We start from the raw sequence: 53,004 nt of genomic DNA on the forward strand, positions 1-53,004 counted from the left end.
GAGCACCCGACGGTCATCCACGCGCGGGACGCCGTGCGAGAGCGGGAAGTGCGGCCGGATACGCCGCATCTGGGCAGGGGTGAGCAGGAACGGGACGGACATGGCGACACCTCCGCCCCGTCCAGAATCACGCCAGGCCGCGTCGGCGCAAGCTGATTAATGGGTCCTGAGCCTAGGCAGCGGGCGCTTCCGGGCCGGGCTCCAGCCCCTCATCCAGCGGCGCGGCCACGGCCTCATCCGCATCCTTCTTCCAGCCGCGGCGCTCCTCGCACAGGCGGCGCGCCAGCAGCGCGGCGCCGACCGCGCCGCCGCCGACGGCCAGCGTCGCCGCCGCGGCGGTCGCGACCGCCAGGCCCATCATCGTGCCCGTCGCCATTCGCAGCATCATGGCAAAGTCTCCTTCTTGCCCGGCCTATCTGGGGCCGGGGCGCCTCGGGGCAAGCGGAATGGGGGGCGGCGCCAGGGACCGTTCCGCGGCGCAGGAGCACACGATGGCGCCATCGGCCAGGCGGTTCGGCATGGTGACCTCCTCGCAATGCGGGCATTGCACGGGCTCGGGGCGCGTCAGTTCCATGCGGCGGGGTCCTGCGGCAGGCCGGCGGCCAGCATGCGGAGCTGCGTCAGCGCGCCGGCGGCCGCGGCTTCCTCGATGCCCTCCATCATGTGCGCGGCCTTGGCCCAGCCCGCATTGGCGGCGACGCCGCGCAGCGCATGGGCCACGGCCCGGGCTTCCGCCGCATCGCCATCAGCCGCGGCGGCCGTCAGGCGGGGGATGCGCCTGGCCCATTCCTGCCGGAAGGCCGCCTGCAGCGCATCCCCGCCGGCGGCGGAGGGCGTGGCGAGGATGGGCGTGTAGAGCGTGACGTAGCCGCCACCCGGCAACGGCGTGCGCCGCAGTTCGAGCCGGCTGCCATCCGGCCTTTCGCGCTGCAGACGCTGCGGCACGGTGCCGTCATGGAACATCTTCATGCGGCGCTCGGTCTCCGCTTCCGGATCGACCATGCCGAATTCGCCGGCCTCCGCCTGCAGGCGGATCACCTCCCGCAGCGGCATCCCGATCCGCAGCGCGCGGCGCGGCACGCCGGCATAGTCGGGAAAGCGCGGATTCCAGCCGGCCAGGCGGAGTTCCGCATCCACCACCAGGATGCCGTCCGCCATCGCGGCCAGCACGCCGTCCAGCATTCGGGCCTTCGCCTCCGCCCGTTCCGTGACCTGCCGGAGTTCCGCATTGGCCGCGGCCAGGTGGGCGTTGCGGGCATGGAGCTGCAGGTCCCGCCGCCGCAGGCGCCTTGCCTGCACCACCAGCGCCACCGCCGCCGCCACCGCCGCCACGGCCATCAGCCCGCCCAGGACCAGGCCGGCGCGCGGCTCATCCATGCCCTGCGCGAGGGCGGGGGGTGCCAGCAGCGTGGCCAGGGCGACCAGCGGGATCAGCATCGTCACCTCCCGCCTGATGGTTGTCGGGTCAACCCTTGCCTTCTACCCGCGCGTGCCGAAGGGCGGCAAGATCGCGCGGCCGGGCCGCTTCGTGCCGCAGTGCATCAGGCGGGCTTGCCCCCGGGGGGCCCCATTGGCATGTTCCGCCCACTCCCAACCCCAGGGCGCGATCGAGGTGTCCCGGCACGGGCGTTCGGCAAGGAATGAGGCATGGCCAAGATCAAGGTGAAGACCCCCGTCGTCGAGATGGACGGGGATGAGATGACGCGCATCATCTGGGGGTTCATCAAGGACCGCCTGATCCTGCCCTACCTCGACATCGACCTGAAGTACTACGACCTGGGCGTCGAGTACCGCGACCAGACCGATGACCAGGTGACGGTGGATGCCGCCAACGCGACCAAGCAGTACGGCGTCGGCGTGAAGTGCGCGACCATCACCCCGGACGAGGCGCGGGTGAAGGAATTCGGCCTGAAGAAGATGTGGCGGTCGCCCAACGGCACCATCCGCAACATCCTGGACGGCACGATCTTCCGCGAGCCGATCATCATCAAGAACGTCCCGCGCCTGGTGCCGCACTGGTCGAAGCCGATCGTCGTCGGCCGCCACGCCTTCGGCGACATCTACCGCGCGGTGGAGATGAAGGTCCCGGGCGCCGGCAAGGTGACCATGACCTACACGCCGGAAGGCGGCGCGCCGCAGGAGATCGGCGACTTCGTCTTCAAGGGCCCCGGCGCCTTCATGGGCCAGCACAACCTCAACGCCTCCATCGAGGGTTTCGCCCGCGCGAGCTTCAACTACGGCCTGCAGCGTGGCTATTCCGTGTACTTCAGCCACAAGAACACGATCCTCAAGGCCTATGACGGCAACTTCAAGGACATCTTCAAGTCCATCTTCGATGCCGAATTCGCCGACCGCTTCAAGGCGAAGGGCCTGGTCTATGAGGACCGCCTGATCGACGACATGGTGGCGTCCGCCCTGAAGTGGGAAGGCGGCTACATCTGGGCCTGCAAGAACTACGATGGCGACGTGCAGTCCGACATCGTGGCCCAGGGCTTCGGCAGCCTCGGCCTGATGACCTCCGTGCTGCTCTCCCCGGACGGCAACACGGTGGAGTCCGAGGCCGCGCACGGCACGGTGACGCGCCACTACCGCGAGCACCAGAAGGGCCGCGAGACCTCCACCAACCCGATCGCGTCCATCTTCGCCTGGACGCGCGGCCTGTCCTACCGCGGCAAGTTCGACGGCACGCAGGATGTGGTGGACTTCGCCGAGGCGCTGGAGCAGGTCTGCGTGGAGACGGTCGAGGCCGGCCACATGACCAAGGACCTGGCCCTGCTGATCAGCAAGGACCAGCCCTACCTCAACACGCAGGACTTCCTCGCCAAGCTGGACGAGAACCTGAAGAAGAAGATGGGCTGAGGGCCCTCGGGCACCGGGCCATCCGCGGCCGCCAGGGGAAACCCTGGCGGCCGCTTCCGTTCCGGGGGTAGGAAGCGCGCATGCATGAGCTCTCCGCCTTCGATATCGCCGGCCTCGCCGTCTTCGCGCTGTGCTGGATCGGCTACGCCACCGCGGTCGGCCGCGTGCCGCGCTTCCGCGATGCCAGCGTGATCGCCGCGATGGATGAGCATCGGCGCCGCTGGATGCGCGCCATGCTGGACCGGGAGAACCGGATCGCCGACATGGCGGCGATCGGCAACCTGATGAACAGCACCAGCTTCCTGGCCACCACCAGCATCTTCATCCTGGGCGGCCTGGTCGCGCTGCTGGGCGCGCCGGACCTCGGCCGCCGCGTCGTCGCCGCCCTGCCCTATGCGATGGTGCCGGACGAGGTGGTGTGGGAGCTGAAGATCGCCCTGCTGCTCGTCATCTTCGTCAACGCCTTCTTCGAGCTGACCTGGGCGCTGCGGCAGTTCAACTACAGCTCCATCCTGGTCGGCGGCATCCCCGGCGCGCCCGCGACGCCGGAGACGATCGCCCAGGCGGAGGTCGCAGCCCGCGTGCTCAACCGCGCCGCGCGTCACTTCAACACGGGGCTGCGCAGCTACTATTTCGGCCTAGCCGCCCTGGCCTGGATCGCGCATCCCGCGCTGCTGATGGTGGCGAGCCTCTTCGTGCTGCGGGAACTCCATCGCCGGGAGTTCCGGTCCGAGGTGCGGGAAGCCGTCTCCGCGCCGGAGGTCACGCGCGCCTATCGGCGCTGACATCGGCGCCCTTCTCGATCCGGCGCAGCACCTCCCAGAAATCGCGGAAGATGGCGGCGCGGATGGCACGGTCCGCGGCATCCTCCGCCAGCCGGTCCGGGTGGAAGGCGCGGGCGAAGGCGATCTTGGCCTGCTGGAAGCGGTCATCCCCCGGGCGGCGCCAGGGCAGGCGGAAGCCGCTGCGCCGCCGCGCGGCCTCGGCCAGGGCGAGTTCCGCCCGCGCCAGGCGCAGCTCCGACCTCAGCCGCGCCACCTCCGCCGCCAGCTCCTCCTCCCCCGCCCGCAGCGCCTGGCGAGGCGGCGGGCGCAGGCGGCCGGCCCGTGCCAGCAGCACGCCCAGCCGCAGCCGGGGCGCGCGCAGCAGCCGCCAGGCCGCGCGCAGCAGCCGCCAGATGGCATAGGCGACCAGCACGGGCAGGATCGCGATCAGGGTGCCGGCAAGGGTGACGAGCATCGAGCCTTCCCTCCCCGGAAGGCCGCGCCAGGGTGGGCGGGTTTCCTCGCCCCGCTGTTAACAGCGCCGCAACGCGAGCACGCGGTCGAGCGGCAGGGCGCGGCCGATGGCCCGCCGGCCGCCGCTGCGGCTTTCCACCGTGGTCGCCATCGTCAGCGCGTTCAGCACCGCCTCCTCCGTCGCCTCCGCCGCCGCGACGAAGAGGGGGGAGGCCTTGTCGTTCGGCAGCTCGGCGTAGCGGGCCACGCCGGCGCGGCGTTCGGCCGTGCGGATCACGTCGGGATGCGTCGCGAAGGCCAGCGCATAGTCGCCCGAGCCGTCGGAGAAGGCGGCGCCCGTGCGCGCGATGCCCGCCATGGCGCGGCGCGCGAGGCGCTGGAGGTTGCGGTCGGACAGCGGCGCATCCGTCGCCAGGATCACCATCACCGACCCATCGGCATCCGCCTGCTGCGCCACATGCTCCGCGAGGTAGTATTTCTGCAGGCCGCGCCCGACCTCCAGCCCCGCCATGCAGAGCGCGCCGCCGTAATTCGCCTGCACCAGCGCGCCGACCGTCCAGCCGCCGAGCGCGGCCGGCAGCACGCGGCTCGACGTGCCGATGCCGCCCTTCCAGCCGAAGGCCATGGTGCCCGTGCCGGCGCCCACGCTGCCTTCCGCCACCGGGCCGGTGGCCGCCGCCGCCAGGGCCGCCGCGCCATGCGCCGCGGTCACGCCGCGGGCGCGGATGTCGTTGAGCCGCCCGTCATTGGTCTCCCCGACCACGGCGTTGACGCTGCGGACCTGCTCGTTGCCGGGCTGGGCGAGCGTCCAGTCCACCAGCGCCTCCATCGCCCGGCCGACGGCGAGCGTGTTGGTCAGCAGGATGGGCGTCTCCAGCTCCCCCAGTTCCTGCACCTGGGTCACCCCCGCCATCTTGCCGAAGCCGTTCATGGCGAAGAGGCCGGCGGGGACGCGATCGGCGTAGAGGTTGCCCGGATGCGGCCGGATGGCGGTGACGCCGGTGCGCGTGCCCTCGCCCTCGATCACCGTGACCTGGCCGACCAGGACGCCGGCGACATCGGTGATGGCGTTCAGCGGGCCGGGCGGGAGGATGCCTGGGGCGAAGCCGAGGGCGCGGGCGCGCTGCCTCGTGGTCGCTTCACCCATGCGCCGGCCCCGCCGCCTGCGTGCTTCAGCCGCCCAGCGCGGCCCTGATCGCCGGCAGGGCCTCCGCCGCCTTGGCAGCGTCCGGCCCGCCGGCCTGGGCCATGTCCGGCTTCCCGCCGCCGCCCTTGCCGCCGATGGCGGCGCTGGCCGCGCGCACCAGCGTCACGGCATCGGTCTTGCCCTTCGCGGCGTCGCCGATGCCGACGAAGACGCTGGCCTTGCCCTCCGCCGTCGAGACCACGCCGACGACATCGGCGGTGCCGGACTGCAGGATGGCCTCGACCACGCCCTTCAGGTCCTTGGGCGGCATCTCGCCCAGCTCGCGCAGCGCCACGCGCAGCCCCGCGATGGTCTCGACCTCCGCCGCCGCGCCGCCGGTCGCCAGCTTCTTGCGGAGATCGGTGATCTCGCGCTCCAGCTTCTTCCGCTCCTCCAGCAGGTTCGTGATGCGGTCCGCCAGTTCCGCCGGGCGCGCCTTCAGCACGGCGGCGGCCTCGTTCAGCTGGCGATCGCGCTCCTCGATCAGCTTGAGGGCGGCCTCGCCCGTCACGGCCTCCACGCGGCGGATGCCGGCGGCGACGGCGCCTTCCGCCACGATGCGGAACAGGCCGATATCGCCGGTGCGCTTCACATGCGTGCCGCCGCAGAGTTCCAGCGAATAGACGCCGAAGCGCTCCGTCGCGTTGGGGTCATGCCCCATGGAGACGACGCGCACCTCCTCCCCGTACTTCTCGCCGAACAGCGCCATGGCGCCGATCTGCACGGCGGCGTCGGGGGTCATCAGGCGGGTGACGACCTCGGCATTCTCGCGGATGCGGCTGTTCACCTCCGCCTCCACCCAGGCGAGGTCCGCATCCGTCATCGGCGTCGGCTGGCTGACGTCGAAGCGCAGCCGGTCCGGCGCGTTCAGCGAGCCCTTCTGCGCGACATGGGTGCCGAGGCGCCGGCGCAGCGCCTCATGCAGCAGATGCGTCGCCGAGTGGTGGGCGCGGATGGTGGAGCGGCGGGCGTGGTCGACCTCCGCCTGCACGGCGAGGCCCACCTTCGCCTCCCCATGCGCCACGACGCCGACATGGACGAAGAGGTCGCCGAGCTTCTTCTGCGTGTCGCGGACGACGATGCGGCAGCCCTCGCCGGCCGAGATCAGGCCGGTATCGCCGACCTGGCCGCCGCTCTCCGCATAGAAGGGCGTCTGGTTGAGGATGACGGAGACCTCGGTCCCTGCCACCGCGCTGTCCACCACCTGGCCATTGGCGACGATCGCCAGGATCTCACCCTCCGCCGTCTCCGTGGAGTAGCCGAGGAATTCGGAGGCGCCGAGCTTCTCCTTCAGGTCGAACCAGAGGGTCTCCGTCGCCGCCTCGCCCGATCCGGCCCAGGCGGCGCGGGCGCGCTTCTTCTGCTCGGCCATCGCGGCCTCGAAGCCCGCGGTATCGACCGTCTTGCCCTCGCCGCGCAGCGCGTCCTGCGTCAGGTCAAGGGGGAAGCCGTAGGTGTCGTAGAGCTTGAAGGCGATGTCGCCGGGCAGCGTGCCGCCCTCGCCCAGCCGGCCCGATTCATCGGCCAGCAGGCCGAGGCCGCGCTCCAGCAGGCTGCGGAACTTCGTCTCCTCCAGCCGCAGCGTCTCCGTCACCAGCGCCTCGGCGCGGAGGATCTCCGGATAGGCGGCGCCCATCTGGCGGGTCAGGGCGGGGACCAGGCGGTGCAGCAGGGGCTCCCGCGCGCCCATCATGTGGGCGTGGCGCATGGCGCGGCGGAGGATGCGGCGCAGCACATAGCCGCGGCCCTCATTGGAGGGCATGACGCCATCGGCGATCAGGAAGGTGCCGGCGCGGAGGTGGTCCGCCACCACGCGGTGGCTGGTCTTCCACTGGCCATCGGGATCCTGGCCGGTCGCCTCGCTGCTCGCCAGGATCAGCGCGCGCAGCGTGTCCGTGTCGTAGTTGTCGTGCTTGCCCTGCAGGATGGCGGCGAAGCGTTCCAGCCCCATGCCGGTGTCGATCGAGGGGCGCGGCAGCGGCACGCGGGTGCCGGGGGGGCCTTCCTCGAACTGCATGAAGACCAGGTTCCAGATCTCGATGAACCGGTCGCCATCCTGGTCGGCGGAGCCGGGCGGGCCACCGGCGATCTTGTCGCCATGGTCGAAGAAGATCTCGGAGCACGGGCCGCAGGGGCCGGTATCGCCCATGCGCCAGAAATTGTCGGAGGTCGGGATGCGGATGATGCGGCTGTCCGGCAGCCCGGCGATCTTCTTCCAGTAGACGGGGGCTTCCTCATCCTCGGAATAGACCGTCACCAGCAGGCGGTCCTTCGGCAGGCCGAAATCCTTGGTCAGCAGCTCCCAGGCATGGCTGATCGCCTGTTCCTTGAAGTAGTCGCCGAAGCTGAAATTGCCCAGCATCTCGAAGAAGGTGTGGTGGCGGGCGGTGTAGCCGACATTGTCCAGGTCGTTGTGCTTGCCGCCGGCGCGAACCGACTTCTGCGCGGTGGTGGCGCGCGAATAGGGGCGCTTCTCCTGCCCGGTGAAGACGTTCTTGAACTGCACCATGCCGCTGTTCGCGAACATCAGCGTCGGGTCGTTCCGCGGCACCAGGGGCGAGGATTCCACCACCTCATGCCCGTTGCGGCGGAAGTAGTCGAGGAAGGTGGCGCGGATGTCGTTGCTGCTGGTCATCGCCTGATCGCTGCCATCGTCGCTGTCCGCGGGCGATCTGCCCGCGGATCGGGTGCCGGCGCCCCGGCCGCAAGGCCCAGGCGAAAGCCGCGTCCCTTACCGCGCGATGACGGAGGCGTCGAGGGTGGTCCGCCGGAACCCCCGCCCGGCGGCACCGTTCGGAGGGGTGAGGGCGGGCCCAGGAATGCCCGGCCACCACACACCACCCGAGGGAGGCCCATCATGGCCGAGGACTTCAAGTCGCTGATGATCGAGGCGCTGCAGGATGCCTACAGCGCCGAGACCCAGCTGGTCGAGGCGCTGCCGGAGATGGCGGCGGCGGCGCAGAGCCCGACGCTGCGCCAGGCCTTCGAGGATCACCTGGCGCAGACGCGCGAGCACATCGCCCGCCTGGAACGCGCCGCGGAGATGCTGGACGCCGACCCCGAGGGGGAGGAATGCGAGGCGATGGAAGGCCTGACCGCCGAGGCCGAGGAGATCATGGACGACCATGACGAGGGCCCGGTGCGCGACGCCGCGCTGATCGGCGCCGCGCAGAAGGTGGAGCACTACGAGATCGCGACCTACGGCACGCTCTGCGCCATGGCCAAGGCGGCGGGGCTGCAGGAGGTGGCGGACCTTCTCGGCCAGACTCTGTCCGAGGAGAAGGCGGCGGATGAGAAGCTGACGGTGCTGGCGGAGCGGGAAGTGAACCCGGCGGCGCTGGCGGCCTGACGCAGGAAGGGCGGAGGGGAATACCCTCCGCCCCTTTTCGTTCCGGGACGCGCCGCCTTATTCCGCCGCCGCGGCCTCGTCATTCTCCCCGGCCAGCATGGTGCTGGCCAGGCCGTTCGCCTGGGCGCGGATGCGCTTCTCCACGCTCTCCGCCATGGCGGGGTTGTCGCGCATGAACTGCTTGGCGTTCTCCCGCCCCTGGCCGATGCGCTGGCTGTCGCAGCTGAACCAGGCGCCGGACTTCTCCACGATGCCGGCCTTGACGCCGAGGTCGATGAGCTCGCCGACCTTGGAGATGCCCTCGCCATACATGATGTCGAAATCCACCTGCCGGAACGGCGGCGCCATCTTGTTCTTCACCACCTTCACGCGGGTCTGGTTGCCCGTCACCGTCTCCCGGTCCTTGATGGAACCGATGCGCCGGATCTCCATGCGGATGGAGGCGTAGAACTTCAGCGCGTTGCCGCCCGTCGTCGTCTCCGGGTTGCCGAACATCACGCCGATCTTCAGGCGGATCTGGTTCAGGAAGATCAGCAGGGTGTTGGAGCGGGAGACGCTGCCCGTCAGCTTACGCAGCGCCTGGGACATCAGGCGGGCATGCAGGCCGACATGGCTGTCGCCCATCTCGCCCTCCAGCTCCGCCCGCGGCACCAGCGCGGCCACGCTGTCCACCACCAGCACGTCGATGGCGCCGGACCGCACCAGCGTGTCGCAGATCTCCAGCGCCTGCTCGCCGGCATCCGGCTGGCTGATCAGCAGGTTCTCCACATCCACGCCCAGCTTCTTGGCGTAGCCGGGGTCCAGCGCGTGCTCCGCGTCGATGAAGGCGCAGGTGCCGCCCTTCTTCTGCGCTTCCGCGATCATGTGCAGCGCGAGCGTCGTCTTGCCCGAGCTTTCCGGGCCATAGACCTCGATGATCCGGCCCTTCGGCACGCCGCCGATGCCGAGCGCGAGGTCGAGGCCGAGCGACCCGGTGGAGATGACCTCCACCTCCTCCGCCGCCGCCTTGTTGCCCATGCGCATGATGGAGCCCTTGCCGAAGGCCCTCTCGATCTGGCTCAGCGCGGCGTCCAGAGCCTTCGTCTTGTCCATGAGGCTCGCTCTCCCGAACTCCCGGGCCCGATTCCCGGTATCAACCTGGAGGCGCAATCCCCGGCCGGATCCTCACCCGCCGGTCACACCCCGCATCACCTTGGACCAGGAAGCGCCGCGACTCCAAGTGCCGCGCGGCCGCCTGTCCTTCGGCGCGGAATATGGCCTGGAACGGCCAGCCCGACAAGAACATTTAGGAAACTTTCACCGCCCCTTCCGGCAGGATGCCTTTCAGTTCCGTGACCAGCGCCCCCAGGCTGTAGGGCTTGGCCAGCAGCCGGATGCGTTCCGCCGCCAGGTCCCGCCCCAGCGCCGCCTCGGCATAGCCGGAGACCAGCAGCACCGGCAGCGTGGGCCAGCGGTCCCTCAACCGGGCGGCGAGCTCCAGCCCATCCACCCCCGGCATCACCACGTCCGAGACCAGCGCCAGCGGCATGGACTCGACCTTCTCCAGCATCTCCAGCGCCTCTTCCGCGCAGCCGGCGCTGATCACCTCGAACCCCGCCCGGCGCAGGGCGCGTTCCGCCAGGCGCAGCAGCGGCACCTCGTCCTCCACCAGCAGCACGGCGGGGCCGCCCGGCAGCGGCTCCGGCGCCGGCGGGGCGGGCGCGGCCACGGGCGGGGCGACCATGGCGGTGGGCACCACCGGGTCCGCCGGCCCTTCATGCCGCGGCATCCAGATGCGGAAGCGCGTCCCCTCCCCCCGCCGGCTGTCCACGGCGATGAAGCCGCCGGATTGCCGCACGATGCCATGCACGGTGGACAGGCCGAGCCCCGTGCCCCCCTGTTCGCGCTTGGTGGTGAAGAACGGGTCGAAGATCCGGGGCAGCACTTCCGGCGGGATGCCGGCACCGCTGTCGGCGACCTCCAGCATCGCGTAGCGCCCGGCGGGCAGGGTCTCGGTCCCGATCGTCTCCGGCGAGAGCACCACGGCGTGGCCCGTGGCGATGCGCAGCGACCCGCCCTCGGGCATCGCGTCCCGCGCGTTCAGCGCCAGGTTCATGATGACCTGGTCGAGCTGCGTCGGGTCCATCCGCACGCGGCGCGACGGCTCCTCCAGCGCGATGGAAAGCCGCACCCGGCTGCCGAGCAGGCGGCGCAGCAGCTCCCCCATGGCGGAGACGGCGATGTTGAGGTCCACCACGCGCGGCCGCAGCGCCTGCTGCCGGGCGAAGGCCAGCAGCTGCTTCACCAGCGCGGCGCCGCGCCCGGCGCTTTCCAGCACCTGGCGCAACTCCGCCGCCCCCTCCCCGGCCGGTGCGCGGGACAGGGCGGCTTCCGCGCTGCCGGCGATCGCGGTCAGCAGGTTGTTGAAGTCATGCGCGATGCCGCCGGCCAGCGCGCCCACGGCCTGCAGCCGCGCCGCCCCCGCCTGCTGCTCCGCCGGCCGCGCCGCGATGCGCGACAGGCGCAGCACCGCGCCGCGTTCGGGCGACGGCAGGCGCCGGTGCTCCATCTCCAGCCGCGGCGAACCCTCCGACGCCATGGCGATCGCCACGCGCTGGCCGGTGGCCAGCGCCGTCAGCGCCGCCTCCTTCCCCTCCGCCGCCATCAGCGCGGCGATCGGCAGGCCCGGCCGCGGCGGCAGCAGCGGGCCGCAGAGCCCGGCGAATTCCGCGTTCCAGGTCAGCAGCCGGTCCTCGGCATCCAGCAGCGCGATCCCGGGCGAGGCCGCGTCCAGCACCGCGCGCACCATCGCGTCCTCCGCCGGACGGCGGTTGCGGCCACGAAGCAGGTCCTGCAGGGTGCGGCGCGGATCAGGCATTCGGTTCTCCTCGGCGGCACCCCGCCAGGCCCCGGGGATCACCCTGGGACGGCAGCGAGGGCACGGGCGTGATCACGGCGTCAAGCATGCCGTGCGGCGGCGCCATTCTGGCGCCAGACATAGGCGATGATCTCGGCCACCGCCTGGTAGTGTTCCGCGGGAATCTCCGCATCGACCTCCAGCCGCCACAGCGCGCGCGCCAGCGGCGGATTGGCCACCAGCGGCACGCCGGCCTTCGTCGCGGCATCGCGGATGCGCGCCGCCATGGCATCGACGCCCTTGGCCACGACCTTCGGCGCGGCCTCCCCGCCGCCATAGGCCAGGGCCACGGCGTAGTGCGTGGGATTGGTGATGACGACGGCGGCGTTGGGCACAGCGGCCATCATGCGCCGCCGCCCCTGGGCCTGGCGCATCTGCTTGCGGCGCGCCTTCAGCATCGGGTCGCCGTCGGATTCCTTCGCCTCGTCCCGCAGGTCCTGCCGGCTCATCCGCATCTGGCGCGCGAAGCGGAAGCGGACCCAGAAGAGGTCGAGCAGCGCCACCCCGGCGAAGGCGGCCAGCGCCGCCAGCATCAGCCGCATCGCCACCGCGCCCGCCGCCTGCGGCAGCGCCGCCGCGGGCTGGTGCAGCGCCGCCTGGAGCGCGGAGAGATCCGACCCCACATGCCACAGCGCGGCGCCGACGATGCCGAGCTTCACCAGCGTGCGGAGGAACTCCATCAGCGCCTCCGGCCCCACCAGCCGCTTCAGCCCCGCCCAGGGGCTGACCTTGCTGAGCCGCGGCACCATGGACTTGGCGGAGACGAGGCCGCCGGTCTGCACCAGCGTCGCCGCCGCGGCGCCCAGCATGACCGCCACCGCGATGGGCGCCACCACCAGCCCGCCCTTCCAGAACAGGGCCAGCGCCGCATCCGCCATGCCGAGGCCATGCGCCGATTCAAGCGCGCCGCGCATGGCGCGCATCAGGTCGAAGCCCAGCGTCGGCAGGACCAGCATCGTCGCCAGCGTCCCCGCCGCCAGGCCCGCCCAGCCCACCACCTCCCGCGACAGCGCGACCTGCCCTTCCTCCCGCGCCCGCTGCAGGCGCTTCGGTGTGGCGGCCTCGGTCTTGTCGCCGGCCTCCGGGCCATCACCCTCCTCGGCCACCGCTCAGCGCGCCCCTGGCAGGGCGGCGAAGCCCACGCGCAGCGCCTCCAGCAGCGTCGCGATCATCGGCGGCGCCAGCAGGGCCAGCAGGCCGAGCCCGGCCAGGATCTGCCCCGGCACGGCGATGAAGAAGGTCTGCACCTGCGGCGCCAGGCGCGACAGCAGGCCGAGCGCCACGTTCAGCAGCACCGCGCCGACCACGAAGGGCGCCGAGATGCGCAGCGCGAGGTCGAGGGAATCGGCGCCGATCCGCGCCACCGCCAGCGCCCCCGGCCCCGCCGGGAAGGGCGCGCCCGCCGGCATCACCGCGTAGCTTTCCGCCAGCGCCGCCAGCGGCACCTGGTAGAGCCCGGTGGACAGCACCAGCACCGCCGCCATCAGCGCGAAGGCCCGCCCCAGCGCCGTGCCGCCCATGCCGAGCGAGGCGTCGTAGGCAAACAGGCTCGACAGCCCGACCAGCGTCGCGACCGCCTGCCCCGCCATGGCGAAGGCGATCACCAGGATGCGCGCCAGCGTGCCGATCCACAGGCCGACGACGATCTCCGTCACCACCAGCCGCGTCATCTCCGCCAGGTCGTCCGGCATGGGCGGCAGGCCCGGCGCCAGCACGGGCAGCAGCAGCGCGACGAGCGCGAGGCCGAGGCCGAGCCGCAGCGGCGCCGGCACCTCCGCCTCCCCCACGCCCGGCAGCAGCATCACCGCGGCACCCAGCCGGGCGAAGGCCAGCGCGGCCTGGAACACCAGGCCGGGCAGCATCTGCAGCAGCGCGTGGTCCGCTTCCGTCACGGCATGCCGCCGAGCGCCACCATGCGGTCGAACAGCGTGCTGCTCCATCCCTGCATGACGGAGGCGGTGAAGGGCCCCAGCAGCAGCATCAGCGCGCCGCCCATCACCAGCTTCGGCAGGAAGGCCAGCGTCGCCTCCTGCACCTGCGTCAGCGCCTGCACCAGGGAGACGGCGAGGCCCACCACCAGCACCGCGACCAGCGGCGGCCCCATCACCTGCATCGAGACCCAGATCGCTTCGCGAAGCGACTGGGCCATGGCTTCCTCGACCATCCTGCCCTCCTGGCACCCCGCATCCCCTCATGGGCGCGGCGACGCACGCGACCGGCGTGCGTCAGATCGGCATGCGCATCACATCCTGATAGGCGGCGACCACGCGGTCCCGCACCGCGACCGTGGTCTGCAGGGCGAGTTCGGCGCGGGAGATGGCGAGCACCGCTTCCGTCACGCTGCCCTGGCCCATCAGCGCCTGGGTGGAGGCGGCATCGGCGCTGCGGCCGAGCTCGACGGCGCTTTCCATGGCGCGGGCCAGGACGCCGCCGAAGCCGCCCTGCTCCCCGCCCGTCGCCGCCGTGCCGCCGCCGGCCTGCGCGGCATAGGCGGCCGCGGCGCGCAGCGCGCCGGTCGTGCCGGCTACCGGCATGGCCACTCAGTCCGCCCCGGCATGCTCAGCGCAGCGCCTCGATCGCGCGGGTCAGCATGCCGCGCGTCGTCTCCAGGACCGAGAGGTTGGCGCTGTAGCTGCGCTGCGCCTCCCGCATGTCCATCACCTCGACCAGGCTGTCCACGTTCGGCGTCTTGACGTAGCCGCGCGCATCGGCGGCGGGATGGCTCGGTTCGTAGCGCGTCGGGAAGTCGCCGGGCGCGGTGCCGATGCGCGACACGCTCACCAGCTCCGCCCCCATGGCGCGATCGAGGCGGTTGGCGAAGTTCACGGTGCGGCGGCGATAGGGGTCGGCGCCCGGCGCCTCCCCGGTGCTGTCGCGGTTGGCCAGGTTCTCCGCCACCACGCGAAGCCGGGTGGATTGCGCCGCCATGCCGGCGGCCGAGATGCGAAGCGCGCGATCAAGATCCATGCGGTGCTGCCTCCTCCTGCCGCCCCGCTCAGCCCTGTCGGCCGAGCGCGAGGCGGACCATGCCCATGACGCTGCGATGCACGGCCATGGCCAGCGCATGCGCGGTATCGGTTTCCGCCACCCGGACCGCTTCCCGGTCCAGCGAGACGGCGTTCCCATCCGGCGCCGTCTCCGCCAGCGCGCGGTCCTGCGCGGTGCCGGCCGTGGCCTGCCCGGTGCCGCGGAGATGCGCGGGCGAGGTGCGCGCCAGCGGCGGCGCGCCGGCCGCGGACAGGACCTGGGCGAAGGGCACCACGTCCCGCGGCCGGTAGGCCGGCGTGTCGGCATTGGCGATGTTCTGCGCCAGCACCACCGTCCGCCGGTCCAGCCAGGCAAGGCGGCGCTGCGCCAGCGCCAGCACGTCATGCCCCCCGCCGGCCGGCCTTCGCGTCGATGTGCCCGTCACGTCCATGCCCCATCCTGGCCCCGGGGTGATGAAGGAAGGGTTTCGATCGCGGGGTGGCCACGCCGCTCGCGGGGGCCCGCGCCCGCCGTGCCGCTGAGGTAACCGCGCCGGCGTAGAGGAAGCGTTCATCCCGCCATGCGCCAATGGGCGCCATGCCGAAAACCGCCACCCATGCCGAGGCCGTCCACGCCGCCATCGAGGCCATGGGCGGCACCGTGGCCGTCGCCCGCGCGCTGGTGGAAGGCGGGCGGCGCGTCGATCTCGAAGGGCTCGACCGCGATGCGGCCGCGCTCTGCGCCGCCGTCATGGCCCTGTCGCCGGAGGATGGGCGGCGCCTGCGCCCGGCGCTGGAGGCGCTGCTGCGCCAGGTGGATGGCCTGACCGCCGAGGTGGCCCGGCACTGACGCGGCAGGACGCCGCGTCCTCGACACCCCAATCGAAAACACCCCTGTCGAAACGGGACTCCAGGATGGAGCGGGATGAACGACATCAGCCTTCTGACCGCGGGCCTGACGGCCGGCGCCGCGCTGGTCGCGGTGCTGGCCGCGCTGCTGCTGACGGCGCGCATGGCGCGCGCGGCCGGGATCGGCGCCCGCACCGGCCGCCGCCTGGCGGTGGAGGAGACGCTGGCGCTGGACAGCCGCCGGCGCCTGGTGCTGCTGCGCTGCGACGGCCGGTCCCTGCTGCTGCTGACCGGCGGCGCGCAGGACCAGGTGGTGGGCTGGCTGCCGGATCCCGGGCCGCCTTCCTCCTGATCCTGCTGGCGCTGCTGCTGGGGCCCAGCGGCGGCGCGCTGGCGCAGAGCCTGAACATCGACCTCGGCGCCGCCGGCACCGGCCAGGGCGGCACCACGGCGCGGCTGGTGCAGCTGACGGCGCTGGTCGGGCTGCTTTCCCTCGCGCCGTCGCTGCTGGTGATGATGACGGCCTTCGGGCGCATCGTCATCGTCCTCGCCTTGCTGCGCAGCGCCATCGCCGCGCCGTCCATCCCGCCCAACCCGGTGCTGGTGGGCCTCGCGCTGTTCCTGACCCTCTTCGTCATGGAACCCGTGCTGCAGGCCTCCTGGACGCAGGGCATCCAGCCCCTGTCGGAAGGGCGGATCGGGGAACTCGCCGGCCTCCAGGCGGCGGCGGAGCCGTTCCGGCGCTTCATGGCCTCCCAGGTGCGGGAAGCGGACCTCCAGCTGTTCATGGACCTCGCCCGCCTGCCGCCCTCCACGGCCGGGGAGGCGCCGTGGCGCGTGCTGACGCCGGCCTTCATGGTCAGCGAATTGCGCCGTGCCTTCGAGATCGGCTTCCTGATCTTCCTGCCCTTCCTGGTGATCGACCTGGTCGCCGCCAGCCTGCTGATGTCGCTCGGCATGATGATGCTGCCGCCGACGGTGGTGGCGCTGCCCTTCAAGCTGGCCTTCTTCGTGCTGATCGATGGCTGGCGCCTGGTGGCGGGCAGCCTGGTGCAGGGTTTCGTGCCATGATCGCGACGATGCCAGGGAGGACGGCGCCATGATCTTCACCACCACCAGCACGGTCGAGGGGCGGGAGGTCGATCGCTACCTCGGCGTCGTCTTCGGCGATGCCGTGCTCGGCGTGAACGTCTTCAAGGACCTGCTCGGCGGGCTGCGCGACATCATCGGCGGCCGGTCCGGCACCTATGAACGGGAACTCGGCTCGGCGCGGGACACGGCGCTGGCCAATCTCAGCCAGCAGGCCGCGGCGGTGGGCGCCGATGCCGTGCTCGGCATCGACATCGACTACGAGGTGCTGGGCAGCAACAACGGCATGCTGATGGTCAGCGCCTCCGGCACCGCGGTGAAGCTGAAGCCGGCCGCGGGCGCCGCCGGCGCCTCGCCCTGGGGGCGTTCGCCGGGGTAAGTTTTCGCAACCCAGGATTGTGCTTGCGTTGCGCCATGCCCGCTTCGTAACGTCCCCGCAAGGGGAGGACGGCCATGCGGCTTGTGCTCATCGCGGTGCTGCTGCTGCTCGGCCATGGCGCGATGGCGGAGGAGACCCTGATCGAATGCAGCCCGGCGCGCGCCCCGGGCGTGACGGAGCAGACGGGATCGCGCTTCATGGTGCGATCCTCCGTCGCGCGGCACCTGACGGATGCCGCGCCGACGCTGAAGCTGGACAGCGCGCGGCAGACCGCGATGGCGGTGCCGACGATCGAGGTCACGGCCTTCCGCCCCGAGGGCATCGCCAGCGCCGCCGAATGGCGCGCCACCTGGTTCGAGGCGGTGCTGCACCCCGCCGGCCGGCCCATCCTGGCGGAGGCCCTGCTGCGCGGCACGGTGCGGCCCCCTGCCGCGGGCGATGACCGCACGCCGCTGGTGGCGGAATTCCCGACGCTGGATGGCGGGTGGCTGCCGTCGCGCTGGGATGTCTATGTGCTGGCCTGCGTGGACAAGGGCCATGACGGCGCCTCCGGCCGGGAGAACAGCCGGGAGGTCCGCGCCTTCGCCCGCCAGCCGCTCTACGTCTCCAGCCTCAAGCTCTCCGCCGCCACGGGCATCGCCGCGGCGCTCGGGCTCTACCTGCTGCTGGCGCTGGCCACGCTGCGCACGCAGCGGCGGCAATACGCCTTCGCGCGGGACCGCGCGCAGGCCGAGGGGCGGCACCTGTCGCCGCTGGCCTTCGCGCTGAGGCCCACGACCATCATGCAGGACGCCTTCGGCCATTGCAGCCTGGCGCGCTTCCAGGTGCTGCTCTTCACCCTCGTGCTGACCGGCATCTACGCCTATGTGCTGATGCGCATCGGCACGCTGTCGAACCTGTCGAACAGCGTGCTCGGCCTGCTCGGCATCACGCTGACGGGCTCCGTGCTCGGCCGCGTCGCGGATGGGCCGGTGCTGGAAACGCCGAACCGCGTCTGGCTGCTGGGCACCGGCATCCTGGACCCGACCCCGCGCCTGCCGGAATGGACCGACCTGATCGCCGGCGACGGCGAGATCGACGTGACGCGCGTGCAGGCGCTGGCCTTCACCATCTTCGCCGCCGCCGCCCTCATCATCAAGGGAACCGGCAACCTCGCGAGCTTCGAGATCCCCGACGAGATCAACTACCTCATGGGCATCAGCCAGGCCGTCTATGTCGCGGGCAAGGCGCTGCCGCGGGATGCGGCAAAGCGGCTGAACGACGAGGTCCGCGCGATGCGGGAGGCGGAGCGGGCGGCGCTGGACGCGGACGATGCCGCCCACCCTTCCGCGCTGCGCGGGTTCGAGACGGCGCGCAACGCCATCGGATCCGTGCTGTTCGACGTCTTCGGCGACCGCTTCGACGATCGCGCGCTGCGGGACATGGTGCCGGGTCAGCGACGGGCGCCACCCATTCCGGCGGCGCCCTGAGGGTCAGCGACGGCCGCCGCCAATGCCGGCGGCGCCCTGAACCGCCGCGTCAGCGCGGCAGGTGCATGCTGATATAGGGCGGCAGGTTGAAGGCGCCGACATGGATCTCCGGCGTCCAGTAGCGCGTCGTGTCCAGCACGCCCGCGACATCGGCGCGGCGGCGGATCTCCTCCACCGGCACCTGGCGCAGCGACGCGTCCTTGGCCGCCCAGCCCAGCGTCATGAAGCCGCCGACATAGGTCGGCACCGCCGCGACATAGGCCCAGTTGTCGGGGAAGGACTTGGCGCGGCGCAGCGCCGTCTCCCGCAGCTCATCCGCCTGCATGGCCGGCACGCCGCACTGGTTCACGATCAGCCCGCGGTCGGACAGCAGCCGCGCGGCATTGGCGTAGAACTCGTCGGTGAACAGCACCTCGCCGACCCCGATCGGGTCCGTGCTGTCCACGATCACGACATCGAAGCTGCCGGCTTCCGCCTGGCGGACATAGTCGATGCCGTCGCCGACGATCACCTGGGCGCGCGGGTCGGTCCAGGCATCGCCGGCGATGCCGGGCATGAATTCCTTGGCCAGGCGGATCACCTCGCCATCGATCTCCACCATCACGGCCTTCTCCACCGTGCGGTGCTGCAGGACGCGCTTCAGCACGCCGCCATCGCCCGCGCCGATGATCAGCACGCGCTTCGCCGCGCCATGCGCCAGCAGCGGCACATGGGCGATCATCTCCTGGTAGACGAACTCGTCCATCTCCGTGATCTGGACGACGCCGTCGAGGAGCATGACGCGGCCATGCGTGAAGCTCTCGAACACCATGATGTCCTGGAAATCGGACTTCACGCGGGCGAGTTCGCGCTTCACCAGGAAGCGCTGGCCCCATTCGGCGTAGAGCGTCTCATTCACCCAGGTGTCGGTCGGCATGGTCTGGTCCCGGACAGGAAAAAGGGGGCGGGCCCTGCGGCCCGCCCCCGTCGATGACGGACGTGGCGGCGCGTCAGCCGATCAGGCCGCGCTTGTGTTCCGCCAGCTGCACGCGCTCCGCCTGGAAGCCCTTCTTCAGGGCCGGCAGCGCCTTGTACGGATCGCATTCGCCGCAGACGAAGATGTCGAGCGCGGCATAGTCGCGTTCCGGCCAGGTGTGGATCGACACATGGCTCTCCGCCAGCACCAGCACACCGCTCACGCCGCCATTCGGCGAGAAGTGGTGGAAGTGCCCGTGCAGGATGGTCGCGCCCGTGGCGAGCGCGCCTTCCCGCAGGACCGCATCGATGTGGTCCGGGTCGTCGAGGTTGGTGGCGCCCCACAGATCGATGATCAGGTGGGTTCCCGCGTAGCGGACGCCATTGCGGTGGACGAAGTAGTCCTTCGTCTCCCGGTTCTCATCGGTCTGGGCGTCGCTCGGGAGTTCCGAGACCATCCCCAGTTGGACGAGAGCTTCCATAGTATAGGGCTCCTTCCAGCCAGCAGATGACCAGGGTGATCGAACATCGATCGGGTCAACGGCGCGCGCATATGGGGCATAGCGGGGGGGGGCGCAAGCGAAATCGGACCCCGGTGGTCCGAAAAAAATGCGGGTCCCCCCCGGGGGGTGGCGCGGCACTCCGATTGTGACACCCCGGGGGCAACAAGAAGATTATCGGGTCACGCTGCCGGTTTCCCGCAACGCGTCCAGCCGGCCGGGCAGCAGGCGCGCAACATCCAGTTCCTGCCGCAGCCGCGGCAGGTCATCGAGGCCGCCGATGCGCGCCGCGGTAATGACGCTGAACGCCTCCTCCAGCGGGCCGCCGGCCATGCGCGGCTGCTCCGCATCGCGCAGCGCGGCCAGCCCCGATTCGTCGCCGGCCAGCGCCAGCAGAGCCGCCGTGCGCGCCACCAGCGGCCGGTGCTCCGGCGCCAGCGGGGCGCCGGGCGGCGGCAGCACGGCGGCCAGGTGCGACAGCATGGCGGCGGCGGCGCCGGGCCAATCCTGCTGTTCCGCCAGCAGCGCCGCCAGTTCCGGCACCGCCTGGGGCCCGGCCTCCCGGTACCGCGCCACGGCATCCGCCACGCGGCCCGCCCGCGTCAGCGCGCGGGCTTCCAGCAGCCGGCGTTCCTGCGCGAGCGCGCTCGGCAGGCCGGGCGAGGCCGTCTCCTCCAGCGAGGAGAGCGCCCCCGCCGCATCGCCGGCGCCGAGCGCCAGGTTCGCCAGCCGCACGCCGATGCGCGCGCGCGCCTCCGCCCCCGCCGCGCGGGCGGCGGCGCGCTTCAGCACATGCGTCGCCCGGTCGACGAGGTCGAGCGCCGCCAGCCGGTCCGCCAGCGAGGCCAGCGCCTGTTCCGTGCCATCGCCGGGCGGCAGCAGGTCCAGGTGCGAATCGAACAGCGCCACCGCCTGCACCGGCGGCTCCCGCGCGATGGCGCCGATCAGCGCCTGGGACTGGCGCGGCCGGATGGTGGCGGCCAGTTCGGGGAAGATCCCCTCCGTCTCCCGCAGCAGGTCGAAGGCGCCGCGCGGATCGCCGGCCGCTTCCTTCAGCTCCGCCAGGCGCAGCCTCGTGTCGCTTTCCAGCCCGTCGCCCCGCCAGGCCGCCAGCGCGGATTCCAGCCCCGCCGCGGCGCCCGCGGCATCGATGCGTCCCGTGGCCAGGCGCAGCTCCGCCGCGCGCCGCATGGCGACGGCGCGCGCGCGCCGGTCCCGCCCCGCGATCAGCGCGTCATAGCCGGCCAGTGCGGCATCCACCTCCCCCGCCGCCTCCGCGATGCGGGCGCGCGGCAGGGCGAGCGCCGGGTCATCGCCCTCCCGCGCCGCCACCAGGCGCCGGGCGGCGGCGATCTCCCCCTGCTCCGCCAGCGCCTCCGCCGCCGCCGGCAGCAGGCGGGCGAGCAGCGGCTCCGGGTAGGACAGCATCAGCGGCAGCGCGGCCGCGACGGCGCCGCCACCGGCCTGGCCGCGCGCCATGGCCAGCAGCCCGCGCCACATCGCCAGCTCGTCGCTGTCGGGCCCGGGATGGTCGAGGCCCGTGGCCTCCGCCACCCGGCCGGACATCAGCGCCGCGGCGCCGTGCAGGGCGCGGGCGCGCAGCGTCTCCGCCAGGCGCGGGTCGTCCCGCATGGCCAGCGTCGCCATGGATTGCGCTTCCTGCGGCAGGCCGAGCGCCAGCAGCGCCTCCGCATGGCGCAGCCGTGCCGGGCCGCGCGCCAGCGGCGGCGCGGCGGCCACCGCGCTGGCGGCGTTGCGCACCCGTTCCTGCAGGGCGGCGGGCGAGTCCGCGGGCAGGTCGAACAGGCGGGACATGGCGGCGGCGGCGCTGGTCGCGGCCGGCGGCTCCATCCCGAGCGCCAGCGGCGCCCCGGGCGCGCCGGCGGCGATGAACTGCCCCTCCCGCGCCACCAGCGTCACGGCGTCGGAACGCGGCAGCAGCGCGGCGCCGAGCCGCGTCGGCAGCAGGTCGAAGGCGGCGCCGCGGCGGCCGAGCGGCACGGCCTCCACCCCATCCTTCACGGTGCCGACCAGCAGCAGGCTGCCGGTCTCGGGATCGATGACGGTGACGCTCGCCCCCGCCTGCGCGGCGCGCAGCAGGATGCGGGGCGGCGGGCCGGGTTCCAGTTCCGGCAGGATGGAGCGCTGGGCCATCGGCTCCGCCGGCGAATCGATCACCCAGGCCTGGCCTTCCCGGCGCAGGCGCGGCGCGGCGAAGGCGGCCAGCGGCAGGCGCAGCGTGGTGGCCTGCGGGCTGGCGGAGACCTCGCCGCCCGCCAGCGCCGGCTGGGCCGCCAGCGGGGCAAGGTCCAGCGCCAGCGGCGCGTCGAGCACCATCACCCAGGACTGGCCGCGGCGGAACAGCGCCGCGCCGGTGCCGGCGGGGCTGGGCACGGCGATGGCGGGCCCGGCCAGCAGCCGCACCGGCGTGCCGCGGGGCGCGGCGGGCGTGGCCGCGGGCGCGGCGCCGGGGGCCGGCAGCGCCTGCTGCGCGACGGGCACGACGGGGGCGGTGGCGATGGGCAGGCTGGGCGGCGTGCCGGCCGGCGGGCGCGGGGCGGGGCGCGCGGCTTCGGGCGCGCGCGGGGGCGGCGCTTCCGCCACGCGGGCCGGGGGCTGGGGCGCCGGGCGGGCCGGCACGGGCGGGGCCGGCGGCGGCGGCGGCGGGGTGGCCGCCTGGCGGGACGGGGTGGCTGCCTCGCGGGGCGGGGGCGCCTGCCGGGGCGCGGCCTCCGCGGTACGCGGTGCGGCCTCCGCGGCGCGTGGCGCGGCATCCGGCGTCGCCCGCGCTTCGGCCGCGGCGCGCGGCGCGGCATCGGCGCCCGGCGGTTCCGCGCGCGCCGGCGTGGTCGCGGGGGGCGGCGCCGCCTCGCCCGGGTTCATCACATCGACGATGATCCGGTTGCCCAGGCGGAAATGCCGGGCCCGCGCGCCGGGGGCGAGGGTGAATTCCGCCACCTCCCCCTGCACCGCCAGGCCGCGCAGGTTGCGCACGGGCCGGCGGGTGGCGGCGGCATCGAAATCGGCGGCGGCGGCGAAGCGGAGCGTGAGCTTCCCCTCCGCCTCCTCCACCCGGTAGCCGACCTCCCGCGGCCAGTCGAAGACCACCCTGCCATGCGTGGGGTGGTCCCCGACGCGGATCGGCACCCTGTCCTGCGCCGCCACGGGAAAGGCGGGCAGGACCAGGGCCAGCAGGGCTGCGGCCTGGCGGATCAATCGAAATCCGCCAGCAGCTTGTCGATGTCGGCCTGGCTGACACCGGCACCGGGAAGCTGCGGGCCATTGGCCAGCCGCCGTCCCTCGGTCTCCGCATCGTCGGCCGGCTTCGGCGCGGGCGGCGGCGCGGCCGGCAGGGCGTGGCCGGCGGCGACCGCGCCGAAGCGCTCCGTCACCTGCGCCACCCGCGCCTCGATCGCCTTCAGCGCCGTCACCACCTTGCCGATGCGCTGGCCGGTGATGTCCTGGAAGCTGCAGGCTTCGTAGATGCGGGTGATGGCGCCGGACAGCGCCTCCGCCTCCCCGCCCCCGACCCGGCCGGCCACGCCTTCGAGCACCTCGCAGCAATCGAGGATCTCGTTGGTGGCCTGCGCGGTGTGGCCGACGATCGCATCCAGCTCATCCGTCGCGGACGGGATGTGGCTGATGTTGATGTCGTCCACGCGGAGCGAGGCGATCTCCTCCTTCGCGCGCGCGACGGTGCGGCCGAGCCCTTCGAGCTCCGCCAGCAGCGCCGCCTCGGTCGCCGTCAGGTCGCCGGCCATGCTGCCGAGCACGGCACGCACGGCGGCATCGATCCGCGCCTCCTCGGGCGTGGCGCCGGCATTCGCCGGCGCGATTCCGTCAGGCATGGACCATGACCTTCTCGATCTTCTCGCGCAGCGTCTCCGCGTTGAAGGGCTTGACGATGTAGTTGGACACGCCGGCCTGCTTGGCGGCGACCACGTTCTCCGTCTTGCTCTCCGCGGTGATCATGATGAAGGGCGTGTTCTTCAGCCGCGCATCGGCCCGAACCTCCTTCAGCAGGTCGAGGCCCGTCATCGGCGCCATGTTCCAGTCGCTGATGACCAGGCCGAAATTGCCGGCGCGCATCTTGGCCAGCGCCTCGGACCCGTCCGTCGCCTCCTCGACATTCTCGAAGTCGAGCTGCTTCAGCAGGTTCCGGATGATGCGCAGCATGGTCTTGTAGTCGTCCACGATCAGCACCGGTGTGTTCTTGTCCATCGGCCTCGCGCCCCTGTTTCCCGTCGAAAGTCCCGTCGATCCGCCATCCTGGCGCCAGTCACCGCACGGCCGGACGCTCGGCGCGCAGGCGCGCCAGCTCCGCCGTCAGCAGCCTCGCCCGTTCCGGGCGCATCGCGCCCATGACCGGGGATGCCTTCGCTTCCCGCATCCGGTCCACGATGCGGACCAGCACGGGCATCTCCAGCTCATCGAAGATCGTCGCCGCGTCCCGCGGGCGCATGCCTTCGTAGAGCTTCACCAGGCCGCGCAGCCCCGCTTCCTCGCGCTCCGCGCGGTCGCGTTCCAGGGCCTCGAGCCGCTGCTGCAGCGCGGACAATTCCTGCACCCGCTGCGCCAGGCGGCGCTCGGCGGCGGCCACCACCGTCTCCCGCGCCGCGGCCTGCTGTTCCCGCGCCTCGATCTCCGCGCGCCGCGCCCGCAGCGCCTCCAGCACGGCGCGCTCGGCCAGCTGCTCGGGCGTCGGGCCCGGCGGGGCGGCCGGCGCGCTGGCCGGCGCGGCGGGGGGCGTGGCCGGGGCGGGGGTGGGCGGCGTGGGCGCGCGCGTGGGTTCCGCCGGCGCGGGGGTGGAAGCGCGCGCGGTGCCGATCGTCGCCGGCGCGCCCGGCTCCAGCCGCAGCAGCCGATCGACCTTCGCCACCACCAGCACGCCCGCCAGCACGGCGGCCACGGGCATCAGGCGCAGGCGCGGCAGGGACAGGCGGCGGATCATCTCACCGTGCCTCCCGCAGCGCGCGCAGCAGGTCGCGCTCCGCCTCGCTGCGCGGCATCGCGGCGGCCGGCGCCACGCCCCGCGGCGCGGCGGGTTCCGGCGCGCGTTCCGGCATGCCGCTGGCGATGGGCCGCGCGGCGCGCACCAGGCCATCCAGCCGGTCCGCCAGGGATTCCGCCCGCTCCGCCAGGTAGCGCAGGTCGTCGCGCAGCGGCTCCGCCACCGCCACCTTCTCCGCCACCGACCGCCCCGCCTGTTCGGCGGTGGCGCGCAGCCGGGCGAGCGCCGCTTCCGCGGCCTCCGTCGCCTCCGCCATCCCCGCGGCGCCGCTGGTCACGGCCGCGCCTTCCCGGCGCAGCGCGGCGATCTGGCGTTCCAGCCGCCAGGCGAAGGGCACCGCCACCGCCAGCAGCAGCAGCAGCGCCCCCTGGGCGAGCCATTCCAGGGCGGTCATGCGCCCTCCCCCACCACCGGGCGGCGGCGTTCGCGCTCGATCCGAACGGCGAGGCGGTTCTCCCGCCGCCCCAGCTGCGCCTCGAACAGCGGGATCTCCCCGCAGCGCAGCCGCACCGGCGCGCCCGGGGGGGAGGAGAGGGTGAAGCTGTCCCCCACATTCAGCCGCAGGATCTGGGACAGCGGCATGGTCTGCTCATCCAGCACCACGTCCAGCGAGACGTCGGTCTGCCGCAGCTCCTCCGCCAGGTGGGTTTCCCAGATGCTGTCCCGGCCGAAGCGTTCGCCCATGAACTGCTGCAGCAGCAATTCGCGCACGGGCTCCAGCGTCGCGTAGGGCAGCAGCACCTCGATCCGCCCGCCGCGATCCTCCATGTCCACCCGCATGCGCCCCAGCACGGCGGCGTTGGAGAGGCGGGAGATGGCGGCGAAGCGCGGGTTCACCTCCAGCCGCTCGAAGCGGAAATCGACGGGGCAGAGCGGCTCGAACGCCGCGCGCAGGTCGCCCAGCACCACGCCGATCAGGCGCTCCACCAGCGTGCGCTCGATGGTCGTGTAGGGACGGCCCTCGATGCGCATGGCGGCGGTGCCGCGGCGGCCGCCCAGCAGCACGTCCACGATCGAATAGATCAGGCTGCTGTCCACGACGATCAGCCCGTAATTGTCCCACTGCTCCGCCTTGAACACCGCCAGCATGGCCGGCAGCGGGATGGAGTTCAGGTAGTCCCCGAAGCGCAGCGACGTCATGGCATCGATGGAGATGTCCACGTTGTCGGAGGTGAAGTTGCGCAGCGTCGTGGACATCAGCCGGACCAGGCGATCGAAGACGATCTCCAGCATCGGCAGGCGTTCGTACTGCACGAGGCCGGCGGAGATGATCCGCTCGATCCCCGTCGCCGCCTGGTCGCGGGAGGGGCCGGATTCGAAGCCCAGCAGGCTGTCGATCTCGGCCTGGTTCAGCACCCGCGCGGCATCGGCGGGCAGCGGCGCGGCGGCGGCGGCCTCCTCCGGCTGCGCCCCCTCCTCCTCCAGCGCCGCGCCCCAGGCGGCGGCGAGGTCCTCGTCCTCCGTCCCGCTCATTGGACCAGCATCTCCACGAACAGCACGTCGGTGACGCGGGCGGGCGCGGCGGCCAGGTTGGCGCGGGCGATCAGCTCCTCCCGCAGCCGGTGCGTGCCGGCGCTGCCGCGCAGCTCCTCCGGCCGCACTTCCCGCAGATAGGTCTGGAACAGGTCCTGCAGCCGCGGCATGGCGGCCTGCACGGCGGCGGCATCCTCCGCCCGGCTGATCTCGATCTTGGCGCGCAGCCGCACGAAGCTGGCGCGGCGGCCCGGCACGTTCAGGTTGGCCACGATCTCCGGCAGGTCCACGAAGGCGGGCGGGCTGCGCGGCGGCGGCGCGGGCTCGGCCGCGGCCTCCGCCGTCTCCGCCGGGGGCGGGCCCATGCCGAGCAGCTTCGGCAGGATGCCGGTGAACCACAGCCCGGCGCCCGCACCGATCAGGAGCAGGACGGGCAGCAGGATCAACAGCAGCTTCTTCTTGCCGCCCTTCTTCGCGGCCGGCGCCTCGCCTTCCGCCGCCTCCGCCTTGGCTGGTGCCGCCGCCGCCATCCTGTCGCCCGCGTCCTTCTGCCTGCGCGCCACATGCCCGGCGCGGATCGCGCGCCAGTCGCCCGGCGCGCCTTGCGCGCCGCCGCCACCCGGAGGGGGGACGGAGGCGCACCATCGCCGGTCCGGCTTAAGGAAGGATTGCGATCGTGCCGGTGGCGGACAGGGCTGCCGGGCGGCAGCGCGTTTTTCCCCGCCCCCGGCAAGCCTTGCCGGGCGCCGGGCGGCCCCGGGCTGGCCCCGGGCTGGCACGCGGCTTGCGCCAGGGGCCACACCCTTCTGCGCGGAGCTCGTGCCTTGGACAGTCCCGGCTACATCGTCCTGTCCCGCCTGGTGGCGCAGGCCCGCGCCAATGCGGTGACGGCCAACAACATCGCCAATGCCGATACCCCGGCCTTCCGCGGCGCGCGCCCCGTCTTCTCCACCGTGCTGGAACAGCAGCGCGGCGCGGCCCTGCCGCCCGGTGGGCGGGAGGTCTCCTTCACCCAGGACCGCGCCACCTGGCGCGACGACCGTGCCGGCCCCCTGGCCACCACGGGCAATCCGCTCGACATCGCGATCTCGGCCCCGGAGGGCTACTTCGTCATCGACACCCCGCGGGGGGAGCGCTTCACCCGCGCCGGCCGCTTCGTGCTGGATGGCCAGGGCCAGGTGGTGGACCAGGACGGCAATGCGGTGCAGGGCGCCAATGGCCGCCCGCTGCGCCTCGGCCCCGGCGACAGCCGCATCGACGTGCTGGCGGACGGCACGCTGCGGACGGAGAACGGCGATGCCGGCCAGTTCCGCATCGTCCGCTTCGACGACACCCAGCGCCTGGTGGCGGAGGGCGACCGCCTGCTCTCGGCGCCGGAGACGATGCAGCCCCGGCGCGTGGACGCCCCCGGCCTGGTGCAGGGCGCGGTGGAGGGCAGCAACGTGCGCCCGATCGTCGAGCTGACGCGGATGACGGAGGAGCTGCGCGAGTTCCAGTTCGTCACGCAGATGGCGGAGAAGGAGGGGGAGCGCCTGGGCAGCGCCGTCGAGCGCATCCTGAAGCGCCGATGACCCGCACGACAATGATGAACGACGCCCCCACGCCCCCGGCGAAGGACCACTGACCCATGCGCAGCCTGCACATCGCCGGGACCCGTCAACGACAAGAAACGCCGGCGACGGCGAAGGAGATCTAGGCCATGCGCAGCCTGCACATCGCCGGCACGGGCATGATGGCCCAGCAGACCAACGTCGAGGTCATCTCCAACAACATCGCGAATATGAGCACCACGGGCTACAAGCGCCGCCGCGCCGAATTCCAGGACCTGATCTACCAGAACCTGCGCCGCGTCGGCTCCCAGAGCGCCGATACCGGCAGCGTCCTGCCCTCCGGCGCGCAGGTCGGCCTCGGCGTGAAGACCGGCGCGGTGTACCGCATCTCCGAACAGGGCAGCCTGTCGCAGACCGAGAACCGCTTCGACCTCGCCATCCGCGGCAATGGCTATTTCCAGGTGGCGCTGCCCTCGGGCGAGACCGCCTATACCCGCGACGGCACCTTCGCCCTCTCTCCAGAAGGGGTCATCGTCACGGCGGATGGCTTCGTGGTGCAGCCCGGCATCACCATCCCCGCCGCCGCGCGGGACGTGACCATCAATTCCAGCGGCGAGGTCTTCGCCAAGCTGGATGGCCAGGTGGCGCCGCAGAATGTGGGGCAGATCCAGCTGGCGATCTTCGCCAACGAAACCGGCCTCGAAGCCATCGGCGACAACCTGCTGATGGCCACCCCCGGCTCCGGCGCTGCCCAGGCCGCGGCCCCAGGATCGCCGGGCTACGGCCAGGTGCTGCAGGGCTTCGTCGAGACCTCCAACGTCAATGTGGTGCAGGAGATCACGAACCTGATCACCGCCCAGCGCGCCTATGAGATGAACAGCCGCGTCATCTCCGCCAGCGACGAGATGCTCTCCACCCTGACCAGGCTGCGGTGAGGGCCATGCGCTTCCTCCTCATCCTCGCCCTGCTGTTCACGGCGCCCGCCGCCGCGCAGGACGGCGCCGTCATCCGCCCGCTCTCCACGGTGGAGGATTCGGTCGTGCGCCTGTCCGACCTCTTCGAGGGGGCGGGCGCGCGCGCCGGCGTCGTGCTCGGCCCCGCCCCGGCCCCCGGCCAGCGCCAGGTGGTGGAGGCCGCGCAGCTGCTGGCGATCGCGCGCCAGAACGGCATCCCCTGGCGCCCGACCGGCGGCGCGGACCGCGTGGTGCTGGAACGCCCCGGCCGCGCGGTGGAGCGGGAGGAGGTGGTCGTGCTGCTGCGCAACGCGCTGCGCGGCCAGGGCGTGGACCCGCAGGCGGAGATCGAGCTGCTGAACTTCAGCGCCCCCCTGGTGCCCATGGCGGCCTTCGCCCAGCTTTCGGTGGAACAGGCGACGATCGACACCGTCGCCCAGCGCTTCGGCGCCACGCTGGTGGTGGCGGCCGATGGCATGGCGACGCAGCGGCTGCGCATCAATGGCCGCATCCAGCCCACCGTCCCCGTGCTGGTCGCCACCCGCCGCCTCGCGATCGGGGAGGTGCTGGGCCCGAACGATGTGCGCCTGGTGCGCATGCCCGCGGGCCGGCTGCGCCCGGGCGTGGCGGAACGCCCCGAACAGGCGCTGGGCCAGGCGGTGCGCCGCCCCGCGGCCGCCGAACAGCCGCTGATGCTGGCGGACCTGACGCAACCCCTCGCGGTGGAACGGGGATCGACGGTGACGATGCTCTACGACATTCCCGGCATGGCGCTGACGGCGCAGGGACGGGCCATGGAAGGCGCCGCCCGCGGCGCGGTGGTGCCGGTGATGAACCTGGCCAGCCGCATCGTGGTGGAAGCCCAGGTGATCGGCCCCGGCCGCGTCCGCGTGGGGCCGGGCCGATGAGGCGCCGCCTCGCCCTGCTCGCCCTGCTGGCGCTGCCGGCCTGCGAGCGGCTGTCCGAGGTCGGGCGCCCGCCCGCCATGGCGGCGATCGAGAACCCGACCGCCGATCCGCGCTGGCGCCCCGTCTCCATGCCCATGCCGGCGCCGCAGGACCCGACCTCCGGCGCCAACAGCCTCTGGCGGCAGGGCAGCCGGACCTTCCTGCGGGACCAGCGCGCGGCCTCGGTCGGCGATCTCGTGACCGTGCTGGTCTCCATCGCGGATGAGGCATCGCTGCAGAACCGGACGGAGCGGGAGCGGGACGGGACGGATACGCTCGGCCTGCCGCGGCTGCTGGGGCTGGAGACGTCGCTGACCCGCCTGCTGCCCAACGCCATCGACCCCAGCGCCCTGGTGCAGACCAACGGCGCGCAGACCAGCACCGGCACCGGCACGGTCCGGCGGACGGAGACGGTGACGCTGCGCGTGGCGGCCACCGTCGCGCAGGTGCTGCCGAACGGGAACCTGGTGGTGGCCGGGCGGCAGCAGGTGCGGGTGAATGCGGAGCTGCGGGACCTGCAGGTCAGCGGCATCATCCGCCCGCAGGACATCGCCAGCGACAACACGGTGAAGCATGACCGGCTGGCGGAGGCGCGCATCGCCTATGGCGGCCGCGGCACGCTGTCCGACCTGCAGCAGCCGCGCATCGGGCAGCAGATCCTGGACATCATCCTGCCGTTCTGACCTGGAAAGCCCGACCACGAATGGTTGGGGGGTCTACGGGGGGCCTGCCCCCCGTTCCGCCCCGCATGTAGGGTTGGCGTCGCGGCTACGTGCGGGGCGGAAGAATGCACGGGGCCTGCCCCCCGTTCCGCCCTGCATGTAGGGTTGGCGTGGCGGCTACATGCAGGGCGGTAGGATTTATGTGCGGGCGATTCTTCTTGCAGCGGGACCCGGCGGGGCTCGCGCGCTACTTCGAGACGCAGAACCCGACGCCGAACCACCCCGCCTCCTGGAACATCGCCGTCACCCAGGAAAGCCTGGTGGTGCGCCGCCATCCCGAGGGGGCGCGGCACCTCGACCGGCTGCGCTGGGGGCTGGTGCCGTCCTGGGCCAAGGACACCAAGGACGCCGCCAGGCTCATGAACGCCCGCGCCGACGGCATCGCGGAGAAGCCGTCCTTCCGCGACGCCTTCCGCAAGCGCCGCTGCCTGGTCCCGATGGATGGCTTCTACGAATGGCGGAAGGCGGAGGACGACACCAAGCAGGCCTATGCGGTGGCGCTGGCGACCGGGGAGCCGATGGCCGTGGCCGGGCTGTGGGAGGGCTGGAAGCAGCCGGACGGCACCTGGCTGCGCACCTTCACCGTCATCACGACGGAGGCGAATGAGAAGCAGGCCCTGGTGCATCACCGCATGCCGGTGATCCTGCCGCCGGAGGTCTGGGACGCCTGGCTGGGCGCCGAGCCGGCGGAGCCGGAGGAGCTGCTGGAACTGCTGGTGCCCTGCCCGGCCGAGGAGCTGGCGATCTGGCCGGTGGACAACCGCGTGGGCAAGGTGGCCGAGAACGATCCCCGGCTGCTGCGGCGCGACCCGTCGGCCAAGCCCCCGCCGGAGCTTGACGACGCGCCGCCCGACCTGGCTGGCTGACCCACCGCCCCCGTCGCGCCCGCCGCGCAAGGGGGGGATGGGCCGGCCGGCCCGTCAATCGTCGCGGTGGACGCGCTCCATGCGCTCGTGGCGCTCCTGCGCCTCGATGCTCAGCGTCGCGATGGGGCGGGCTTCCAGCCGGCGCAGGCCGATCGGCTCCCCCGTCTCCTCGCAATAGCCGTAGGTGCCGTTCTCCACGCGCTCCAGCGCCTGGTCGATCTTGGAGATCAGCTTGCGGGCGCGGTCACGGGTGCGCAGCTCCAGCGCGCGGTCGGTCTCGACGCTCGCGCGGTCGGTCAGGTCGGCCTCGATGATGCCGCCCTGGCCCATGGAGGACAGGGTCTCGCCCGCCTCCCTCAGCAGCTCCCCACGCCACTTCAACAGCTTCTGCCGGAAATATTCCAGCTGAAGGGGGTTCATGAATTCTTCGTCGCTCGACGGACGGTAGTCCGGCGGCAGGGTCACGAGCATGGCTTACTTCCCCAACCTCCGCCGCCCCAGGCCCGGCGCCCCGGTAGGCGAAAGCGGGCGGACCATAGTGGCGGCGGTGGCCGGTGGGCAAGTCGTCATTTGCACGCAAGTTCCTGATGTTTGCCCCTTTTTCAGATTGATGAATCGTATGCGACAGGTCGGGGACCCGCTCAGCGGCGGCCGCGCCGCGCCAGTTCGATGCGCGCCCGCAGCCCGACCTCCGCCATCAGGCCGGCCAGGACGGGCTCCAGCCCAGCCTGGTCCTCGGCTGCCAGCCGCGAAAGCCGTTCCAACCCCGCGGGATTTCCTTCGCCGTCCAGCAGGGCGATCTGCAGGTGGCGCAGATCGTCCAGCGCCTCCGCCGCCTGGCGCCGGGCGCGCGCGGCGCGCTCCTCCACCGGCGCGGCGCTGCCCGATTCCTGCAGGGCGAGCAGGCTGCCCGGCGGCGCGGCGGCCCCCGCGGCCGCGGTTTCGGGCGCCGAGTCGCCCGCGCCGGCGGCCAGGGCGAAGCCCCCGCCGCCGGGGCGCATGCGCCCGCGCCCCACCGCCCCCATCGCCCCCGGCCTGACCGGTCCCACCGCCATCGCCCTGTCCTCCTCGCCAGCCGCCACCAGGCGGCCGGCCGGCCTTTTTGCCGCCCGGGATGCAGCCCCTGCCCGGGCCCGGCAAAGCCTGCCGCCCGAAGCCCGGGCCCGCGCTGGCACGCCGCTTGCCCTTCGCACCCCGCGTCCCGCCACCAGGACGGCGGCGGCACGGAGGAGAGCGTGGCGACAAAACATTGCCCGAGGATGAGCACGGCGCGGTGCGTGGTTGCCACGCTGCTGCTCATCCTCCTCATCCTGCTGCCGTCGGTGGCGGGCGCCCAGGTCCGCATCAAGGACATCGCGGATGTCGAAGGCGTCCGCGACAACCAGCTGGTGGGCTACGGCCTGGTGGTCGGGCTGAACGGCACGGGCGACCGGCTGCGCAGCGCCGTCTTCACCCGGCAATCCCTGATCGGCGTGCTGGAACGCCTCGGCGTCAACACCCGCGACCAGGAACGCCAGCTGGATACGCGCAACGTCGCGGCGGTGATGGTCACGGCGAACCTGCCGCCCTTCAGCCGCACCGGGTCGCGCATCGACATCGCCGTCTCGACGCTGGGCGATGCCACCAACCTCACCGGCGGCACGCTGCTGGTCACGCCGCTGCTGGGCGCGGATGGAGAGGTCTATGCGGTGGCGCAGGGCGCCATCGTCACCGGCGCCGTCTCCGCCCGCGGCGCCGCCGGTTCCGTCACCCGCGGCGTGCCGACGGCCGGGCGCATCGCCAATGGCGCGACGGTGGAGCGCGAGATCGCCTTCCGCTTCGCCGCCACCAACCAGCTCCGCCTCGCGCTGCGCAACCCGGACCTGACCACGGCGCGGCGCATCGCCGCCGCCATCAACCGCTTCGGCGGCGGCAACGTGGCTGTGGCCAATGATCCCCGCACCGTCACCGTCAACATGACCGGCCGCGATGCCGTGGGCTTCCTGGCGGAGATCGAGCAGCTGCGCGTGGTGCCCGACCAGATGGCGCGGGTGGTGATCGAGGAAGCGAGCGGCACCATCGTCATGGGCGCCAATGTCCGCGTCTCCACCGTCGCCATCGCGCAGGGCAACCTGACCATCCGCATCACGGAAACCCCCCAGGTCAGCCAGCCCAACGCGCTGTCGAACGGGGAGACGGTGGTGGTCCCGCGCACCAATGTGGAGGTGGATGACCAGTCGGAGCGCCGGCTCGGCATCCTCCGCGGCGGCGTGACGCTGGAGGAGCTGGTGCGCGGCCTCAACGGCCTCGGCGTCGGCCCGCGGGACCTCATCACCATCCTGCAGACCATCAAGGCCGCCGGCGCCCTGCAGGCGGAGCTGGAGGTGCGATGACCATCGCGGCCACCCTGCCCGGCGCCACCAGCGGCGCCCCCACCCTGGCCCGCACCCCCGCCAACCCCGAAGCGCTGCGCCGCGCCGCGCGGGACTTCGAGGCGCAGGCGCTGGGCGCCCTGCTGCAGCCCATGTTCCAGGGGCTGGAGACGAAGGGCCCCTTCGGCGGCGGCGCGGCGGAAGCGCAATGGCGGCCGATGATGGTGGACGCCATCGCGAAGGACCTGGCGCGCGCCGGCGGGCTTGGCCTGGCGGATGCGGTGCTGCGCGAACTCACCAGGCTGGCCGGCGCCGCGGGCCAGCCCACCACCCCGGAGACGAGAGCCCCATGACCATGATGCAACCCCTGCTGATCGCCGCCCAGCGCCTGGCGGAGGCGCTGCGCGCGGAGAACGAGGCGCTGGCGAAGCTCGACCTCTCGGCGGCGGCCGCGCTGGCGGGGCCGAAGAAGCAGGCCTCCGACGCCTTCGCCGCCGCCTTCGATGCCGCCAGCCGCACCGGCGCGCAGACCGAGCCGCGCGACCGCGCGCGGGCGGAGGAACTGGCCGGGCGGCTGCGCGACCTCGGCGTGGAGAACCGGCGCCTGCTGGAACGCGCGATCGACCTGCAGTCCCGCGTCATCGAGACCATCGCCGGCGCCGCCCGCCCCGAACGCCCCGGCACCTATGGGGAGCGGGGTGGGACGCGGGAGGGAAGGCCGGGCCCGATCTCCCTCGCCTCCCGCGCCTGAACGCTCAGGCCGCCGGCCGTCCGGCGCGCAGCTGCTGGACGATGCCGGCGTTGAAGCCGCGATAGGCGGCGCGGGCCAGTTCCACCCAGCGCGCCTCCACCGCCTCCACCGCCGCCTCGCTCCGCGTGCCGAAGCCGACCCAGGCGCCGGAGGTCCCGCCGCTGGCGCGCATGGTGGCGAAGGGCTCCGCCGAGGCCGCGGCCTGCGTCACCTGCGCCATGCCGATATCGGAAGCGCCCATCCCCGGCCGCCGCGCCGCATAGGCCACCTGCGTGCCGGGCGCGACGGAGAAGGCCGCCGTCGCCTCCGCATTCGCCGTGCCCGCCAGCAGGCTGCGGCCGGAGGAGGAGACGTTCACGTAGTCCAGCCGCAGCAGCGGCGCGAGCACGAGGCCCTGCGACGCATCGCCGATGCGCTGCATCGCCTGGTTGCCGCCGATCATGGCCATGGCGCCGAAGCCGCCGCCCGCCCCTTCCCCCGCCATGCCGGCGATCAGCGGCGCCTGCGCGGCGCCCAGCGTGCGCCAGGCGGTGGAGGCACCACCCAGGATGGTGCTGCCGACGCTGCCATCGGTGGCGTTGCCCGCCACCCGCGGCGCGCTGGACGCGGCCCCGCTGGCTTCCTCCGGCGTCGCCACCTCGATCCCCGCGGCGCGGAGCTGCGCCAGCAGGTCGGCATGCGCCTCGTCCACGATCATCTGGTAGGTCTCGGGCCGGATGCCCGTGAGGCCCGTGCGCACGCTGGCGGTGCGCGTGCTGCCGCCGCCGAATCCGCCCATCAGCCCGCCCTGCGACACGGCGCGGGCGTTCTGGGTGTGGATGTAGCTGATGCCGTAGGACGGCACGAAGACCTTGCGCGTGCCGACCAGGTTGGCCGGGACGGTGGAGGAGAAGCCGACCGCGAGCGGCGCGACCTCACCCGTCCGCGCCGCGATCGCCTCGGCACCCGGGCCGCTGGAGGCGGTGGTGGTGCCGGAGGCAAGGCCGCTCTGCGCGGCGATCGATGCGGCGCCGGAGGCCACCGCGGCGACGCAGCCCGACAGCATCGGCGCGGCCGCGGCCAGAAGCACGAATCTCGATATTGGCATCATTATCGTATCGTTCCCTCCCAGAGAGGTTTTTGACGCTAGACCGCAACGATCGGCGCCGCCAGATGGTGGGTGGCAGCGCCGCATGGACAGCGTCGTTTTCGCGGCGCAGCATCGCCGCCACCCATGCTGCGTCGCCACGCCACCTTCATCGTCATCTCCCTGCTCACCCTCTCCGCCGCCATCGCGGTGCTGCTGCTGCGCGGGCAGGCCGCCTTCCGCCACGCGCTGGAGGCGACCTGGGGGCTGATCCTCACCGTCGCGCCCTCCATCATCGGGGGCCTGCTGCTCTCCGCCGCGCTGCGGCAGTTGGTGCCGCCCGGCGCGCTGGCGCGCTGGATGGGCGCGGAATCCGGGTTGCGCGGCCTGGTGGTGGCCACCGCGGCGGGCATGGCGATGCCGGGCGGGCCGGTCGCGGCCTTCCCCGTCGTGCTGGTGCTGGCGCAGGCGGGCGCGGATCGCGGCGCGCTGATCGCCTTCGTGCTCGCCTGGTCGCTGAACGGGTTCCAGCGCATCCTGGTCTGGGAACTGCCGATCCTCGGCCATGATTTCGCGCTGCTGCGGCTGATCTGCGGCCTGCCGCTGCCGGTGCTGGCGGGCCTGATCGCGCGCTGGCTGCCCATCCGCTGGACGCCGGAGGATGCGCCCGCCTTCAAGCCCGCGCCGGGCCCGCAGCCATGACCATCGGCGTCATCGGCATGTGGGTCCTGGCGCTCGGCGCGCTGTTCCTCTGCCTGCGCCGCAGCCCGAGCGTCGCGCGCCGCGCGGCGGGCGAAGCCGGCACCTCGCTGCTGCGGGTGGCGCCCGTCATGCTGATGGCGCTGCCCATGGCGGCCTTCGTGTCGGAACTCATCCCCGATGGCTGGGCGGAACGCTGGCTCGGCCCCGATAGCGGCGCCGCCGGCGTGGCGCTGGCGACGCTGGCGGGCAGCGTGCTGCCGGGCGGGCCCTTCGTCGCCTTCCCGCTCGTGCTCGGCTTCCTCAAATCGGGCGCGGGCCCCGCGCAGATGGTGGCGCTGATCTCCGGCTGGGCGGTGCTCGGGCTGCACCGCACCCTGTCCTGGGAACTGCCGATCCTCGGCCCGCGCTTCATCCTGCTCCGCCTGTCGGCCAGCCTGGTGCTGCCCTTCCTGGCGGGCCTGGCGGCGGAGGCGCTGCTGCCGCTCTTCCCCGGCGCCGGCCTTCGCTGAGTGAGCCGCCGTTGCGGTCGGGCCGCCGCTTCGGCATAGCGTGGCCGCGATGCGCCATGACACGACGACACCGGAGGAAGACGCCTGGGCCGCGCTGCTGCGCGCCCGCGATGGCGGCGCGGTGCCGGCAGGCGCGCTCGGCAATCTCTTCGCGCCCCTCTTCGCCGCGCCCGCCGCCGATGATGGCTGCATCGTGATCGGGCGGCTCGCGCAGACGCTGGATGGGCGCATCGCCTGCGCGAATGGCCACAGCCAGTGGATCGGCGGGCCCGGCGACATCCTGCACACCCATCGCCTGCGCGCGCTGTGCGACGTGGTGATGGTGGGCGCCGGCACCGTCCACCATGACGATCCGCGCCTGACGACGCGGGAGGCGCCGGGCCCCAACCCCGTGCGCGTGGTGCTGGACCCCGCGCGCCGCCTGCCCGCCACGCATCGCGTCTTCACCGATGGCGCCGCGCCCACGCTGCTGGTCACCGCCACCGACGGTGGTTCCTCGCACGGGCAGGCGGAGGTGCTGCGCATGGGCGCGGGCGCGATCGACCTGCCCGCGCTGCTGCGCGCCCTTGCGGCGCGCGGCCTGCATCGCATCTTCGTCGAGGGCGGTGGCCGCACCGTCTCCGCCTTCCTCGCCGGGGGCTGCCTCGACCGGCTGCATGTCACGCTGGCACCCGTGATCCTCGGCTCCGGCATCCCGGCCTTCACGCTGCCGGAGGCCGTGCGCATGGACCAGGGGCTGCGCTTCCGCTGGGCCGTGCACGGGATCGGGGAGGATCTGCTGTTGGACATCCCGCTCGGCCGCCGTCGCCCGGGCAGTTGCGAAGGCGCCGCGCGATGAAGGCCACCGCATTCTGGACCGTCGCACCGCGGCAGGGCGCGCTGCGGGCGCATGACCTGGCGGTGCCGGGGCCGGACCAGGTGCTGGTGGACACCATCGCGACCGGCATCTCCCGCGGCACGGAACGCCTGGTCTTCGAAGGCCGCGTGCCCGAAAGCCAGTGGCCGGTGATGCGCGCGCCGCTGCAATACGGCGACTTCCCCTTTCCCCTCTCCTACGGCTACAGCGCGGTCGGCCGCGTGCGCGCGGGGGCGGAGGCCTTGCTGGGCCGCCGCATCTTCTGCCTGCACCCGCACCACGATGCCTTCGTCGCGCCGGCTTCCATGTGCATCCCCATCCCCGATGCCGTGCCGGATCATCGCGCCGTGCTGGCGGCCAACATGGAAACCGCCGTCAACGTGCTGTGGGATGCGCGGCCGCTGGTCGGCGAACGCGTGCTGGTGGTCGGCGCCGGAGTCGTCGGGCTGCTCGCCACCTTCCTCCTCGCGCGCATCCCGGGCATCGACCTCGCGGTCTGCGACATCGACGAATCCCGCCGCGCCATCGCGGAGAGCTTCGGCGCCGCCTTCGTCGCGCCCGATGACGCGCCGGGGGATCGCGACCTCGTCATCCATGCCTCCGCCAGCCCCGCGGGCCTTCGCCTCGCGCTGTCGCGCTGCGGCTTCGAGGGCCGCGTGGTCGAGGCCTCCTGGTTCGGGGACAAGGAGGTGGCGCTGCCGCTGGGCGAGGCCTTCCACGCGAAGCGCCTGTCCATCGTCTCCACCCAGGTCGGCCAGGTGGCGCCCGCCATGCGCGGCAAGCGCGCCTATGCGGACCGCCTGGCGCTGGCACTGTCGCTGCTGGACGATGCGCGGCTCGATGCCCTGCCCGGCCCCGCCATCCCCTTCCAGGATCTGCCGCAATCGCTGGGCAGCGTGCTGTCGCCACCGCCCGGCGATCCGCAGCCGCTCTGCCCCTTCGTCACCTATATATAAGTGAGAGACCGCGCCCGATGTTCAGCCTGACCGTCGTCGATCACATCATGATCGCGCACAGCTTCCGCGGCGATGCCTTCGGCCCCGCGCAGCGCCTGCACGGCGCCACCTTCATCGTGGAGGCCGAGTTCCGCGCGCCGAAGCTGGATGACCTGCACCTGCTGGTCGATATCGGCCTGGCGAAGGATCACCTGCGCGCCATCCTGGCGCCGATGGACTACCGCAACCTGGATGCGGAGCCGGTCTTCGCGGGCAAGAACACCACCACCGAATATCTCTGCCTGCACATCCATGGGCTGCTCGCCAAGGCCTGCCGCGACGGCGTGCTGGGCGATGGCGGCAAGGCCGTCACGGGCCTCAAGATCCTGCTGCGGGAAAGCCACATCGCCTGGGCCGCCTTCGAAGGCCCCGTTGGCGAGGGTCCGGTCTGAGCGATGAAGATCGCCTTCCTCGTCCCGGGGCCCATCACCGCCATCTCCGGCGGCTATGGCTATGACCGCCGACTGGTCGCGGGGCTGCGCGCGCTGGGCCACGACGTCACGGTGCAGGAACTGGCGGGCCGGCACCCGCTGCCCGATGACGCGGCCCGGGAGAGCGCGCGCGCCGCGCTCGCGCAGGTGCCGGTGGATGCGCACATCGTCATCGACGGCCTCGGCCTGCCGGCCTTCGAGCCGCTGCTCGATGCGCTGGAGCGCCGCGGCGCCACCGGCCTGATCCATCACCCGACGGCGCTGGAACACGGCAATCCCGGCCCCGTGCGCGATGCGCTGCGCGCGGCGGAGCAGGCGATCTTCCCGCGCCTCGGCCGCCTGGTCGCGACCAGCAACCTGACGGCGCGGCGCCTGGCGCCGGAATTCGGCGCCGATCCCGCCCGCATCGGCGTGGTGGAACCCGGCACCGATCCCGCGCCGCGCAGCGCGGGCTCCGGCGGGCCGGGCTGCGCCATCCTCGCCATCGGCACGCTGATCCCGCGCAAGGGGCATGACGTGCTGCTGCGCGCGCTCGGCACGCTGCCGGACCTCGACTGGACGCTCACCATCGCGGGCGGCGCGCGCGACAAGGTGCACGCGGATGGGTTGGTCGCGCTGGCGGAGGAACTCGGCATCACCCGGCGCGTGACCTTCGCGGGCGAGGTCGCGGACATGGCGCCGCTCTGGGCGCGCGCCGACCTCTTCGCGCTGGCCACGCATTGGGAGGGCTACGGCATGGCGGCGGCCGAAGCGCTGGCCCGCGGCATTCCCGTGGCCATCACCGCCGGCGGCGCGATCGCGGAGGTGGTGCCGACGACAGCCGGCGTCATCTCCCCGCCCGGCGATGTCGTCTCCCTCGGCAAGGCCATGCGCCGCGCGATCTTCGACACCGACCTGCGCGCGGAGATGGCGGAAGCGGCGTGGGAGGCCGGGCAGCGCCTGCCGCGCTGGGAGGACCGCGCCAGCGCCTTCGTCACCGAGATCGAGAAGGCGGCCAGCCGATGACGGAGACCTTCGACGGCGACTGGCTCGATCTGCGGGAGCCCCATGACTCCGCCGCGCGCAGCGTGGCGCTGGCGCAGCAGCTTGCCGCCGCCCTGCCCGCGCGCCCGCGCATCCTCGACCTCGGCGCCGGCACCGGTTCGCTGCTGCGCTGGATGGGCCACTTCATCGGCCGCGCCCAGGCCTGGACGCTGGTGGACGCCGACCCCGAGCTCGTCGGCCGCGCCTTCGAGACGATTGCCGGCCGCGCGCTGGAAGCCGACTGGACCGTCACCTGGCCCGGCCGCAAGACGCTGCTGGTGCATTCCCCGCAAGGCGCCTGGCGCGTGGAGGCGCTGGTCGCCGACCTGCGGGAGGCACCGGACAACCTGCCGCTCGGCCAGGTGGATGCCGTGGTGAACACCGCGCTCTGCGACCTGGTGTCGGCGGCATGGGTGCAGCGCGTCGCGGCGGGCTGCGCCGAACACCGCCTGCCCTTCTACGCCGCGCTGAACGTGACGGGGCGGGAGCGCTTCATGCCGTCCCACCCCGCCGATGCGCTGGTGGCGCGCGGCTTCGCGCGCGACCAGCTGCGCGACAAGGGCTTCGGCGGCACGGCACTCGGCGCCCGCGCCCCCGCCGTGATCGCGGAAGCCTTCGCCGCCCATGGCTACAGCGTGCACCGCGCGCCGAGCGACTGGGTGATCACCCGCCGCGACGCCGCCATGGCCGCCGAGATCGCCGATGGCCATGCCCGCGCCGCCATGGCGCATGAACGCCGCGACCGCCGGAAGCTGCTGGACTGGATGGTGGATCGCCGCGCCCAGGCCGGGCTGCTGCGGCTGTCCGTCCGCGTGGGCCACACCGACATCCTCTGCCTGCCGCCTGAGAAGGGTTGACCCCATGCCGCTCCTGCTCGGCTGCATCGCCGATGACTTCACCGGCGCCACCGACCTCGCCTCCATGCTCGTGCGCAACGGCATGGCGACGGTGCAGGTCATCGGCGTGCCCAGCGGCCCCCTGCCCGATGCCGATGCGGTCGTCGTCGCGCTGAAGTCGCGCACCGCGCCGGCGCGGGACGCCATCGCGGAAAGCCTGGCGGCGGCGGAAGCGCTGCTCGCGGCCGGCGCGAAGCAGCTCTTCTTCAAGTACTGCTCCACCTTCGACAGCACGGATGAGGGCAATATCGGCCCCGTCGCGGATGCGCTGCTGAAGCGCCTCGGCGCCGGCTTCGCCCTCGCCTGCCCCGCCTTCCCCGCCAACAACCGCAGCATCTACCAGGGGCACCTCTTCGTCGGCGCCAGCCTGCTGAACGAAAGCGGGATGGAGAACCATCCGCTGACGCCGATGAAGGATGCGAACCTGGTCCGCGTCCTGTCGCGCCAGACGGAGGGCTCGGTCGGCCTGGTGCCCTTCGCCGTGGTGGACCAGGGCGCCACCGCCATCCGCCAGGCGATGACGCGGCTGGCGGAGGGCGGGCGGCGCTACGCGATCGTGGACGCAACCAGCGACCAGCATCTGATGGCGATCGGGGAAGCCGCGGCGAACCACGCCCTCATCACCGGCGGATCGGGCGTCGCCATGGGCCTGCCCGCGAATTTCCGCGCCAAGGGCCTGCTGCCGGAACGCGCGGATGCGGCGACCCTGCCCGCCGCCGCCGGGCTCTGCGCCGTCATCGCCGGCAGCTGTTCGCGCGCCACCCTCGGCCAGATCGGCTTCGCCCGGGACCATGCGCCCGTGCTGGAACTGGACGCGCTGGCAATGCCCGACCCCGCCGCGCTGGCGGCGCAGGCGCTGGCCTGGGCGGAGGGCAAGCTCGACGCGCAGCGCCCCATCGTCATCGCCGCCTCCGCGCCGCCGGAACAGGTCGCGGCGCTGCAGGCCAGGCTCGGCCGCGATGCCGCGGGCGCGCTGGTGGAACACGCGCTCTCCACCGTCGCCGAAGGGCTCGTCGCGCGCGGCGTGAAGCGCCTGGTGGTGGCGGGCGGCGAGACCTCCGGCGCCGTCGTCTCCCGCCTCGGCGTCACCACGCTCCGCATCGGGCCGGAGATCGACCCCGGCGTGCCCTGGACCTTCGCGGAGCCCGCCGGCATCCACCTGGCGCTGAAGTCCGGCAATTTCGGCGCGCGCGACTTCTTCCTGAAGGCCTTCGATACGCCTTCCGATGGCCGTAGCGCCGCAGGCGCGGAGGGCTGAATCGGATGGCCAACACTTCTGAGGCGGCGTTGCGAACGCAGTTGGCCAACCTGGGAAAATCGCTGTTCGACCGCGGCTATTCCGTCGGCACCGCGGGCAACATCAGCGTGCGCCTGGCCGATGGCTACCTGATGACGCCGACCAACTCCTCCCTCGGGCGGCTCGACCCCGCGCGGATCAGCCGGCTGGATGCGGGCTGGCGGCACATCGGCGGCGACAAGCCCTCGAAGGAGGTCTTCCTGCACCGCGCCGTGCTGACGGCGCGGCCGGAAGCGGGCGCGGTGGTGCACCTGCATTCCACCCATGCCACGGCGATCTCCTGCCTCGCGCCCGAGGGCGGCGATGCGGAGATCCCGCCGCTGACCCCCTACTTCGTCATGCGCATCGGCCGCAGGCTGCCCTGCGTGCCCTACTACCGCCCCGGCGACGCGGCGATGGAGCAGGACGTCCACCAGGCCGCGCTCGCCGCCAAGGCCCTGCTGCTGGCCAACCACGGCCCCGTCGTCAGCGGCGCCACGCTGGTGGAGGCCGTGAACGCGGCGGAGGAGCTGGAGGAAGCCGCGCGCCTCTCGCTGCTGCTGCGGGACGTGCCGGGCGTGCGGCGCCTGACGGCGGCGCAGGTGGATGACCTGCTGGCGACCTTCGGGTAGCCGCTACAGCGAGGCCGCCGGGTCGATGCGGATCACGTAGCTCCGCCAATCCGCCCGCTCGGCGATCCGCTCATACAGCGCGATCGCCGCCGCATCGCCTTCCGGCACGATCCAGCGCAGGTGGCTCCAGCCCCGCGCCTCCCCTTCCCGCACCGCGGCGGCGATCAGCGCGCGCGCGATGCCGCGGCCACGCGCTTCCGGCCGCACGAAAAGGTCGTCGAGGTTGCCGCAGCGCCGCGCGAAGACGACCTCCGGCAGGTCGAACAGGATGGCGAAGCCGATGGCCTCGCCACCCGCCTCCGCCAGCAGCACCTCCGCCGCCGGATGGCTGGCCAGCAGCGCCGCCTGCGCGGCCGGCGATGCCATCTCCGCGCCCGTCAGCACCGCGCGCATCTCGGCCGCGTAGAGCGCCAGCAGCGGCGCCAGGCGGTGCCGCTGGTCGCGCGGCAGCATGGTGATGGTGGGGCTCATCGCGGGGCTCCGAACGCGAAAGGGGCGCCGCCCGCGTGATGCGGACGACGCCCCCTCGCCGGGATCGGCAGGCGTATTAGGAAGCGGATTCCGGCGTCGCGGCGGGGGCGGGCGCCGCGGCGGCGGCGGCGGCCTTCTTCGCGGCGCGGGTGGCGGCGGCCTTCTTCGCGGCTTCGCTGCGCGCGGAGGGGGCGGCGGCGGCAGCCTTCTTCGGGGCGGCAGCCTTCTTCGGCGCGGCGGCCTTCTTCGGGCTCGCGGCCTTCTTGGCAGCCGGCTTCTTGGCGACCGCCTTCTTGGGCGCAGCGGCCTTCTTGGCAGCCGGCTTCTTGGCAGCGGCCTTTTTCGGCGCGGCCTTCTTGGCGGCCGGCTTCTTGGCAGCGGCCTTCTTCGGCGCGGCCTTCTTCGGCGCAGCCTTCTTGGCAGCGGGCTTCTTCGCGGCAGCGGCCTTCTTCGGCGCAGCCTTCTTGGCAGCCGGCTTCTTCGCGGCGGCGGCCTTCTTCGGCGCGGCCTTCTTGGCAGCCGGCTTCTTGGCGGCGGGCTTCTTCGCCGTCTTCTTCGCGGTCGCCATCGCCATCGCCTGGGCGCGCGGTGCGGCGGCCTCGGTCTCGGCCTCGGTGGTCACGGTGGTATCGGTCATGTGGTCAGGATCTCCGATCTTTTGTCCGGTGAGTGGTGTTCCGGTGGTGATGGGCCCGCGCGGCTTGCGCCGCCTCGTGCCCGCGAAAGCCGTCTGGATCGTGCGTCTTCCAGGTGGCGCGGATCCCGTATCGCGCCGTCCCGGTGCAGCCGCCGTCCCGCTTCCGCCGGCGCCGGTCAGGGATGCGATGCCTGCGGCGTCACGCCGCGTCGCGCCCTTCCCGGCTTCTCTCCCGCCAGCGCCCGGCGCCGCGATGGCGCTGGTTGCCCGCGCCGCGATGGCGCTGTTTGGCGGTGCGGAACATGGCGTGCGCTGCACGATCCCCTGCTCCACGAGCCTGCGGTCCATGGACCGATCCTTCCTGCTGCGCGACACCGCCCGTGTGTTCTGCGTGACGTCGTCGCCGCGAGGATGAAGCCGCCTTGGCGCCGACGCTCACGCGAATCGCGTCAAGCGATGCGTGCAGCGTCACGCTATCCGTGTGTGCAACCTGCCTGTCAAACGAAAACGCACGAACGACGTGCAGCGATGTGCATCGCGTGTGCAGCGACGTGCGAGAGAGGCATGCGAAGGCAGTGACGCATGCCTGTTCCGCGATGCGCGGAAGCGGTTGTCGCGCCGCTTCCGCCACGGGGAAGACGCCGCGCGATGACGCGCGGCGTCCTTCTTCAGCGCGCCGACATCGGCGGCACCGGGCGCTGCTCCACGCCGGTGTAGTGCGACAGCGGACGGATCAGGCGGTTGTCCGCCGCCTGCTCGAACACATGCGCGGCCCAGCCGGTGATGCGGGAGCAGACGAAGATCGGCGTGAACATCGGGATGTCGAAGCCCATGAGGTAGTAGGCAGGGCCCGCCGGGAAATCGAGGTTCGGGTGAATCTTCTTCACCCGCATCATCTTCGCCGCCAGCACGCGGCTGGTCTCCATCCAGCGGCGGTCGCCGACCACCTCCGCCATCTTCTCCGCATACTTGGTCATCGTCGGTACGCGCGAGTCGCCGTTCTTGTAGACGCGGTGGCCGAAGCCCATCACCAGCGCCTTGTGGTCGAACTTGCCCTCCAGCCAGTCCTCCGCCGCCTCCGGGCTGCCGATCTCGGTCAGCATGTGCATCACCGCCTCATTGGCGCCGCCATGCAGCGGGCCCTTCAGAGCGGCGATGCCGGCGGCGATCGCGCCGTGGATGTCCGCCCCGGTGGAGGTGACCGTCCGTGCCGTGAAGGTGGAGGCGTTGAAGGTGTGCTCCGCGTAGAGGATCATCGAGACGTCGAAGGACTTGATGACCTCGGGCTGCGGCACCTTGCCGAAGACCAGGTGGAAGAAGTTCTCACAGAACGGGAGGGAGGGGTCGGGCTCGATCGGCTCCTTCCCCTTGGACAGGCGGTTGGTCGCCGCCACCGCGGTCGGCAGCTTGGCCAGCAGCCGCATCGCCTTGCGCCGCTGCGCGGCGTCGGAGACATCGGCCGCCTCCGGATCCTCCGCCCCCATGAAGGAGACGGCGGTGCGGATCGCGTCCATCGGGTGCGCGTTGCGGGGGATCTCCCGCAGCACCCGCAGCAGCGCGGGCGACAGCGCCCGGTTCGCCCGCTCCTCCGCCTGGAAGGCCGCCAGCTGCCCGGCATTCGGCAGCTCGCCATGCCACAGCAGGTAGGCGACCTCCTCGAAGTTGCTCTCCTCGCAGAGGTCCTGCACGGCATAGCCGCGATAGGTCAGGCTGTTCGTCTCCGGCATCACCTTGGAGACGCTGGACACGTCGGCATAGACGCCGACCAGGCCCTTGTAGAGGGTCGGTGTGGCTTCGCTCATGGCTTCACTCCCCTTGCCGCAGGGCGGGCGGAACGCGCGGCTCCGCCCGCGGGATGCGGTACTCGTTAACGGTCAGAAGATGCCCGACTCAAAAGATGCCGGGCTTGGCGTCGAGCAGCGTGCCCGCCGGCAGCACGACGTTCAGCGCCGAGAGTTCGCCGGCGCCGAGGCTCGCCAGGTTCTGGGCAGCCTCCAGGAAGCGGTTCTGCTCCCGCGCCGAGATGATGCCCTCGGTCAGGATGCGGAACTTGTTGACGTACTGCTCGCGCGCGAAGGGGCGGGCGCCGTTCGGGTGGGCATTCGCCACGCCGAGTTCGTCCACCAGCTTCGACCCGTCCTTGAACAGGATCTCGACCCGCCCGCCGAAGGACAGCTCATTGGGATCGCGGGAGTGGTACTTGCGCGTCCACTCCGGGTCCTCCGTGGTCTCGATCTTGTGCCAGAGGCGGACGGTGTCCGCCCGGCCGGCGCGCTTCGGCGCGTAGCTGTCCACATGGTGCCAGCGCCCGTCCTGCAGGGCGACGGCGAAGATGTACATGATGGAATGGTCGAGCGTCTCGCGGCTCGCCTTCGGGTCCATCTTCTGCGGGTCGTTGGCGCCGGTGCCGATCACGTAGTGGGTGTGGTGGCTGGTATGGATGATGATCTTCTCGATCGCCTCCATGTCCTGGATCTGCTCCCGCATCCGGAAGGCCAGGTCGATCAGCGCCTGGGACTGGTACTCCGCGCTGTGCTCCTTGGTGTAGCTGTCCAGGATGGCGCGCTTGGGCTCTCCGGCCTCGGGCAGCGGGACCTCGTAGTAGGTGGGGTCATAGACCGTCTTGCGGCCCTGGCTGTCCGCCTGCGTGCGGCCCGACAGCACCCAGGCGATGACGCTGTCCTCGCCTTCGTAGATCGGGCTCGGCGCGCCCTCGCCGCGCATGCAGCGGTCCACCGCCTCGATTGCCAGCTTGCCGGCATGGGCGGGGGCATAGGCCTTCCAGGACGAGATCTCGCCCTTGCGGGACTGCCGGAAGCTCACGGAGGTGTGGAGCGCCTGCTGGATCGACTGGAACACCACCTCCTGCTTCAGGCCCAGCAGGGTGCCGATGCCGGCGGCCGCCGCGGGGCAGAGATGGGCGATGTGGTCCACCTTGTGCTCATGCAGGCAGATCGCGCGCACCAGGTTGATGTGCAGCTCATAGGCCGTGGCCAGGCCGCGCAGCAGGTCCTTGCCCGACTTGCCCATGGCCTGCGCCACCGCCAGCACCGGCGGGATGTTGTCGCCGGGGTGGGAATAGTCGGCCGCCAGGAAGGTGTCGTGCATGTCGAGCTCGCGCACCGCCGTGCCGTTCGCCCAGGCCGCCCATTCCGGGCTGACCGTGGTGCCGGACTTCACGCCGAACACGGTCGCGCCGCCCGCCTTCTTCGCATGGCCCAGCGCCATGCCGCGGGCGGAGACGACCGGCCGGCGGTTGATGGCGGCGATGGCGACGGAGGCATTGTCGATGATGCGGTTGATGATCATGGCCTGCACGTCCTTCTGGACGGCGACCTTGTCCACGGCGACGCCGGCCATCTTCCAGGCCAGCTGGTCCTCGCGCTTCAGCAGCGCCTTGGAGGGGTGGACCTTCACCGGATGCAGCTTCATCAGCGTTCCCCATTGATTGGATAGTGACGCGCCGTTTTGGACCCGCTTCGCGTGATCGTCCATTCCGATTGGCGTGCGCCCGCGATAGCCTTTCCGTATCGGATCGACGGGACCGCGCATGGATTTCCGCCTCGTCAGGCGCCTCGGCCATTTCCTCGCGGTGGCGGAGGAAGGGCATTTCGGCCGTGCCGCCGCGCGGCTCGGCATCTCCCAGCCGCCACTCACCGCGCAGATCCAGGCGCTGGAGCGTGAGCTCGGCGTCCGGCTGCTGGAGCGCAGCGGCAAGGGCGCGCGCCCGACGCGGGAAGGCGAGGCGCTGCTGCCGCTGGCCCGCCGCATGGCGGAGGATGCGGGCCAGATCGAATCGCTGGCCCGCGACCTGCGCGCCGGGCGCAGCGCCCCCGTCGCGCTGGCCTGCGTCACCTCCGCGCTGTTCGACTACCTGCCGCCGCTGGTCCGCGGCCTGCAGGCCGCGCGCCCCGCCTCCGCCATCGCGGTCAGGGAGATGGACACGGCCGACGCGGTGGAGGCGCTGCGCCGTGGCGAGGTCGATCTCGCGCTGCTGCGCCTCGACCGCGATCGCCACCCCGTGAAGCTCCGCCCGCTGGGGCGGGACGTGCTGGCGGCCGCGCTGCCGGAGGGGCATCCGCTGGCGATGGAGGATGCGCCGCTGCCGCTGGCGGCGCTGGCGGATGAGCCGATGCTGGTGCTGCCGCGCGGCATCAGCCCCGCCTATTCGGATGCCATGGTCGCCGCCTGCCATGCGGCGGGCTTCACGCCGCGGGTGACGCGGGAAGTGGGCAGCGCCATGGCGCAACTCGGCTTCGTCGCCGCCGGCCTGGGCGTGGCGCTGGTCAGCGCGGGCATGGCGCGGCTGCGCCCGCCGGGCGTCGCCTTCCGGTCGCTCGCGGGCCCCATCCACGCCGTCGGCGTCGCCCTCGCCTGGAACGCGGAGCGGGAGAACGAGGCGACGCGCCTCGCGCTCGACCTGGCCGACCGCCTCTTCCCGCCGGCGAGCGAGGCGCCGTGACCAGCATCCCCGCAGACAAACCCGCCCCGTTGCGCTAGACCCTGCCCATGGATCTCTCCCCGGACCAGGTCAGGGCGGCGCGCGCCGCCGGCTGCACCTTCATCGCCGCCACCGAAGACCAGGTGGCCCGTCTCACCATGCAGCGGCGCGTCTTCCGCATCGATGGTGTGCCCCACCTCGCCCGCCGCGCGCAGAGCGGCTTCTACGAAACCTACGGCACCCTCGCCCCCCTGCTGGGCCCGAGCGAGAGCGGCGAGCCCCCGGCGCCCCCCGCCGAGACGCTGCAGGAAGCCGAGGCCGCCGATGCCTCCGCCACCCTGGCGCTGGCGGCGGAAAGCCGTGGCGGGCGCGGCGCGCAGGTGATCCGCCGCGGCCGGCCGCGCAGCCCGCGCGGCGGCTGAACCGCCCGCGGGGATGCCGGCGCCGCTGCTCGCCCTTCGCGGGCTGCGCGTGGCATTCCCCACCCCGCGCGGCCTGGTCCGCGCCGTGGATGGCGTGGCGTTCGACATCGCGGCGGGGGAGGTCCTCGCCCTGCTCGGCGAATCCGGCTGCGGGAAATCCGTCACCTCCCTCGCGCTGATGGGCCTGCTCGCCCCCGGCGCGCGGGTGGAAGGCGAGATCCGCTTCCTGGGCCGCGACCTGCGCGCGATGGACCCCGCCGCCTTGCGCGCGCTGCGCGGCGAGGCGCTGGCCATGGTGTTCCAGGAACCCATGGCCGCGCTCAACCCCGTGCTGAGCGTCGGCCGCCAGGTGGCGGAGGCGCTGGTCGCGCATGGCCGCGCCGGCCGCCGCGCGGCCAAGGCACGCGCGATCGAGCTCTTCGCGGAGGTCGGGCTCTCCGACCCCGCCCGCCGCTACGATGCCTATCCGCATGAACTCTCGGGCGGCATGTGCCAGCGCGTGATGATCGCCATGGCCATCGCCTGCGACCCCGCCCTGCTGATCGCGGATGAGCCGACCACGGCGCTCGACGTCACCATCCAGAAGCAGATGCTGGCCCTCATCGAGGACCTCCGCCGCCGGCGCGGCACGGCCGTGCTGCTGATCACCCATGACCTCGGCGTGGTGGCGGAGAATGCGGACCGCGTCGCGGTGATGTATGCCGGCCGCATCGTGGAGACGGCGCCGGCGCGGGACCTCTTCGCCGCGCCGCGCCACCCCTACACGCGCGGCCTGCTGGATTCGATGCCGGACCTGGATGACGAGGAGGCGGTGCTGCACGCCATCCCCGGCCAGGTGCCGGATCTGGCCGCCCTGCCGCCGGGCTGCGCCTTCGCCGCCCGCTGCCCGCGCGCCAGCGACCGCTGCCGGGCGGAAGCGCCGCCGCTGGCGGAACACGGGCCCGGACGCGCGGCGCGCTGCTGGCACCCCCTGCCATGACCGCGCTGCTGAAGGCCGAGGGCCTGACCAAGCACTACCGCGTCGCCCGCCCGCGCCTGCTGGCGCCGCGCCCGGTGCTGCGCGCGGTGGAGGACGTCTCCTTCACGATCCGGGAGGGCGAGACCTTCGGCCTGGTCGGCGAAAGCGGCAGCGGGAAATCCACCACCGCGCGGCTGGTGCTGCGCCTGATCGCGGCCACCGCGGGGCGGGTCGAATACCGCGGCCGCAGCATCCTCGACCTGCCCGCGCGCGATTTCCGCCCGCTGCGGCGGGAGATGCAGATGGTCTTCCAGGACCCCGCGGGATCGCTCAACCCCAGCTACCGCGTGCGCGACCTGATCGAGGAACCGATGATCGTCCACCGCACGCCGGCCACGGCGGCGGAGCGGGCGGAGCGGGTCGCGGCGCTGCTGGCGCAGGTGGGGCTGGACCCCAGCCACGCCGCGCGCTGGCCGCATGAATTCAGCGGCGGCCAGCGCCAGCGCATCGGCATCGCGCGCGCGCTCGCGGTGGAGGCCAGGCTGCTGGTGGCGGATGAGCCGGTCTCCGCGCTGGATGTCTCCGTCCAGGCGCAGATCCTGAACCTGATGCGCGCGCTGAAGGACCAGCACGGCCTGTCCTACCTCTTCATCGCGCATGACCTGGCCGTGGTGAAGCATATGAGCGACCGGGTCGCGGTGATGTATCTCGGCCGGATCGTGGAACAGGCGCCGCGCGCGGAGATCTGGCGCCGCCCCGCGCATCCCTACACGAAGATGCTGATCGCCGCCGTGCCGCGCGCCCGGGTCCCCGACCACCGCGCCGCCGCCGTTCCCCCCGGCGAGATCCCGAGCCCCGTCGCGCCGCCCCCCGGCTGCGCCTTCCACCCGCGCTGCCCCGCGCGGATGGCGATCTGTTCGCAGCAGGCGCCGGTGGCGAAGGAGATCGCGCCCGGGCATGTCGCGTCCTGCCATCTTTATTGACCTCAGGCGCCGGCGCCCGCTCCGCGGGCTTGGCTTCGCGGCCCTTCGGTCGCTACCCCACCACCACCCTGAACCCGTTCCCCCGCCAGAACCCATCCGGCTCCAGGCTGCCCCGGTAATGCGCGTTCGCCTTCTCCGCTGGTGAGGAGAAGCAGCCGCCGCGCAGCACGCGCCGCCAGTCCCGCGGTGCCTCCGCTTCTTCGCGTCCGTCGTCGCCGCGCCACGGATAGGCGAAGGATGGCAGCGCCATCTCCGGCCCCCACAGCGTGTGGCACCATTCCCAGACCTGGCCGGCCATGTCGTCCACGCCCCAGGGCGAGCGGCCGCGCGGAAACAGGCCGACCGCGCAGGGCGCATTGAGGCCCGCGCTGTCGCCGTTGCAGCGATCGCCATCCCAGGGCGCGGCCCAGGGATGCACGGGCGCGTCGCTCTCGCCCTGGCTGCCCCGCGCCGCCCATTCCCATTCGGGCTCGCTCGGCAGGCGGACGACATCGCTCGCGCCGATGCGGCCCTCCGCCCGCCAGGTCTCCGTCAGCCAGGCGCAGCAGGCGACGGCATCGCGCCAGGTCAGGTCGGTCGCCGGCGCATTGGCCAGCGCCGGGTCGTCCCGCGCCGGCGAAACCCAGGCCCGGCCCGTCGCCGCGACGAAGCGCGCATAGAGCGCGTTCACCACGGGGTAGCGCCCGATGCGGAAGGCCCCGACCGCCACGCGATGCACGGGCCGCGACGGCGCCGCCAGCGCCGATCCCATCACGACCTCCCCGCCCGGCACATCGACCAGTTCCGCCAGGTCACGCGGGTCGCCCCGCCGCGCCAGCTCCCGCCCCGCCCGCGCCCGCTGCGGCACGCCGAGCCGCCCGCCCTCCACGATCGCGCGCAAGGCCTCCACCAGCCCCGGCACCGCGCCCGGCTCGATCTCCGCCGCCAGCAGCGCGCCGGCATCGCCGGTGCGGACCAGGCAGGCGGCCAGCGGCGCGGCGATGGCGGGATCGGCGGCGACGACGTGGCGGAGCACGGCGGGCATCCCCGCCTCATCCTCCAGGAATCGCAGCGCAAGCATGGCGGGGCTGGCATTCTCCAGCATCCGCGCTTCCAGCAGCGGGCGCATGAAGCCGGCATCGAGGAGATCGGCCTCCGCCGGCGTGGCGCGCACCAGCAGCGTGTCCCGCAGCACCGGCGCGCTGGTCGCCGTGACGCCGAGGCGCTGCGCGATGGCGAGGTAGCCCGGCAGCGCGAAGAGTGGCGCGCGCAGCGCCTCCGGCAGATGCGCCCGCTGCGCCGCCAGCAGCGGCAGAAGCCGGTGGCGCCGGAACCCCTGCGGCAGCACCCAGCCGCCCGCGACCTCCGGATCCGCCACCAGCAGCGCGCGCAGGCCGGGCCGCGCGGCGATGGCATCCGGCAGCGCCGGGTCATCCGCGTCATCCACCAGCAGCAGGGCGCCGGGCGGCAGCGATTCCAGCGCCAGGCCCGGTGTCCAGAAGACAGGCGTGGCGGCCGGTGCCTCCCAGGCCTCCGGCTTCGCGAGCCCTTCCTCGTTCCGCACCACCGGCGTGGGATCGGGCGGCGCGCCGGCGGCGAAGCGCGCGACGTGATGCAGCATCGTCGTGCAGCCGCCGCCGGGCGGCGCCAGCAGCAGCAGCAGCGGCGCCTCCGCCGCCAGTTCCAGCGCGGTGCGATGCACCGGCGTGGTCCGCGCCGCCGGGCCGCGGCGCAGGCCCTTCGCCGCGCGGTCCTCCTCCGTCCAGTCCGTGAGGAGCGGGATCACGCGAAGAGCTTCGCCACCTCCGGGTTGTGGAAGCGCTGCACCTCGATGGCGTAGCCGGCGGGGTCCTCGAAGAAGAAATGCTCGCAATAAGTGCCGCGCAGCAGGCCGGTCAGGTTCTTCACGCCGGCCTTCTGCATGCGCGCATGCCAGCCGGGCACATCCTCCGCCACGATCGTCAGCAGCACGGCGCTGGTCGGCTGGTGCTTCAGATGGCCCTTCACCCCATCGACGATGCCGAAATAGCTGCCGGGCGCGATGCGGTAGATGCGCGCCATGCCCTGGTCCAGCACCAGTTCGAAGCCTAGCACCTCCTCATAGAAGGGCACGACCGACATCATGTCCTCGTAATAGAAGAAGGTGATGGCGTAGTCGGGCTTGGACATCGAAGGGCTCCGTTATGCAGCGCGCCGGCGCGGGTTGAACCAATCGGCCAGCGCGTCGCCGATCAGGTTGAAGGAAAGAACGACGAGCAGGATCGCGATCCCGGGCGCCAGCGCAACCCAGGGCGCGTCGCGCAGATAGGCCAGGTTGCCCGCGACATCCGCGCCCCATTCCGCCGCCGGCGGCTGAGCGCCCAAGCCCA

The 53,004-nt window shown here is 72.8% G+C and carries 61 protein-coding genes and 1 pseudogene (1 of these 62 only partly in view); 29 read left to right on the forward strand and 33 right to left on the reverse strand.

The features are described from left to right. From JJI54_RS29480 to JJI54_RS29490, 3 genes and pseudogenes are all read right to left on the reverse strand, one after another. Positions 1 to 102 (reverse strand): annotated as a pseudogene (locus JJI54_RS29480) (IS5/IS1182 family transposase); the annotation flags it as partial. Between the two features lie 70 nt (positions 103 to 172). Next, the gene (locus JJI54_RS29485) at positions 173 to 388 is read right to left on the reverse strand and encodes a hypothetical protein (RefSeq protein ID WP_203077018.1); all 216 of its coding nucleotides are present in this window, start codon (positions 386 to 388) and stop codon (positions 173 to 175) included. Positions 389 to 564: 176 nt separating this feature from the next. Further along, on the reverse strand, positions 565 to 1,437 hold the full coding sequence (locus JJI54_RS29490) for a PAS domain-containing protein (protein WP_203077019.1): 873 nt from the start codon (positions 1,435 to 1,437) through the stop codon (positions 565 to 567). 210 nt (positions 1,438 to 1,647) lie between these two features. Between JJI54_RS29490 and JJI54_RS29495 the strand changes: the two genes are divergently transcribed. Next, positions 1,648 to 2,859, forward strand: a complete 1,212-nt coding sequence (locus JJI54_RS29495; protein ID WP_203077020.1) for an NADP-dependent isocitrate dehydrogenase — start codon at positions 1,648 to 1,650, stop codon at positions 2,857 to 2,859. Between the two features lie 80 nt (positions 2,860 to 2,939). Further along, a complete protein-coding gene (locus JJI54_RS29500; RefSeq protein WP_203077021.1) occupies positions 2,940 to 3,644 on the forward strand; it encodes a DUF599 domain-containing protein in 705 nt (234 codons plus the stop codon). Here the strand turns inward: JJI54_RS29500 and JJI54_RS29505 are convergent. Genes JJI54_RS29505 through alaS form a run of 3 tightly spaced genes read right to left on the reverse strand, consistent with a single transcriptional unit; the run spans position 3,622 to position 7,918 of the window. Then, the gene (locus JJI54_RS29505; protein ID WP_203077022.1) at positions 3,622 to 4,098 is read right to left on the reverse strand and encodes a hypothetical protein; all 477 of its coding nucleotides are present in this window, start codon (positions 4,096 to 4,098) and stop codon (positions 3,622 to 3,624) included. The genes JJI54_RS29500 and JJI54_RS29505 overlap by 23 nt on opposite strands. A gap of 57 nt (positions 4,099 to 4,155) precedes the next feature. After that, positions 4,156 to 5,244, reverse strand: coding sequence for a P1 family peptidase (locus JJI54_RS29510; protein WP_203077023.1), 1,089 nt, complete (start codon positions 5,242 to 5,244; stop codon positions 4,156 to 4,158). Positions 5,245 to 5,269: 25 nt separating this feature from the next. Continuing rightward, positions 5,270 to 7,918, reverse strand: coding sequence for an alanine--tRNA ligase (gene alaS, locus JJI54_RS29515; RefSeq protein WP_203077024.1), 2,649 nt, complete (start codon positions 7,916 to 7,918; stop codon positions 5,270 to 5,272). A gap of 222 nt (positions 7,919 to 8,140) precedes the next feature. On the opposite strand from alaS, the gene JJI54_RS29520 reads away from it, so the two are divergent. Next, positions 8,141 to 8,632, forward strand: a complete 492-nt coding sequence (locus JJI54_RS29520; RefSeq protein ID WP_203077025.1) for a YciE/YciF ferroxidase family protein — start codon at positions 8,141 to 8,143, stop codon at positions 8,630 to 8,632. Between the two features lie 57 nt (positions 8,633 to 8,689). On the opposite strand, the gene recA is transcribed toward JJI54_RS29520, so the two are convergent. The 8 genes from recA to JJI54_RS29560 form a co-directional block, all read right to left on the reverse strand. Further along, positions 8,690 to 9,724 carry a recombinase RecA gene (gene recA, locus JJI54_RS29525; RefSeq protein ID WP_203077026.1) on the reverse strand — a complete coding sequence of 345 codons (1,035 nt, stop codon included), beginning with the start codon at positions 9,722 to 9,724 and terminating at the stop codon, positions 8,690 to 8,692. 193 nt (positions 9,725 to 9,917) lie between these two features. Then, on the reverse strand, positions 9,918 to 11,489 hold the full coding sequence (locus tag JJI54_RS29530; RefSeq protein ID WP_203077027.1) for an ATP-binding protein: 1,572 nt from the start codon (positions 11,487 to 11,489) through the stop codon (positions 9,918 to 9,920). Positions 11,490 to 11,569: 80 nt separating this feature from the next. After that, complete coding sequence (locus JJI54_RS29535; RefSeq protein WP_203077028.1) at positions 11,570 to 12,634, reverse strand: EscU/YscU/HrcU family type III secretion system export apparatus switch protein; 1,065 nt, start codon at positions 12,632 to 12,634, stop codon at positions 11,570 to 11,572. A 3-nt stretch (positions 12,635 to 12,637) separates the two neighbouring features. Further along, positions 12,638 to 13,420 carry a flagellar biosynthetic protein FliR gene (locus JJI54_RS29540; protein WP_318987610.1) on the reverse strand — a complete coding sequence of 261 codons (783 nt, stop codon included), beginning with the start codon at positions 13,418 to 13,420 and terminating at the stop codon, positions 12,638 to 12,640. Continuing rightward, positions 13,417 to 13,692 carry a flagellar biosynthetic protein FliQ gene (locus tag JJI54_RS29545; RefSeq protein ID WP_092961383.1) on the reverse strand — a complete coding sequence of 92 codons (276 nt, stop codon included), beginning with the start codon at positions 13,690 to 13,692 and terminating at the stop codon, positions 13,417 to 13,419. The genes JJI54_RS29540 and JJI54_RS29545 overlap by 4 nt, the downstream gene beginning before the upstream one ends. A gap of 61 nt (positions 13,693 to 13,753) precedes the next feature. Beyond that, a complete protein-coding gene (locus tag JJI54_RS29550; RefSeq protein ID WP_203077030.1) occupies positions 13,754 to 14,062 on the reverse strand; it encodes a flagellar hook-basal body complex protein FliE in 309 nt (102 codons plus the stop codon). A 25-nt stretch (positions 14,063 to 14,087) separates the two neighbouring features. After that, on the reverse strand, positions 14,088 to 14,495 hold the full coding sequence (flgC, locus tag JJI54_RS29555) for a flagellar basal body rod protein FlgC (RefSeq protein ID WP_203077031.1): 408 nt from the start codon (positions 14,493 to 14,495) through the stop codon (positions 14,088 to 14,090). A 28-nt stretch (positions 14,496 to 14,523) separates the two neighbouring features. Beyond that, positions 14,524 to 14,946 carry a flagellar basal body rod protein FlgB gene (locus tag JJI54_RS29560; RefSeq protein ID WP_203077032.1) on the reverse strand — a complete coding sequence of 141 codons (423 nt, stop codon included), beginning with the start codon at positions 14,944 to 14,946 and terminating at the stop codon, positions 14,524 to 14,526. A 146-nt stretch (positions 14,947 to 15,092) separates the two neighbouring features. On the opposite strand from JJI54_RS29560, the gene JJI54_RS29565 reads away from it, so the two are divergent. From JJI54_RS29565 to JJI54_RS29585, 5 genes are all read left to right on the forward strand, one after another. Continuing rightward, positions 15,093 to 15,344 carry a hypothetical protein gene (locus tag JJI54_RS29565; protein ID WP_203077033.1) on the forward strand — a complete coding sequence of 84 codons (252 nt, stop codon included), beginning with the start codon at positions 15,093 to 15,095 and terminating at the stop codon, positions 15,342 to 15,344. Positions 15,345 to 15,419: 75 nt separating this feature from the next. Then, entirely contained in the window at positions 15,420 to 15,695 is a 276-nt protein-coding gene (locus JJI54_RS29570) for a flagellar biosynthetic protein FliO (RefSeq protein WP_203077087.1), read from the forward strand. Beyond that, positions 15,662 to 16,414: a flagellar type III secretion system pore protein FliP gene (fliP, locus tag JJI54_RS29575; RefSeq protein WP_203077088.1), complete on the forward strand. Its 753-nt coding sequence runs from the start codon at positions 15,662 to 15,664 to the stop codon at positions 16,412 to 16,414. The genes JJI54_RS29570 and fliP overlap by 34 nt, the downstream gene beginning before the upstream one ends. A gap of 28 nt (positions 16,415 to 16,442) precedes the next feature. Beyond that, the gene (locus JJI54_RS29580) at positions 16,443 to 16,811 is read left to right on the forward strand and encodes a heavy metal-binding domain-containing protein (RefSeq protein WP_203077034.1); all 369 of its coding nucleotides are present in this window, start codon (positions 16,443 to 16,445) and stop codon (positions 16,809 to 16,811) included. Between the two features lie 74 nt (positions 16,812 to 16,885). After that, a complete protein-coding gene (locus JJI54_RS29585) occupies positions 16,886 to 18,280 on the forward strand; it encodes a hypothetical protein (RefSeq protein WP_203077035.1) in 1,395 nt (464 codons plus the stop codon). Positions 18,281 to 18,329: 49 nt separating this feature from the next. Here JJI54_RS29585 and speE read toward each other — a convergent pair whose 3' ends face one another. The 9 genes from speE to JJI54_RS29630 all read right to left on the reverse strand — a co-directional run bounded on the left by speE (position 18,330) and on the right by JJI54_RS29630 (position 26,748). Continuing rightward, positions 18,330 to 19,196, reverse strand: coding sequence for a polyamine aminopropyltransferase (speE, locus tag JJI54_RS29590; protein WP_203077036.1), 867 nt, complete (start codon positions 19,194 to 19,196; stop codon positions 18,330 to 18,332). A 73-nt stretch (positions 19,197 to 19,269) separates the two neighbouring features. After that, the gene (gene speD / locus JJI54_RS29595) at positions 19,270 to 19,716 is read right to left on the reverse strand and encodes an adenosylmethionine decarboxylase (RefSeq protein WP_203077037.1); all 447 of its coding nucleotides are present in this window, start codon (positions 19,714 to 19,716) and stop codon (positions 19,270 to 19,272) included. A 192-nt stretch (positions 19,717 to 19,908) separates the two neighbouring features. Continuing rightward, on the reverse strand, positions 19,909 to 22,950 hold the full coding sequence (locus tag JJI54_RS29600) for a hypothetical protein (protein WP_203077038.1): 3,042 nt from the start codon (positions 22,948 to 22,950) through the stop codon (positions 19,909 to 19,911). After that, complete coding sequence (locus JJI54_RS29605; RefSeq protein WP_203077039.1) at positions 22,947 to 23,582, reverse strand: protein phosphatase CheZ; 636 nt, start codon at positions 23,580 to 23,582, stop codon at positions 22,947 to 22,949. Before JJI54_RS29605 ends, JJI54_RS29600 begins: the two co-directional genes overlap by 4 nt. Next, the gene (locus JJI54_RS29610; RefSeq protein ID WP_092961395.1) at positions 23,575 to 23,955 is read right to left on the reverse strand and encodes a chemotaxis response regulator CheY; all 381 of its coding nucleotides are present in this window, start codon (positions 23,953 to 23,955) and stop codon (positions 23,575 to 23,577) included. The genes JJI54_RS29605 and JJI54_RS29610 overlap by 8 nt, the downstream gene beginning before the upstream one ends. Before the next feature lie 58 nt (positions 23,956 to 24,013). After that, positions 24,014 to 24,685, reverse strand: a complete 672-nt coding sequence (locus JJI54_RS29615) for a MotE family protein (RefSeq protein ID WP_203077040.1) — start codon at positions 24,683 to 24,685, stop codon at positions 24,014 to 24,016. 1 nt (position 24,686) lies between these two features. Beyond that, entirely contained in the window at positions 24,687 to 25,139 is a 453-nt protein-coding gene (locus JJI54_RS29620; protein WP_203077041.1) for a DUF6468 domain-containing protein, read from the reverse strand. After that, entirely contained in the window at positions 25,136 to 26,218 is a 1,083-nt protein-coding gene (gene fliM / locus JJI54_RS29625) for a flagellar motor switch protein FliM (RefSeq protein ID WP_203077042.1), read from the reverse strand. The genes JJI54_RS29620 and fliM overlap by 4 nt, the downstream gene beginning before the upstream one ends. Beyond that, the gene (locus JJI54_RS29630) at positions 26,215 to 26,748 is read right to left on the reverse strand and encodes a flagellar basal body-associated FliL family protein (protein ID WP_203077043.1); all 534 of its coding nucleotides are present in this window, start codon (positions 26,746 to 26,748) and stop codon (positions 26,215 to 26,217) included. The genes fliM and JJI54_RS29630 overlap by 4 nt, the downstream gene beginning before the upstream one ends. 294 nt (positions 26,749 to 27,042) lie before the next feature. Between JJI54_RS29630 and JJI54_RS29635 the strand changes: the two genes are divergently transcribed. The 5 genes from JJI54_RS29635 (at position 27,043) to JJI54_RS29655 (ending at position 31,256) form a co-directional block, all read left to right on the forward strand. Further along, positions 27,043 to 27,789: a flagellar hook-basal body complex protein gene (locus tag JJI54_RS29635; protein ID WP_203077044.1), complete on the forward strand. Its 747-nt coding sequence runs from the start codon at positions 27,043 to 27,045 to the stop codon at positions 27,787 to 27,789. A 128-nt stretch (positions 27,790 to 27,917) separates the two neighbouring features. Beyond that, positions 27,918 to 28,703, forward strand: coding sequence for a flagellar basal-body rod protein FlgG (flgG, locus tag JJI54_RS29640; RefSeq protein ID WP_203077045.1), 786 nt, complete (start codon positions 27,918 to 27,920; stop codon positions 28,701 to 28,703). Positions 28,704 to 28,708: 5 nt separating this feature from the next. Further along, positions 28,709 to 29,629: a flagellar basal body P-ring formation chaperone FlgA gene (gene flgA, locus JJI54_RS29645; protein ID WP_203077046.1), complete on the forward strand. Its 921-nt coding sequence runs from the start codon at positions 28,709 to 28,711 to the stop codon at positions 29,627 to 29,629. Continuing rightward, positions 29,626 to 30,351 (forward strand): flagellar basal body L-ring protein FlgH, encoded by a 726-nt coding sequence (flgH, locus tag JJI54_RS29650; protein WP_203077047.1) that lies wholly within the window; start codon positions 29,626 to 29,628, stop codon positions 30,349 to 30,351. The genes flgA and flgH overlap by 4 nt, the downstream gene beginning before the upstream one ends. A 179-nt stretch (positions 30,352 to 30,530) precedes the next feature. Continuing rightward, the gene (locus JJI54_RS29655; protein ID WP_203077048.1) at positions 30,531 to 31,256 is read left to right on the forward strand and encodes an SOS response-associated peptidase; all 726 of its coding nucleotides are present in this window, start codon (positions 30,531 to 30,533) and stop codon (positions 31,254 to 31,256) included. Positions 31,257 to 31,310: 54 nt separating this feature from the next. Here the strand turns inward: JJI54_RS29655 and dksA are convergent, their stop codons facing one another. Continuing rightward, positions 31,311 to 31,727: an RNA polymerase-binding protein DksA gene (dksA, locus tag JJI54_RS29660; RefSeq protein WP_164692683.1), complete on the reverse strand. Its 417-nt coding sequence runs from the start codon at positions 31,725 to 31,727 to the stop codon at positions 31,311 to 31,313. Between the two features lie 170 nt (positions 31,728 to 31,897). Then, a complete protein-coding gene (locus tag JJI54_RS29665) occupies positions 31,898 to 32,311 on the reverse strand; it encodes a flagellar assembly protein FliX (protein ID WP_203077049.1) in 414 nt (137 codons plus the stop codon). A gap of 204 nt (positions 32,312 to 32,515) precedes the next feature. Between JJI54_RS29665 and JJI54_RS29670 the strand changes: the two genes are divergently transcribed. From JJI54_RS29670 to JJI54_RS29680, 3 genes are read left to right on the forward strand one after another with little or no spacing between them, the layout of a single operon-like run. Next, positions 32,516 to 33,628: a flagellar basal body P-ring protein FlgI gene (locus JJI54_RS29670; RefSeq protein WP_203077050.1), complete on the forward strand. Its 1,113-nt coding sequence runs from the start codon at positions 32,516 to 32,518 to the stop codon at positions 33,626 to 33,628. After that, positions 33,625 to 33,960: a rod-binding protein gene (locus JJI54_RS29675; RefSeq protein ID WP_203077051.1), complete on the forward strand. Its 336-nt coding sequence runs from the start codon at positions 33,625 to 33,627 to the stop codon at positions 33,958 to 33,960. Before JJI54_RS29670 ends, JJI54_RS29675 begins: the two co-directional genes overlap by 4 nt. Next, entirely contained in the window at positions 33,957 to 34,358 is a 402-nt protein-coding gene (locus JJI54_RS29680; protein WP_203077052.1) for a hypothetical protein, read from the forward strand. Before JJI54_RS29675 ends, JJI54_RS29680 begins: the two co-directional genes overlap by 4 nt. A gap of 4 nt (positions 34,359 to 34,362) precedes the next feature. On the opposite strand, the gene JJI54_RS29685 is transcribed toward JJI54_RS29680, so the two are convergent. Further along, the gene (locus tag JJI54_RS29685) at positions 34,363 to 35,445 is read right to left on the reverse strand and encodes a hypothetical protein (RefSeq protein ID WP_203077053.1); all 1,083 of its coding nucleotides are present in this window, start codon (positions 35,443 to 35,445) and stop codon (positions 34,363 to 34,365) included. Positions 35,446 to 35,571: 126 nt separating this feature from the next. On the opposite strand from JJI54_RS29685, the gene JJI54_RS29690 reads away from it, so the two are divergent. The 9 genes from JJI54_RS29690 to otnC are packed head-to-tail and all read left to right on the forward strand — an operon-like array spanning position 35,572 to position 42,744. Further along, positions 35,572 to 36,126: a hypothetical protein gene (locus tag JJI54_RS29690; protein WP_203077054.1), complete on the forward strand. Its 555-nt coding sequence runs from the start codon at positions 35,572 to 35,574 to the stop codon at positions 36,124 to 36,126. Further along, on the forward strand, positions 36,123 to 36,635 hold the full coding sequence (locus tag JJI54_RS29695; RefSeq protein WP_203077055.1) for a hypothetical protein: 513 nt from the start codon (positions 36,123 to 36,125) through the stop codon (positions 36,633 to 36,635). Before JJI54_RS29690 ends, JJI54_RS29695 begins: the two co-directional genes overlap by 4 nt. Before the next feature lie 49 nt (positions 36,636 to 36,684). Beyond that, positions 36,685 to 37,473, forward strand: a complete 789-nt coding sequence (locus JJI54_RS29700; protein WP_203077056.1) for a RibD family protein — start codon at positions 36,685 to 36,687, stop codon at positions 37,471 to 37,473. Continuing rightward, on the forward strand, positions 37,470 to 38,447 hold the full coding sequence (locus JJI54_RS29705; protein ID WP_203077057.1) for a zinc-dependent alcohol dehydrogenase: 978 nt from the start codon (positions 37,470 to 37,472) through the stop codon (positions 38,445 to 38,447). Before JJI54_RS29700 ends, JJI54_RS29705 begins: the two co-directional genes overlap by 4 nt. 17 nt (positions 38,448 to 38,464) lie before the next feature. After that, positions 38,465 to 38,878 carry a 6-pyruvoyl trahydropterin synthase family protein gene (locus JJI54_RS29710; protein ID WP_203077058.1) on the forward strand — a complete coding sequence of 138 codons (414 nt, stop codon included), beginning with the start codon at positions 38,465 to 38,467 and terminating at the stop codon, positions 38,876 to 38,878. 3 nt (positions 38,879 to 38,881) lie between these two features. Beyond that, positions 38,882 to 39,922: a glycosyltransferase family 4 protein gene (locus JJI54_RS29715; protein ID WP_203077059.1), complete on the forward strand. Its 1,041-nt coding sequence runs from the start codon at positions 38,882 to 38,884 to the stop codon at positions 39,920 to 39,922. Then, a complete protein-coding gene (locus tag JJI54_RS29720; protein ID WP_203077060.1) occupies positions 39,919 to 40,797 on the forward strand; it encodes a class I SAM-dependent methyltransferase in 879 nt (292 codons plus the stop codon). Before JJI54_RS29715 ends, JJI54_RS29720 begins: the two co-directional genes overlap by 4 nt. Before the next feature lie 4 nt (positions 40,798 to 40,801). Beyond that, positions 40,802 to 42,094: a 3-oxo-tetronate kinase gene (gene otnK, locus JJI54_RS29725; RefSeq protein WP_203077061.1), complete on the forward strand. Its 1,293-nt coding sequence runs from the start codon at positions 40,802 to 40,804 to the stop codon at positions 42,092 to 42,094. A 5-nt stretch (positions 42,095 to 42,099) separates the two neighbouring features. After that, positions 42,100 to 42,744 carry a 3-oxo-tetronate 4-phosphate decarboxylase gene (gene otnC / locus JJI54_RS29730; protein ID WP_203077062.1) on the forward strand — a complete coding sequence of 215 codons (645 nt, stop codon included), beginning with the start codon at positions 42,100 to 42,102 and terminating at the stop codon, positions 42,742 to 42,744. A 3-nt stretch (positions 42,745 to 42,747) separates the two neighbouring features. Here otnC and JJI54_RS29735 read toward each other — a convergent pair whose 3' ends face one another. The 4 genes from JJI54_RS29735 to JJI54_RS29750 form a co-directional block, all read right to left on the reverse strand. Next, positions 42,748 to 43,215, reverse strand: a complete 468-nt coding sequence (locus tag JJI54_RS29735) for a GNAT family N-acetyltransferase (RefSeq protein WP_203077063.1) — start codon at positions 43,213 to 43,215, stop codon at positions 42,748 to 42,750. A gap of 76 nt (positions 43,216 to 43,291) precedes the next feature. Further along, positions 43,292 to 43,852 carry a histone H1-like repetitive region-containing protein gene (locus JJI54_RS29740; protein WP_203077064.1) on the reverse strand — a complete coding sequence of 187 codons (561 nt, stop codon included), beginning with the start codon at positions 43,850 to 43,852 and terminating at the stop codon, positions 43,292 to 43,294. Between the two features lie 668 nt (positions 43,853 to 44,520). Next, positions 44,521 to 45,654, reverse strand: coding sequence for a bifunctional 2-methylcitrate synthase/citrate synthase (locus JJI54_RS29745; RefSeq protein WP_203077065.1), 1,134 nt, complete (start codon positions 45,652 to 45,654; stop codon positions 44,521 to 44,523). Positions 45,655 to 45,742: 88 nt separating this feature from the next. Then, positions 45,743 to 47,284, reverse strand: coding sequence for an MmgE/PrpD family protein (locus JJI54_RS29750; RefSeq protein ID WP_203077066.1), 1,542 nt, complete (start codon positions 47,282 to 47,284; stop codon positions 45,743 to 45,745). Between the two features lie 118 nt (positions 47,285 to 47,402). Between JJI54_RS29750 and JJI54_RS29755 the strand changes: the two genes are divergently transcribed. From JJI54_RS29755 to JJI54_RS29770, 4 genes are read left to right on the forward strand one after another with little or no spacing between them, the layout of a single operon-like run. Then, the gene (locus tag JJI54_RS29755; RefSeq protein ID WP_203077067.1) at positions 47,403 to 48,314 is read left to right on the forward strand and encodes a LysR family transcriptional regulator; all 912 of its coding nucleotides are present in this window, start codon (positions 47,403 to 47,405) and stop codon (positions 48,312 to 48,314) included. A gap of 47 nt (positions 48,315 to 48,361) precedes the next feature. Beyond that, positions 48,362 to 48,715 carry a hypothetical protein gene (locus JJI54_RS29760; protein WP_164692702.1) on the forward strand — a complete coding sequence of 118 codons (354 nt, stop codon included), beginning with the start codon at positions 48,362 to 48,364 and terminating at the stop codon, positions 48,713 to 48,715. 13 nt (positions 48,716 to 48,728) lie between these two features. Beyond that, on the forward strand, positions 48,729 to 49,694 hold the full coding sequence (locus tag JJI54_RS29765; RefSeq protein ID WP_203077068.1) for an ABC transporter ATP-binding protein: 966 nt from the start codon (positions 48,729 to 48,731) through the stop codon (positions 49,692 to 49,694). Continuing rightward, complete coding sequence (locus tag JJI54_RS29770) at positions 49,691 to 50,656, forward strand: ABC transporter ATP-binding protein (RefSeq protein ID WP_203077069.1); 966 nt, start codon at positions 49,691 to 49,693, stop codon at positions 50,654 to 50,656. Before JJI54_RS29765 ends, JJI54_RS29770 begins: the two co-directional genes overlap by 4 nt. Before the next feature lie 52 nt (positions 50,657 to 50,708). On the opposite strand, the gene JJI54_RS33065 is transcribed toward JJI54_RS29770, so the two are convergent. The 3 genes in view from JJI54_RS33065 to JJI54_RS29785 are tightly spaced (at most 12 nt apart) and all read right to left on the reverse strand, a layout consistent with a single transcriptional unit that may run on beyond the window. Beyond that, positions 50,709 to 52,421: a formylglycine-generating enzyme family protein gene (locus JJI54_RS33065; protein ID WP_203077070.1), complete on the reverse strand. Its 1,713-nt coding sequence runs from the start codon at positions 52,419 to 52,421 to the stop codon at positions 50,709 to 50,711. Next, positions 52,418 to 52,804 carry a VOC family protein gene (locus JJI54_RS29780; RefSeq protein WP_203077071.1) on the reverse strand — a complete coding sequence of 129 codons (387 nt, stop codon included), beginning with the start codon at positions 52,802 to 52,804 and terminating at the stop codon, positions 52,418 to 52,420. Before JJI54_RS29780 ends, JJI54_RS33065 begins: the two co-directional genes overlap by 4 nt. Positions 52,805 to 52,816: 12 nt before the next feature. Further along, positions 52,817 to 53,004 carry the final stretch of an ABC transporter permease gene (locus JJI54_RS29785; RefSeq protein WP_203077072.1) on the reverse strand. The gene runs 634 nt beyond the window's last position, so the window shows 188 of its 822 coding nt (coding positions 635-822); its start codon lies beyond the right edge, outside the window; its stop codon occupies positions 52,817 to 52,819.

The sequence above is a fragment of the Falsiroseomonas ponticola genome, from assembly GCF_016805305.1.
GTDB classification, from domain to species: Bacteria; Pseudomonadota; Alphaproteobacteria; order Acetobacterales; family Acetobacteraceae; genus Falsiroseomonas; species Falsiroseomonas ponticola.

Coding starts and splice junctions, on each gene's coding strand:
- JJI54_RS29485 (WP_203077018.1), bottom strand. CDS start 388: ATGATGCTGCGAATGGCGACGGGCACGATGATGGGCCTGGCGGTCGCG.
- JJI54_RS29490 (WP_203077019.1), bottom strand. CDS start 1,437: ATGCTGATCCCGCTGGTCGCCCTGGCCACGCTGCTGGCACCCCCCGCC.
- JJI54_RS29495 (WP_203077020.1), top strand. CDS start 1,648: ATGGCCAAGATCAAGGTGAAGACCCCCGTCGTCGAGATGGACGGGGAT.
- JJI54_RS29500 (WP_203077021.1), top strand. CDS start 2,940: ATGCATGAGCTCTCCGCCTTCGATATCGCCGGCCTCGCCGTCTTCGCG.
- JJI54_RS29505 (WP_203077022.1), bottom strand. CDS start 4,098: ATGCTCGTCACCCTTGCCGGCACCCTGATCGCGATCCTGCCCGTGCTG.
- JJI54_RS29510 (WP_203077023.1), bottom strand. CDS start 5,244: ATGGGTGAAGCGACCACGAGGCAGCGCGCCCGCGCCCTCGGCTTCGCC.
- alaS (WP_203077024.1), bottom strand. CDS start 7,918: ATGACCAGCAGCAACGACATCCGCGCCACCTTCCTCGACTACTTCCGC.
- JJI54_RS29520 (WP_203077025.1), top strand. CDS start 8,141: ATGGCCGAGGACTTCAAGTCGCTGATGATCGAGGCGCTGCAGGATGCC.
- recA (WP_203077026.1), bottom strand. CDS start 9,724: ATGGACAAGACGAAGGCTCTGGACGCCGCGCTGAGCCAGATCGAGAGG.
- JJI54_RS29530 (WP_203077027.1), bottom strand. CDS start 11,489: ATGCCTGATCCGCGCCGCACCCTGCAGGACCTGCTTCGTGGCCGCAAC.
- JJI54_RS29545 (WP_092961383.1), bottom strand. CDS start 13,692: ATGGTCGAGGAAGCCATGGCCCAGTCGCTTCGCGAAGCGATCTGGGTC.
- JJI54_RS29550 (WP_203077030.1), bottom strand. CDS start 14,062: ATGCCGGTAGCCGGCACGACCGGCGCGCTGCGCGCCGCGGCCGCCTAT.
- flgC (WP_203077031.1), bottom strand. CDS start 14,495: ATGGATCTTGATCGCGCGCTTCGCATCTCGGCCGCCGGCATGGCGGCG.
- JJI54_RS29560 (WP_203077032.1), bottom strand. CDS start 14,946: ATGGACGTGACGGGCACATCGACGCGAAGGCCGGCCGGCGGGGGGCAT.
- JJI54_RS29565 (WP_203077033.1), top strand. CDS start 15,093: ATGCCGAAAACCGCCACCCATGCCGAGGCCGTCCACGCCGCCATCGAG.
- JJI54_RS29570 (WP_203077087.1), top strand. CDS start 15,420: ATGAACGACATCAGCCTTCTGACCGCGGGCCTGACGGCCGGCGCCGCG.
- JJI54_RS29580 (WP_203077034.1), top strand. CDS start 16,443: ATGATCTTCACCACCACCAGCACGGTCGAGGGGCGGGAGGTCGATCGC.
- JJI54_RS29585 (WP_203077035.1), top strand. CDS start 16,886: ATGCGGCTTGTGCTCATCGCGGTGCTGCTGCTGCTCGGCCATGGCGCG.
- speE (WP_203077036.1), bottom strand. CDS start 19,196: ATGCCGACCGACACCTGGGTGAATGAGACGCTCTACGCCGAATGGGGC.
- speD (WP_203077037.1), bottom strand. CDS start 19,716: ATGGAAGCTCTCGTCCAACTGGGGATGGTCTCGGAACTCCCGAGCGAC.
- JJI54_RS29605 (WP_203077039.1), bottom strand. CDS start 23,582: ATGCCTGACGGAATCGCGCCGGCGAATGCCGGCGCCACGCCCGAGGAG.
- JJI54_RS29610 (WP_092961395.1), bottom strand. CDS start 23,955: ATGGACAAGAACACACCGGTGCTGATCGTGGACGACTACAAGACCATG.
- JJI54_RS29615 (WP_203077040.1), bottom strand. CDS start 24,685: ATGATCCGCCGCCTGTCCCTGCCGCGCCTGCGCCTGATGCCCGTGGCC.
- JJI54_RS29620 (WP_203077041.1), bottom strand. CDS start 25,139: ATGACCGCCCTGGAATGGCTCGCCCAGGGGGCGCTGCTGCTGCTGCTG.
- fliM (WP_203077042.1), bottom strand. CDS start 26,218: ATGAGCGGGACGGAGGACGAGGACCTCGCCGCCGCCTGGGGCGCGGCG.
- JJI54_RS29630 (WP_203077043.1), bottom strand. CDS start 26,748: ATGGCGGCGGCGGCACCAGCCAAGGCGGAGGCGGCGGAAGGCGAGGCG.
- flgG (WP_203077045.1), top strand. CDS start 27,918: ATGCGCAGCCTGCACATCGCCGGCACGGGCATGATGGCCCAGCAGACC.
- flgA (WP_203077046.1), top strand. CDS start 28,709: ATGCGCTTCCTCCTCATCCTCGCCCTGCTGTTCACGGCGCCCGCCGCC.
- flgH (WP_203077047.1), top strand. CDS start 29,626: ATGAGGCGCCGCCTCGCCCTGCTCGCCCTGCTGGCGCTGCCGGCCTGC.
- JJI54_RS29655 (WP_203077048.1), top strand. CDS start 30,531: ATGTGCGGGCGATTCTTCTTGCAGCGGGACCCGGCGGGGCTCGCGCGC.
- dksA (WP_164692683.1), bottom strand. CDS start 31,727: ATGCTCGTGACCCTGCCGCCGGACTACCGTCCGTCGAGCGACGAAGAA.
- JJI54_RS29665 (WP_203077049.1), bottom strand. CDS start 32,311: ATGGCGGTGGGACCGGTCAGGCCGGGGGCGATGGGGGCGGTGGGGCGC.
- JJI54_RS29670 (WP_203077050.1), top strand. CDS start 32,516: ATGAGCACGGCGCGGTGCGTGGTTGCCACGCTGCTGCTCATCCTCCTC.
- JJI54_RS29675 (WP_203077051.1), top strand. CDS start 33,625: ATGACCATCGCGGCCACCCTGCCCGGCGCCACCAGCGGCGCCCCCACC.
- JJI54_RS29680 (WP_203077052.1), top strand. CDS start 33,957: ATGACCATGATGCAACCCCTGCTGATCGCCGCCCAGCGCCTGGCGGAG.
- JJI54_RS29685 (WP_203077053.1), bottom strand. CDS start 35,445: ATGCCAATATCGAGATTCGTGCTTCTGGCCGCGGCCGCGCCGATGCTG.
- JJI54_RS29690 (WP_203077054.1), top strand. CDS start 35,572: ATGCTGCGTCGCCACGCCACCTTCATCGTCATCTCCCTGCTCACCCTC.
- JJI54_RS29695 (WP_203077055.1), top strand. CDS start 36,123: ATGACCATCGGCGTCATCGGCATGTGGGTCCTGGCGCTCGGCGCGCTG.
- JJI54_RS29700 (WP_203077056.1), top strand. CDS start 36,685: ATGCGCCATGACACGACGACACCGGAGGAAGACGCCTGGGCCGCGCTG.
- JJI54_RS29705 (WP_203077057.1), top strand. CDS start 37,470: ATGAAGGCCACCGCATTCTGGACCGTCGCACCGCGGCAGGGCGCGCTG.
- JJI54_RS29710 (WP_203077058.1), top strand. CDS start 38,465: ATGTTCAGCCTGACCGTCGTCGATCACATCATGATCGCGCACAGCTTC.
- JJI54_RS29715 (WP_203077059.1), top strand. CDS start 38,882: ATGAAGATCGCCTTCCTCGTCCCGGGGCCCATCACCGCCATCTCCGGC.
- JJI54_RS29720 (WP_203077060.1), top strand. CDS start 39,919: ATGACGGAGACCTTCGACGGCGACTGGCTCGATCTGCGGGAGCCCCAT.
- otnK (WP_203077061.1), top strand. CDS start 40,802: ATGCCGCTCCTGCTCGGCTGCATCGCCGATGACTTCACCGGCGCCACC.
- otnC (WP_203077062.1), top strand. CDS start 42,100: ATGGCCAACACTTCTGAGGCGGCGTTGCGAACGCAGTTGGCCAACCTG.
- JJI54_RS29735 (WP_203077063.1), bottom strand. CDS start 43,215: ATGAGCCCCACCATCACCATGCTGCCGCGCGACCAGCGGCACCGCCTG.
- JJI54_RS29740 (WP_203077064.1), bottom strand. CDS start 43,852: ATGACCGATACCACCGTGACCACCGAGGCCGAGACCGAGGCCGCCGCA.
- JJI54_RS29745 (WP_203077065.1), bottom strand. CDS start 45,654: ATGAGCGAAGCCACACCGACCCTCTACAAGGGCCTGGTCGGCGTCTAT.
- JJI54_RS29750 (WP_203077066.1), bottom strand. CDS start 47,284: ATGAAGCTGCATCCGGTGAAGGTCCACCCCTCCAAGGCGCTGCTGAAG.
- JJI54_RS29755 (WP_203077067.1), top strand. CDS start 47,403: ATGGATTTCCGCCTCGTCAGGCGCCTCGGCCATTTCCTCGCGGTGGCG.
- JJI54_RS29760 (WP_164692702.1), top strand. CDS start 48,362: ATGGATCTCTCCCCGGACCAGGTCAGGGCGGCGCGCGCCGCCGGCTGC.
- JJI54_RS29765 (WP_203077068.1), top strand. CDS start 48,729: ATGCCGGCGCCGCTGCTCGCCCTTCGCGGGCTGCGCGTGGCATTCCCC.
- JJI54_RS29770 (WP_203077069.1), top strand. CDS start 49,691: ATGACCGCGCTGCTGAAGGCCGAGGGCCTGACCAAGCACTACCGCGTC.
- JJI54_RS29780 (WP_203077071.1), bottom strand. CDS start 52,804: ATGTCCAAGCCCGACTACGCCATCACCTTCTTCTATTACGAGGACATG.